At 64.7% G+C, this 56717-nt stretch carries 53 protein-coding genes, 1 tRNA gene, 2 pseudogenes and 1 riboswitch (1 of these 57 running past the window's edge); of the genes and pseudogenes, 28 read left to right on the top strand and 28 right to left on the bottom strand.

The genetic code is table 11. The features are described 5' to 3' along the window. The coding region (locus JL811_RS16280; RefSeq protein ID WP_202689766.1) for an aldehyde dehydrogenase family protein at positions 1-1028 on the top strand (1028 nt) is incomplete at its 5' end. 80 nt (positions 1029-1108) lie between these two features. Further along, positions 1109-1264: pseudogene (locus JL811_RS16285) on the top strand (IS5/IS1182 family transposase); the annotation flags it as partial. Positions 1265-1295: 31 nt separating this feature from the next. Here JL811_RS16285 and JL811_RS16290 read toward each other — a convergent pair. Then, on the bottom strand, positions 1296-1907 hold the full coding sequence (locus JL811_RS16290; protein WP_337924763.1) for a LysR substrate-binding domain-containing protein: 612 nt from the start codon (positions 1905-1907) through the stop codon (positions 1296-1298). Here JL811_RS16290 and JL811_RS20000 point away from each other — a divergent pair. Together JL811_RS20000 and JL811_RS16295 are read left to right on the top strand one after the other, a co-directional pair. After that, positions 1842-1988, top strand: a pseudogene (locus tag JL811_RS20000) (integrase); the annotation flags it as partial. The gene JL811_RS16290 and the pseudogene JL811_RS20000 overlap by 66 nt on opposite strands. A 265-nt stretch (positions 1989-2253) precedes the next feature. Further along, complete coding sequence (locus JL811_RS16295; RefSeq protein ID WP_202689768.1) at positions 2254-3276, top strand: nucleotidyltransferase family protein; 1023 nt, start codon at positions 2254-2256, stop codon at positions 3274-3276. A 414-nt stretch (positions 3277-3690) separates the two neighbouring features. Here JL811_RS16295 and JL811_RS16300 read toward each other — a convergent pair whose 3' ends face one another. Further along, entirely contained in the window at positions 3691-4152 is a 462-nt protein-coding gene (locus JL811_RS16300; RefSeq protein WP_202689769.1) for a hypothetical protein, read from the bottom strand. 21 nt (positions 4153-4173) lie between these two features. Then, a complete protein-coding gene (locus JL811_RS16305; RefSeq protein WP_202689770.1) occupies positions 4174-4413 on the bottom strand; it encodes a DUF6538 domain-containing protein in 240 nt (79 codons plus the stop codon). Between the two features lie 332 nt (positions 4414-4745). Between JL811_RS16305 and alr the strand changes: the two genes are divergently transcribed. The 7 genes from alr to JL811_RS16340 all read left to right on the top strand — a co-directional run bounded on the left by alr (position 4746) and on the right by JL811_RS16340 (position 11667). Further along, entirely contained in the window at positions 4746-5795 is a 1050-nt protein-coding gene (gene alr / locus JL811_RS16310; protein WP_202689771.1) for an alanine racemase, read from the top strand. 47 nt (positions 5796-5842) lie between these two features. Beyond that, positions 5843-6283, top strand: a complete 441-nt coding sequence (locus tag JL811_RS16315) for a paraquat-inducible protein A (RefSeq protein WP_202689772.1) — start codon at positions 5843-5845, stop codon at positions 6281-6283. Positions 6284-6371: 88 nt separating this feature from the next. Then, positions 6372-7730 carry a DNA repair protein RadA gene (gene radA, locus JL811_RS16320; RefSeq protein ID WP_202689773.1) on the top strand — a complete coding sequence of 453 codons (1359 nt, stop codon included), beginning with the start codon at positions 6372-6374 and terminating at the stop codon, positions 7728-7730. A gap of 21 nt (positions 7731-7751) precedes the next feature. Next, entirely contained in the window at positions 7752-8378 is a 627-nt protein-coding gene (locus JL811_RS16325; protein ID WP_202689774.1) for a CvpA family protein, read from the top strand. 107 nt (positions 8379-8485) lie between these two features. Continuing rightward, positions 8486-9946, top strand: a complete 1461-nt coding sequence (gene purF / locus JL811_RS16330; protein WP_202689775.1) for an amidophosphoribosyltransferase — start codon at positions 8486-8488, stop codon at positions 9944-9946. Between the two features lie 82 nt (positions 9947-10028). Next, positions 10029-10694, top strand: coding sequence for an SDR family NAD(P)-dependent oxidoreductase (locus tag JL811_RS16335; RefSeq protein WP_202689776.1), 666 nt, complete (start codon positions 10029-10031; stop codon positions 10692-10694). A gap of 121 nt (positions 10695-10815) precedes the next feature. Then, positions 10816-11667, top strand: a complete 852-nt coding sequence (locus JL811_RS16340) for a LysR family transcriptional regulator (RefSeq protein ID WP_202689777.1) — start codon at positions 10816-10818, stop codon at positions 11665-11667. A 1-nt stretch (position 11668) separates the two neighbouring features. On the opposite strand, the gene JL811_RS16345 is transcribed toward JL811_RS16340, so the two are convergent. Continuing rightward, positions 11669-12706, bottom strand: a complete 1038-nt coding sequence (locus JL811_RS16345) for a zinc-dependent alcohol dehydrogenase family protein (RefSeq protein ID WP_202689778.1) — start codon at positions 12704-12706, stop codon at positions 11669-11671. A 178-nt stretch (positions 12707-12884) separates the two neighbouring features. On the opposite strand from JL811_RS16345, the gene JL811_RS16350 reads away from it, so the two are divergent. The 4 genes from JL811_RS16350 to JL811_RS16365 all read left to right on the top strand — a co-directional run bounded on the left by JL811_RS16350 (position 12885) and on the right by JL811_RS16365 (position 18015). Next, positions 12885-13316 (top strand): DUF1489 family protein, encoded by a 432-nt coding sequence (locus tag JL811_RS16350; RefSeq protein ID WP_202689852.1) that lies wholly within the window; start codon positions 12885-12887, stop codon positions 13314-13316. A gap of 132 nt (positions 13317-13448) precedes the next feature. After that, the gene (locus tag JL811_RS16355; protein ID WP_202689779.1) at positions 13449-15950 is read left to right on the top strand and encodes a GcvT family protein; all 2502 of its coding nucleotides are present in this window, start codon (positions 13449-13451) and stop codon (positions 15948-15950) included. 191 nt (positions 15951-16141) lie between these two features. Next, a complete protein-coding gene (locus tag JL811_RS16360; RefSeq protein WP_237685018.1) occupies positions 16142-17287 on the top strand; it encodes a benzoate/H(+) symporter BenE family transporter in 1146 nt (381 codons plus the stop codon). Positions 17288-17328: 41 nt separating this feature from the next. Then, positions 17329-18015 (top strand): fumarylacetoacetate hydrolase family protein, encoded by a 687-nt coding sequence (locus tag JL811_RS16365; RefSeq protein WP_202689780.1) that lies wholly within the window; start codon positions 17329-17331, stop codon positions 18013-18015. Between the two features lie 114 nt (positions 18016-18129). Here the strand turns inward: JL811_RS16365 and JL811_RS16370 are convergent, their stop codons facing one another. From JL811_RS16370 to JL811_RS16390, 5 genes are all read right to left on the bottom strand, one after another. Beyond that, entirely contained in the window at positions 18130-18915 is a 786-nt protein-coding gene (locus tag JL811_RS16370) for a 3-keto-5-aminohexanoate cleavage protein (RefSeq protein WP_202689781.1), read from the bottom strand. After that, complete coding sequence (locus tag JL811_RS16375; protein WP_202689782.1) at positions 18912-20240, bottom strand: aspartate aminotransferase family protein; 1329 nt, start codon at positions 20238-20240, stop codon at positions 18912-18914. Before JL811_RS16375 ends, JL811_RS16370 begins: the two co-directional genes overlap by 4 nt. A gap of 1 nt (position 20241) precedes the next feature. After that, positions 20242-20667, bottom strand: a complete 426-nt coding sequence (locus JL811_RS16380) for a universal stress protein (protein ID WP_202689783.1) — start codon at positions 20665-20667, stop codon at positions 20242-20244. A gap of 10 nt (positions 20668-20677) precedes the next feature. Beyond that, positions 20678-23329: a TRAP transporter permease gene (locus JL811_RS16385; RefSeq protein WP_202689784.1), complete on the bottom strand. Its 2652-nt coding sequence runs from the start codon at positions 23327-23329 to the stop codon at positions 20678-20680. A gap of 99 nt (positions 23330-23428) precedes the next feature. Beyond that, positions 23429-24394: a TAXI family TRAP transporter solute-binding subunit gene (locus tag JL811_RS16390; protein ID WP_202689785.1), complete on the bottom strand. Its 966-nt coding sequence runs from the start codon at positions 24392-24394 to the stop codon at positions 23429-23431. 174 nt (positions 24395-24568) lie between these two features. Between JL811_RS16390 and JL811_RS16395 the strand changes: the two genes are divergently transcribed. After that, positions 24569-25606 carry a MurR/RpiR family transcriptional regulator gene (locus JL811_RS16395; RefSeq protein WP_202689786.1) on the top strand — a complete coding sequence of 346 codons (1038 nt, stop codon included), beginning with the start codon at positions 24569-24571 and terminating at the stop codon, positions 25604-25606. A gap of 122 nt (positions 25607-25728) precedes the next feature. Here JL811_RS16395 and JL811_RS16400 read toward each other — a convergent pair. The 3 genes from JL811_RS16400 to JL811_RS16410 form a co-directional block, all read right to left on the bottom strand. Then, positions 25729-25805 (bottom strand) — tRNA-Met (locus tag JL811_RS16400). Positions 25806-25842: 37 nt separating this feature from the next. Then, positions 25843-27930 carry a hydantoinase/oxoprolinase family protein gene (locus JL811_RS16405; RefSeq protein ID WP_202689787.1) on the bottom strand — a complete coding sequence of 696 codons (2088 nt, stop codon included), beginning with the start codon at positions 27928-27930 and terminating at the stop codon, positions 25843-25845. A gap of 121 nt (positions 27931-28051) precedes the next feature. Then, positions 28052-29437 carry an RNA polymerase factor sigma-54 gene (locus JL811_RS16410; protein ID WP_202689788.1) on the bottom strand — a complete coding sequence of 462 codons (1386 nt, stop codon included), beginning with the start codon at positions 29435-29437 and terminating at the stop codon, positions 28052-28054. A 323-nt stretch (positions 29438-29760) separates the two neighbouring features. Between JL811_RS16410 and JL811_RS16415 the strand changes: the two genes are divergently transcribed. Next, positions 29761-30858 (top strand): FAD-dependent oxidoreductase, encoded by a 1098-nt coding sequence (locus JL811_RS16415; RefSeq protein WP_202689789.1) that lies wholly within the window; start codon positions 29761-29763, stop codon positions 30856-30858. 9 nt (positions 30859-30867) lie between these two features. On the opposite strand, the gene JL811_RS16420 is transcribed toward JL811_RS16415, so the two are convergent. After that, the gene (locus JL811_RS16420; RefSeq protein WP_202689790.1) at positions 30868-32037 is read right to left on the bottom strand and encodes an MFS transporter; all 1170 of its coding nucleotides are present in this window, start codon (positions 32035-32037) and stop codon (positions 30868-30870) included. Positions 32038-32289: 252 nt separating this feature from the next. Here JL811_RS16420 and JL811_RS16425 point away from each other — a divergent pair, with 252 nt between their 5' ends. The 4 genes from JL811_RS16425 (at position 32290) to JL811_RS16440 (ending at position 35652) form a co-directional block, all read left to right on the top strand. Then, positions 32290-32904 carry a 50S ribosomal protein L25/general stress protein Ctc gene (locus tag JL811_RS16425; RefSeq protein ID WP_202689791.1) on the top strand — a complete coding sequence of 205 codons (615 nt, stop codon included), beginning with the start codon at positions 32290-32292 and terminating at the stop codon, positions 32902-32904. A 200-nt stretch (positions 32905-33104) separates the two neighbouring features. Beyond that, positions 33105-33935, top strand: coding sequence for an aminoacyl-tRNA hydrolase (pth, locus tag JL811_RS16430; protein ID WP_202689792.1), 831 nt, complete (start codon positions 33105-33107; stop codon positions 33933-33935). Positions 33936-33961: 26 nt separating this feature from the next. Then, positions 33962-35041 carry a DUF2332 domain-containing protein gene (locus JL811_RS16435; RefSeq protein ID WP_202689793.1) on the top strand — a complete coding sequence of 360 codons (1080 nt, stop codon included), beginning with the start codon at positions 33962-33964 and terminating at the stop codon, positions 35039-35041. Between the two features lie 236 nt (positions 35042-35277). Beyond that, complete coding sequence (locus tag JL811_RS16440; protein ID WP_202689794.1) at positions 35278-35652, top strand: DUF2237 family protein; 375 nt, start codon at positions 35278-35280, stop codon at positions 35650-35652. An 80-nt stretch (positions 35653-35732) separates the two neighbouring features. On the opposite strand, the gene trpB is transcribed toward JL811_RS16440, so the two are convergent. Then, entirely contained in the window at positions 35733-36965 is a 1233-nt protein-coding gene (gene trpB, locus JL811_RS16445; RefSeq protein WP_202689795.1) for a tryptophan synthase subunit beta, read from the bottom strand. 211 nt (positions 36966-37176) lie between these two features. Here trpB and JL811_RS16450 point away from each other — a divergent pair, with 211 nt between their 5' ends. Next, positions 37177-37956, top strand: coding sequence for a DUF4394 domain-containing protein (locus JL811_RS16450; RefSeq protein WP_237685019.1), 780 nt, complete (start codon positions 37177-37179; stop codon positions 37954-37956). Positions 37957-38099: 143 nt separating this feature from the next. Here the strand turns inward: JL811_RS16450 and JL811_RS16455 are convergent, their stop codons facing one another. The 8 genes from JL811_RS16455 to aroA form a co-directional block, all read right to left on the bottom strand. Continuing rightward, positions 38100-38618, bottom strand: coding sequence for a GNAT family N-acetyltransferase (locus JL811_RS16455; RefSeq protein WP_202689796.1), 519 nt, complete (start codon positions 38616-38618; stop codon positions 38100-38102). Then, the gene (locus JL811_RS16460; RefSeq protein ID WP_202689797.1) at positions 38615-39256 is read right to left on the bottom strand and encodes a phosphoribosylanthranilate isomerase; all 642 of its coding nucleotides are present in this window, start codon (positions 39254-39256) and stop codon (positions 38615-38617) included. Before JL811_RS16460 ends, JL811_RS16455 begins: the two co-directional genes overlap by 4 nt. A gap of 1 nt (position 39257) precedes the next feature. Then, a complete protein-coding gene (locus JL811_RS16465) occupies positions 39258-39635 on the bottom strand; it encodes a LapA family protein (RefSeq protein WP_202689798.1) in 378 nt (125 codons plus the stop codon). A gap of 9 nt (positions 39636-39644) precedes the next feature. Further along, positions 39645-39926 carry an integration host factor subunit beta gene (gene ihfB / locus JL811_RS16470; RefSeq protein WP_202689799.1) on the bottom strand — a complete coding sequence of 94 codons (282 nt, stop codon included), beginning with the start codon at positions 39924-39926 and terminating at the stop codon, positions 39645-39647. Between the two features lie 181 nt (positions 39927-40107). Further along, positions 40108-41790 carry a 30S ribosomal protein S1 gene (rpsA, locus tag JL811_RS16475; RefSeq protein ID WP_202689800.1) on the bottom strand — a complete coding sequence of 561 codons (1683 nt, stop codon included), beginning with the start codon at positions 41788-41790 and terminating at the stop codon, positions 40108-40110. 189 nt (positions 41791-41979) lie between these two features. After that, on the bottom strand, positions 41980-42486 hold the full coding sequence (locus JL811_RS16480) for a BLUF domain-containing protein (RefSeq protein WP_202689801.1): 507 nt from the start codon (positions 42484-42486) through the stop codon (positions 41980-41982). Positions 42487-42525: 39 nt separating this feature from the next. Continuing rightward, positions 42526-43152, bottom strand: a complete 627-nt coding sequence (locus tag JL811_RS16485; protein ID WP_202689802.1) for a (d)CMP kinase — start codon at positions 43150-43152, stop codon at positions 42526-42528. A gap of 203 nt (positions 43153-43355) precedes the next feature. Further along, positions 43356-44702 carry a 3-phosphoshikimate 1-carboxyvinyltransferase gene (gene aroA / locus JL811_RS16490; protein ID WP_202689803.1) on the bottom strand — a complete coding sequence of 449 codons (1347 nt, stop codon included), beginning with the start codon at positions 44700-44702 and terminating at the stop codon, positions 43356-43358. A 157-nt stretch (positions 44703-44859) separates the two neighbouring features. Beyond that, positions 44860-44968, top strand: a riboswitch (TPP riboswitch). Between aroA and JL811_RS16495 the strand changes: the two genes are divergently transcribed. The 4 genes from JL811_RS16495 (at position 44959) to JL811_RS16510 (ending at position 48077) form a co-directional block, all read left to right on the top strand. Then, positions 44959-45570 (top strand): YkoF family thiamine/hydroxymethylpyrimidine-binding protein, encoded by a 612-nt coding sequence (locus tag JL811_RS16495; protein ID WP_202689804.1) that lies wholly within the window; start codon positions 44959-44961, stop codon positions 45568-45570. Its footprint overlaps the riboswitch before it by 10 nt. Before the next feature lie 23 nt (positions 45571-45593). After that, positions 45594-46352 (top strand): ABC transporter permease, encoded by a 759-nt coding sequence (locus tag JL811_RS16500; protein WP_202689805.1) that lies wholly within the window; start codon positions 45594-45596, stop codon positions 46350-46352. Next, on the top strand, positions 46342-47088 hold the full coding sequence (locus JL811_RS16505; RefSeq protein WP_202689806.1) for an ABC transporter ATP-binding protein: 747 nt from the start codon (positions 46342-46344) through the stop codon (positions 47086-47088). Before JL811_RS16500 ends, JL811_RS16505 begins: the two co-directional genes overlap by 11 nt. After that, a complete protein-coding gene (locus tag JL811_RS16510) occupies positions 47085-48077 on the top strand; it encodes an ABC transporter substrate-binding protein (RefSeq protein ID WP_202689807.1) in 993 nt (330 codons plus the stop codon). The genes JL811_RS16505 and JL811_RS16510 overlap by 4 nt, the downstream gene beginning before the upstream one ends. Before the next feature lie 85 nt (positions 48078-48162). On the opposite strand, the gene JL811_RS16515 is transcribed toward JL811_RS16510, so the two are convergent. The 5 genes from JL811_RS16515 to JL811_RS16535 form a co-directional block, all read right to left on the bottom strand. Further along, positions 48163-49506, bottom strand: coding sequence for an NAD(P)-binding domain-containing protein (locus JL811_RS16515; protein WP_202689808.1), 1344 nt, complete (start codon positions 49504-49506; stop codon positions 48163-48165). Between the two features lie 283 nt (positions 49507-49789). Next, complete coding sequence (glnT, locus tag JL811_RS16520) at positions 49790-51097, bottom strand: type III glutamate--ammonia ligase (RefSeq protein WP_202689809.1); 1308 nt, start codon at positions 51095-51097, stop codon at positions 49790-49792. 91 nt (positions 51098-51188) lie between these two features. Then, on the bottom strand, positions 51189-52517 hold the full coding sequence (locus JL811_RS16525; RefSeq protein ID WP_202689810.1) for an FMN-binding glutamate synthase family protein: 1329 nt from the start codon (positions 52515-52517) through the stop codon (positions 51189-51191). A gap of 8 nt (positions 52518-52525) precedes the next feature. Next, entirely contained in the window at positions 52526-53215 is a 690-nt protein-coding gene (locus tag JL811_RS16530) for a GltB/FmdC/FwdC-like GXGXG domain-containing protein (protein ID WP_202689811.1), read from the bottom strand. 4 nt (positions 53216-53219) lie between these two features. Next, on the bottom strand, positions 53220-54116 hold the full coding sequence (locus JL811_RS16535; RefSeq protein WP_202689812.1) for a class II glutamine amidotransferase: 897 nt from the start codon (positions 54114-54116) through the stop codon (positions 53220-53222). 318 nt (positions 54117-54434) lie between these two features. Here JL811_RS16535 and JL811_RS16540 point away from each other — a divergent pair, with 318 nt between their 5' ends. Both JL811_RS16540 and JL811_RS16545 read left to right on the top strand, forming a co-directional pair. Next, the gene (locus JL811_RS16540; RefSeq protein WP_202689813.1) at positions 54435-55787 is read left to right on the top strand and encodes an ammonium transporter; all 1353 of its coding nucleotides are present in this window, start codon (positions 54435-54437) and stop codon (positions 55785-55787) included. A gap of 29 nt (positions 55788-55816) precedes the next feature. Further along, positions 55817-56035 carry a hypothetical protein gene (locus JL811_RS16545; RefSeq protein ID WP_202689814.1) on the top strand — a complete coding sequence of 73 codons (219 nt, stop codon included), beginning with the start codon at positions 55817-55819 and terminating at the stop codon, positions 56033-56035. 108 nt (positions 56036-56143) lie between these two features. Here the strand turns inward: JL811_RS16545 and JL811_RS16550 are convergent, their stop codons facing one another. Further along, a protein-coding gene (locus tag JL811_RS16550; RefSeq protein ID WP_202689815.1) for a helix-turn-helix domain-containing protein crosses the window boundary here: on the bottom strand, positions 56144-56717 show its 3' portion. Its footprint extends 86 nt past the window's final position; only the last 574 of its 660 coding nucleotides appear in the window; its start codon lies beyond the right edge, outside the window; the stop codon is at positions 56144-56146.

Genomic DNA, 56717 nt, shown 5'->3' on the forward strand with positions numbered 1-56717 from the left:
CCCTGCGCGAACCCTTGCGGGCGATTTCGGCCATCACGCCCTTCAACCATCCGCTGAACATGGTCAGCCACAAGATCGCGCCGGCGATTGCCACCAACAATTGTATCGTGGTGAAGCCCACAGAACTAACGCCGCTGACCGCGATCTGGCTGGCGGATGCGCTCTATGAGGCAGGGCTGCCGCCCGAGATGCTGTCGGTCGTCACCGGCTGGCCCGGCGATATCGGCGATGAGATGATCACAAATCCCGAGTTTGAGCTGATCACCTTCACCGGCGGCGTGCCGGTCGGCAAGATGATCGCGGCCAAGGCGGTCTACAAACGGCAGGTGCTGGAATTGGGCGGCAATGACCCGCTGATCATCTGCAATGACCTGTCGGATGCCGATCTTGCACGCGCCGCCGATCTGGCGGTGGAGGGTGCCACGAAAAACTCGGGCCAGCGCTGCACGGCGGTGAAGCGCATTCTGGTGCAGGACAGCGTGGCCGAGCGTTTCGTGCCGCTGGTGCTGGAGCGGGCCCGGGCCCTGCGCTTCGGCGATCCGATGGATCCGGCGACCGAACTGGGCTGCGTCGTCCATGAAAAGGCGGCGGAAACCTTTGAGGCACGGGTGTTCGAGGCCGAGGCGCGGGGGGCGAAGATCCTCTATCATCCGGGCCGCCGGGGCGCGCTGCTGCCGCCGATCGTGGTCGATCATGTCGATCATGCGTCCGATCTGGTGATGCAGGAAACCTTTGGCCCCATCATTCCCATCGTGCGCGTGCCCGATGATGATGCGGCCACGATGGCTATTTCCAACTCCACCGATTTCGGCCTGTCCTCGGGCGTCTGCACGAATGACTGGCGCCGGATGCGGGCCTATATCGACGGGCTGGTGGTGGGCACGGTGAATATCTGGGAAGTGCCCGGCTATCGCACCGAAATGTCGCCCTTCGGCGGCATCAAGGACAGCGGCAACGGCTATAAGGAAGGCGTGGTTGAGGCCATGAAATCCTTCACCAATATCAAGACCTTCTCCTTGCCGTGGTAGAGAGAAGGTTTTTTTTGCCATTCGAGCCGATGCAGCGTTTATGACGGCGGAAACATGCACTCCTAGCAACTGTGTTTACGTGGCAGGCCAGAAAGCACAGTGTTCAGGGCCGCCGCCAATGGCGTGAGGTCCATCTGGCCATGGACACGGCCACCTCGGACATCCGGGCGGTGGAGTTTACCTCCAGCAGCGACGGCGACAGTCCGGTCTTGCCGGAACTGCTCGGTCATATCCCCAAGGGCGTTTGATCAGGGAAGACCCTGGCTCTCAGAGATTGAGAACCTGCACTAATTCGTCGCGCAGCCAGATTGTCCTTGGATCGGCGGAATTGCGGCGATGCCAGAAGACCGAGACGGGGAAACGGAAGACCTCGAGGGGCGGCGTCGCTGTGACCAGACCGAAGCCGGAGGCGAGGCCTTGTGCCAACCGCGCGGGCAGGGTTAGGAGCGCTCCCGAGGACACCACCGCCGCAAGGGCTGGCAGGAACGCGGGCAGCCCCAGCGTGATGGTTCGGCTGCGCCCCATCGCGGCCAGCCTGTCATCCACCACCCCGCGCAGACCGCCCGCGGGCGAGATCAGGACGTGATCAGCCGCGCAATAGGCGTCAAGGCTGACCAGCGGCGCATCCGGCAGCGCTTGCGGCAGGTCCGTCACGAGGAAGGTTTCCTCATAAAGCGGGTCGCCCATGATTGTATCGGGCAGATCCCAGATGAAACCCAGCGCCAGATCGGCCCGCCCTTCAGTCAGAGCCTCGACCGCATCGGCGCGGCCCAGAGGCAGCACGGACAGGCGCAGCCCGGATGCAGACAATTCTTGCGCGCAGACCTTGCCAGCAGGGCAGAGGTTGACGAGTGCTATGTTCAGAAGCAGCTTGGCCACGCCTCGGCCGAGATGATCCAGCGCCATCAGCGCCGACGGGACAGGTTTCGGGTGAACCTGACCAAGGCGGCAGGGCTGTAGGCCGGTCATCCGGCCTGTTGAAAGGACGTCAGATTCTGGTGGGCTTGCAGGATGCGGAGGATCGCCCCCCCTGCCCTTCCAGCCGATAGACCCCGAGATCCGCCAACGCGAGGTCAAAGTAACTTGGCGTGCGGTCGGCTCATCGGCTCAGCGGATGTGCAGCGCATCTTTCCTGCATCGTGTGCATCATAGATAACATTGATGCACACTTGCCAAAAAGTGCAGCCAAGAGTAATTTGCTGCACACAAAGGGGAGATGCAGCCAATGACCATCACGTCCTATTCCCGGACAGCGCAGGTCGCCTATCAGGACCTGTTGCGACTGCACAAGGACGAGGCCGCATCCATCCTGATCGGAAGTGTGGAAGAGCGGCATCGCAACGGGCGGTTCTATCTCTATGACAAATTCCGGATCGGAACGCAGATGAAATCGCGCTATCTGGGCGAAGGCAAGGACGAGTTGCGAGCCCGTCTGGCAAAAGCCGAGAACCTGAAGGCAGCGGGCGAGGAGCGTCGCGAGACGATGGCGCGGCTTGCCAGAGTCCTGCGCGCCGAAGGGTTCACGGGAACCGACCGTGACACGGGCTCACTGCTTCTGGCCTTCGCGCGGGCGGGCGTGTTCCGCCTTGGCGGGACGCTGGTCGGGACGGCCGCCTATGCCCTGTATCAAGGTGAGTTGGGTGTGCGTTTCGATGCTGATGAGCTCGCTCAGACGGGTGATATCGACTTCGCCAGCTTCGAGCGTCTGTCGGTTGCTTTGGGCGATCGGGTCGAAGAAGAGCCGAGTGACATCCTGCAATCTTTGAAATTCGATCCCGTGCCGGGGCTTGAGGGACGGCAGGTCTGGAAGTGGCGACAGAGCCGCGGCACGGCAATGGTGGAGTTTCTGACCGCGGCCTTCGGGGACGAGACCATCAAGCCGCTGCCGGCATTGGGGGTCAGCGCAAAGGCGCTCAATTACCTGAACTACCTGATCGCCGAACCGATCCCGGCTCTTGCGCTCTATCGGTCTGGCGTCCTGGTCCAGATCCCGCGACCGGAACGCTATGCAATCCACAAATTGATCGTGGCGGATCGCCGAAAGGCCGGGTCCGACCAGGCCAAAGCTCGAAAGGACAGAGGGCAGGCTGCCTTCCTGATTAATGTCCTTACCGAAGATCGACCGGATGACCTGAGCGAGGCCTATAAAGACGCCCTGTCACGTGGGCCACGCTGGCGGGAGCGGATTGAGGCAAGCTTGAAGCTGTTGCCGGACACGGCCGCGGCACTGCGCGGGCTTTTCCGATAACAACAGCAATCGGCTTTCTCGGAGCGCGCCCATGCATTTTGGCATCGCCCTTGCTCTTGCCCCAGCTGGAGGGCAGCCGGTGCAATGTATCGCGGAACACGGAAAGATGCGGCGGACGGATCTGGCGGACATCATCAACGCCGGTCGCCTGGGTAAAAAGGCGGGCCGTTACCAGCCGCGACCGCTCCACGGTCTCGGGCGTCAGTTCCGGTGTGCCATCCTCCTGAACCAGATGACGACGTTCCTGCCTGCGGATCTCCAACCGTTCCGCATTCAGCCGTTCCGTGGTCGCAAGAAGCGACGAATCGAAGAACTCTGTCGCTGCGGCTGTGGGCTGCTGCGCCATTGCGACGATGGCCTGGTGAACGGCAGGGGTGGGTGCAGGTGCCGGTTGAGCCGAGACGGTGGCGGGCATCAACTGCGGGCCATCCACCCGCCAAGCCGCGCGTTCGCGTGCCACGAGTTCAGCCGCGATCTGCTGGGAATTTCCTCTGCGATCCCGGCTTCCACGCTCAGCGCCGCTGTCCGCTGGGCATGCGCCGCAGCACGGCCCTCGATTAGCAGCCGCCGTAAGAGAAGGAGCGCCGTGCCTTCCTGCGCTGTCTCCACTCCGATCAAAAATTGGAAGTCCGAGGCAATCCGCCGTGTGCGCGGATCCGACCGCATATCGCCCGCCAGCATCGAGAGTGTGGTCTCCAGCGCCGCCAGATCCTGCGGTGTCGCCCCGGTTCCAACCAGATGGTCGACGAACGGCTGCCCCAAATCGCCCCGGGGACCGTTCTCGGCCATGAGGTTCCAGGCGGTGGCGGTCGCCCAATCCGCGCGGTCGTCTTCTTCCGCCCGGCCCACCGGATCCATCCGGGCTACCAGATGCACCCGGCGGATCCGGGCCAGTTCCTATGTGATAACATGGGACAGCCAGGTCCGGGCATCTTCTACAGAGATCAGGTTACGGGTCAGATCATCGAACATTCGATCACTCTCAACAGTCAGCTTTCGCGCGATCATACAGGCTTCCGCCCGCAAGCCGCTTCGCAAAGACAGCTGCAGGATGTCGATAGACGTGGATAACCCCGGCACGCGGCAGCGCCAGTAGAAGACACTGCCGCGCCGGAAAAGATGAAGATGCTTACCCATGGAAACCCCCGTCAGACGCGGGCTGCACAACCTCGGATGGGTAATGTGTGACACCTTTGTATGTCACAGTGGGATGGCCCATAAGCCCATACCTTTGACTTCAATACACAAACAGGCGTGACTACCTTCAATTATCCCCGACGGAGGCTCCGGCCCTTCAAGCCGCGAGGCGGGTCGGTCAGGGTGCGCGGTTTTCGCCATCAACGGCTTTTGCCGGTCCATCGGAACGCAATCCCCTTGCGGTCCGCAGATCCGTTCTGCTCGGGGGCGGCGCAGAATGCCCCCGCAGATTTCCCCCTTGACCCTGCGCGGCGCGCTGTCATACCCGCGCCATGGCCACTGCGACCCTCTCCATTGATCTTGATGCCATCGCGGCCAACTGGCGCGCGATGGACCGGCTTAGCGCGCCCGGAACCCAGACCGCCGCTGTGGTCAAGGCCGATGCCTATGGTCTGGGCCTTGCGCGGGTCGCGCGGGCGCTGGCCCATGCCGGGGCGCGGCGATTCTTCGTGGCGGTGGCCGAGGAAGGCGCGACCCTGCGCCAGATCCTTGGCCCCGGGCCGCAGATCTGTGTGTTCTCGGGCCATATGGCCGGGGATACGGATATGATCCATGATCTGGATCTGACGCCGATGCTCAATTCCATTGATCAGGTCACGCGGCATTTCGAGGCGCTGCCGGGCCATGTATTCGGCCTGCAGCTTGATACCGGCATGAACCGGCTGGGCATGGAGGCCCCTGAATGGGAGGCTGTCGCCGCCCTTGTGCTGGAGGCCGGGCCGGAACTGTTGATGAGCCATCTGGCCTGCGCCGATGAGCCGGACCATCCGATGAATGCCGCACAGCTGGCCGAATTCCACGCCATGACCGATGGCTGCGGCGTGCCGCGTTCGCTGGCGGCGACGGGGGGCATCCTTCTGGGGCCGGAGTATCATTTCGACCTGACCCGCCCGGGGATCGGTCTTTATGGCGGGCGGCCCTTTGATGCCGCGCGCCCCGTCACGGCGCTGTCGCTGCCGGTGATCCAGACGCGCGAACTCGGCATCGGGGAAACTGCGGGCTATGGCTGCACATGGAGTGCCGAGGCCCCCAGCCTGATCGCGACCGTATCGGGCGGCTATGCCGACGGGCTGCAGCGCGCCCTGTCGAACCGGGCTGTTCTTTGGGCCGGTGAAACGCCCTGCCCCGTGGTCGGCCGGGTTTCGATGGATCTGATCACTGTCGATATCTCGCATCTTGACCAGCAGCCGCGCAGTCTGGACATTCTGGGGCCGCATCAGGGCGTCGATGATCTGGCCGATGCCGCCGACACGATCGGATATGAGATCCTGACCTCGCTCGGCGCGCGCTATCAACGCCGCTATATCGAGGGACAGGGCTGACCCGGCACCGAACGGCCCCGAGGGAAAGCCCGGCAAGGAACCCCGTGATGCGCCACGTCCTTCTGATTTCCAATCTGTCGCTGCTGATCCTGTTTCCCCTTGCATGGAGCCTGCCCTTGCTGCGCTCGGGTCTGGATCTGCCGTTTTTCGGGCTTGAGGAAATCTCGGTCCTGTCAGGGATCGGCGCGCTGTGGCAAAGCGACCCCGCACTGGCGGTGCTGATCGCGGCGCTGGCGCTGGTTTCGCCCTATGCCAAGACGCTGGCGCTGGCAGCGCTGCATCTGGGATTTCTGTCTGCCCGGGCGCTGCCGCTGCTGCATCTTCTCGGCAAGCTCGCCATGGCCGATATCTTCCTGCTCGCACTTTATATCGTCATCGCCCGCGGCGTCAGCTTCGCGCGGATCGAGACGGCGCCGGGGCTTTATCTCTTCACGCTTTGTGTGCTGGCCTCGCTGGTCCTGTCGCTGGCCAGCAGGGGGCGGCGATGATCCCGGCATGGATCCCTGCACGGTTACCGGCATGGCGTCTTCCCGCCCGCCCCCTTGCGCCGCCCGCCCGCGCATAGCATCAAGAGCCATGGCGCGTTCCAACCCCACCTTCACCTGCACGGCCTGCGGTGCCGCCCATTCCAAATGGGCCGGGCGTTGCGATTCCTGCGGCGCCTGGAATTCCGTGGTCGAGGAGGCTCCGCTTTCGGCAGGCCCCAAGGCGCTTGGCGGCAAGGGGCGCGCGATCCCGCTGACCGATCTGGCCACGACCGGCACGCCGCCGCCCCGGGCCGCCTCGGGGATGGATGAACTGGACCGCGTGCTGGGCGGCGGTCTGGTCAAGGGCTCGGCCATCCTTGTCGGCGGCGATCCGGGTATCGGCAAATCGACGCTGCTGTTGCAGGCAACTGCAGCTTTCGCGCGCAACGGATTGAAATGTATTTATATTTCTGGAGAAGAAGCGACCGCGCAGGTGCAGATGCGCGCGCAGCGACTTGGCCTTGCCGATGCGCAGGTCGCGCTTGGCGCGGAAACCAACCTGCGCGACATCCTGACCACGCTGGATGCCGAACGCCCCGATCTGGCAATCATCGATTCGATCCAGACAATGTGGCTGGATACGGTCGACAGTGCCCCCGGATCGGTCAGTCAGGTCCGCGCAGCGGCGCATGAACTGGTGACCTTCGCCAAGAAACGCGGTGTCGCGGTGATCCTTGTCGGCCATGTCACCAAGGAAGGCCAGATCGCAGGCCCCCGCGTCGTCGAACATATGGTCGATACCGTGCTTTATTTCGAAGGCGAACGCGGCCACCATTTCCGCATTCTGCGCGCAGTGAAAAACCGCTTCGGCCCTGCCGCCGAAATCGGGGTTTTCGAGATGACCGGCGACGGGCTGGCGCAGGTCACCAACCCTTCGGCGCTGTTTCTGTCCGACCGTGACCGCCCCGCCCCCGGATCGGCGGTCTTTGCCGGGATCGAGGGCACAAGACCGGTGCTGACCGAGATTCAGGCGCTGGTCGCCCCCTCCCCCCTTGGCACGCCGCGCCGCACGGTGGTGGGGCTGGATGGCGGGCGGTTGTCGACCATTTTGGCCGTGCTGGAGGCGCGCTGCGCCATCCCCTTTGCCGGTCTGGATGTCTATCTGAATGTTGCAGGCGGCATGCGGGTTTCCGAACCTGCCGCCGATCTGGCCGTGGCCGCCGCCCTGCTGAGCGCGCGGGAGGATGTTGCAATTCCCCCCGATATGGTGCTTTTCGGGGAAATCAGCCTGTCGGGGGCCTTACGTCCCGTCGCCCAGACCGAAAACAGGTTGAAAGAGGCGATGAAACTTGGTTTCTCACAGGCTGTTGCCCCCAGCCGCTCCAAACTGGCGGGGCTGGAGGGAATGGCCCTGCGGCAAATGCCCGATCTGACGGCATTCGTGGGCGAAATGTTCGGAGCCGGCTAGCGGCCCAAGAAGGAGCGTCGGATGGAAGGCTTTACCCTGGTAGATGGCGTGGTGGCGCTGGTCATCGTGCTTTCGGCGGTGCTGGCCTATTCGCGGGGGCTGGTGCGTGAAAGCCTTGCCATCGCGGGCTGGATCGGGGCCGCGGTGCTGGCCTATGTCTTTGCAGCGCAGGTGCAGCCGCTGGTCAAGGAGATCCCCGTGGTGGGTGGTTTCCTGCAGGACAGTTGTGAACTTTCCGTGATCGCGGCCTTCGCGCTGGTCTTTGCGGTCGGTCTGGTGATCGCGGCGCTGTTCTCGCCGCTGCTGTCCTCGATGGTGCAGCGCTCGGTTCTGGGAGGCCTTGATCAGGGGCTGGGGTTCCTGTTTGGCGTGGTGCGGGGCGTGCTGCTGGTCGCCGTGGCCTTCATCGTCTATGACCGTGCGGTGGCGGAAAATACCATTCCGATGGTGGATAACTCCCGCTCGGCCATGGTTTTCGCCTCGTTCCAGACCAATATCGACGAGACCATCCCCTCGGATGCCCCGGGCTGGATCGTCGCGCGCTATGAGGCGCTGACCAATGTCTGTCAGGCCCCGGCCGACGCTGTGACCCCCGAACCTGCGGCACCTGAAGCCGCCCCGGCCGCCCCCGCACCTGCCGGAAACTGAAACCGGCACCGGAAGCGCCGCCCCCGCGCGGCGCTTCCCTGCGTGACACTCCCGTGACTTCGGACTAAAGGAGGGGCATGCCCTGCCCCCCGGATTCGGAGCCAGCCATGCAGCCCTTCCTCTCGCACCCGTTCGATGACGACAAGCTGCATGAGGAATGTGGCGTATTCGGCGTGGTCGGCGTCGCGGATGCGGCCAATTTCGTGGCCCTTGGCCTGCACGCGCTGCAACATCGCGGACAAGAGGCGGGCGGAATCGTCGCCCATGACCCCGAACAAGGGTTCAACTCGGCCCGCCGCTTTGGCTATGTGCGTGACAATTTCACCAAGGCCAGCCTGATGGAAACCCTGCCGGGGGCGCTGGCCATCGGGCATGTGCGCTATTCCACCGCCGGATCGAAAGGTGCCACCGCGATCCGCGATGTGCAGCCCTTCTTTGGCGAGTTCTCCATGGGCGGCTGCGCCATAGCCCATAACGGCAATCTGACCAATGCCGCCGCCTTGCGCCGCGAACTGATCGAACGCGGATCGATCTTCCAGTCGTCGTCAGACAGCGAATGCATCATTCACCTGATGGCCCGTTCCATCCAGAAGAACATCTCGGAACGCATCAAGGACGCGCTGCGCCGGGTCGAGGGTGCCTTTTCCATCGTCGCGATGACACGCACGAAACTGATTGGCGTGCGCGATCCGCTGGGCGTGCGTCCGTTGGTGCTGGGCAAGATCGGCGATGGCTGGGCGCTGAGTTCGGAAACCTGCGGACTCGACATCATCGGTGCGGAATTCGTGCGCGAGATCGAGCCGGGCGAGATGGTGGTGATCGACGACACCGGCATCAATTCGACCCGCCCCTTCGGCCCGCAACCCTCGCGTTTCTGCATTTTCGAACATGTCTATTTTTCGCGCCCCGACAGCATTCTGGGCGGGCGTTCGGTCTATGAAACCCGCCGCCAGATCGGGGTGGAACTGGCCAAGGAAAGCCCGGTTGATGCCGATCTGGTCTGCCCCGTGCCCGATAGCGGCACCCCGGCGGCCATCGGCTATGCCGCGCAATCGGGTATCCCTTACGGCATGGGCATCATCCGCAATCAATATATGGGCCGCACCTTCATCGAGCCGACCGAACAGATCCGCAATATGGGCGTGCGGCTGAAGCTGAATGTCAACCGGGCGTTGATCCGCGGCAAGCGGGTGATCCTTGTGGATGATTCGGTGGTGCGCGGCACGACATCGCGCAAGATCAAGGACATGATCCTTGATGCGGGTGCGGCCGAGGTGCATTTCCGCATCGCCTCGCCGCCCACGGCATGGCCCTGTTTCTACGGCGTTGACACGCCCGAGCGCGGCAAATTGCTGGCGGCCAATATGTCGGAAGACGAGATGCGCGACTGGATCGGCGTCGACAGCCTGAAATTCGTCTCGCTTGACGGACTTTACCGCGCGGCGGGTGAGGCGCAGGGCCGGGACGCCAAGGCGCCGCGCTATTGCGATGCCTGTTTCTCGGGCGAATATCCCATCACCCCGTCCGACATGATCGCACGCGGCTTCGAGATGAAGGCCGCCGAGTAATCCGCTTTTTCTGTCGGGAAATATCCCACGGGGGTCCGGGGGTGTGAAGCCCCCGGCCTGCCCTTTCCCCACGGAGATCCTGATGCCCAGCGACAGCCCTGCCCAACCGCTTGCCCTTGTCACCGGTGCCTCGCGTGGCCTTGGCGCGGCGCTGACCGCCGAACTTGCGGCGCGCGGCTGGCATGTGGTGGCCGTGGCCCGCACAACCGGCGCGCTGGAAGAACTGGATGACCGGGTGAAGGCCGCAGGCAGCCCCGGCACCCTGACCCTTGCGCCGATGGATGTGACGAATGAGGATGCGATGCGCCATCTCTGCCGCTCGGTCCATGACCGCTGGGGCGGGATCGGGCTTTGGGCACATAGCGCGATCCATGCGGCGCCCTTGGCCCCGGCGGGTCATGTCGATGGCAAGGATCTGGAAAAATCCATCGCCTGCAACCTGCGCGCCACCGCATTGCTGATCCCGATGGTCGAACCCCTGTTGCGTGCGGGCGGCGGACAGGCGCTGTTTTTCGACGATCCGCGTGGCGGCAGCCCGTTTTTCGGCGCTTACGGCGCAACCAAGGCTGCGCAGATCGCGCTGGCCCGGTCTTGGGCCAACGAGACGCAGCGCACCGGGCCCAAGGTCACGATCCTGACGCCTGCGGGCATGCCCACGGCAACACGGGCACGCTTCTTCCCCGGTGAGGATCGCGCCCCCCTTGCCGACCCGGCGGCCGAGGCGGCGCGGCTTCTGGATCTGCTCTGACCCGCCCCTGTCCGGGCCGCAGGATGCCTCCGGCGGAGGTATTTTTGCCAGGATGAAAGCGGGCGGCTTTCTTCCGGGCTTTGGCCGGGCTATTGATCGGAAATTCCGATCAGGGGGTGCCATGCAATCGGACTGGATCGACACATTCCTTGATCTGGCCGAGACGCGCAGTTTCAACCGCAGCGCCGAACGGCTGGGGCTGACGCAATCCACCGTTTCGGGCCGCATCGCGGCGCTGGAGGCGGAACTGGGCGCGCGGCTGTTCACCCGGTCCCGCGCGGGCACCGATCTGACCACCGAGGGGCTGAAATTCCTGCCCCATGCCCGCGCGATCCGCCATGCCCATGCCGAGGCGCGGGCAGCCGTGACCCCGCTGGGGGAGGCCGCGATCCATATCAGGCTGGGGATACAAAGCGATCTTGCCCCGCCGCTGGTCGGGCCCTGGATGGAAGGGCTGCGCAGCCGCCTGCCCGATGCCAGTTTCTATCTTGAGCCTGATTTTTCCGCCCAGATGTGCCGGGATCTGGCGACCGGCGCGCTGGATTTCGCAATCCTCTACACGCCGCATCCGGGGCCGGACCTGCATTTCACCACGCTGGGCGAGGCGCGGTATCGGCTGATCTCGTCGGATACGGACCGCATCGCCGATCTGGACCCGCGCCGCGCGATCCGCGCCAATTTCGCCCCCGCCTTCGAGATGGCGCATCGCGCCGCGCTGCCGCGCATGGCCGAGGCGCCGGTGGCCGCAGGGCAGACCGCGACAATCCTCAGCCTGTTGGCGCGGCTGGGCGGATCGGCCTATGTGCTGGAGGACAGTGCCGGGGAATTGCTGGCAACGGGGCGCTTTCGCTTTGTCACGGATGCCCCGGTGATCGGCCAGCCAGTCCATGCCGCGACCCATCTGAAAAACCGCACCAAACCGCTGTACCGCACGCTGATGCGTGCGGCGCAGGCGGTTCTGGCCAAGGTCTAGATCAGGCGCCGAAATCCGAGATGACGGCAACACCGGGCGGGGTCGGCCCGTTGAAGGCGCGCAATTCGGACGAGGCGCCCGAAAGACCGATTTCCCGCGCGATCAGCGGCGACATGTCCACCGCCCCGCGCTGGATCAGATCCAGAAGCGACGGGTAACGCCAGCTGGGCATCCCCCTTGTGCCGTAAAGCGCAAGGTTCTTCATATAGACCGCGTTCATGTTGATCTGCATATGGGCGGTATGGCCCACCGGCATACCGACCTGAACATGGCGGCCCAGCGGGCGCAGACATTCGATGGACCCGTTGGTGGTGGCCTCGATCCCCAGCGCCTCAAGGCTGATATGCGCGCCGCCCTTGGTGATCTCGATGATCCGCGCCGCGACATCGCCCTCGCGCGCATCCAGCGCATGTTCGGCCCCGAGGCCAAGCGCATGGCTCAGCTTTTCGGGAACGACATCGACGACGATCACCCGCGCGCCAAGCGCCCGGCCAAGGATCAGGGCCGAAAGACCGATGCCGCCCGTGCCATGCACCGCCAGCCATTCGCCTGCCTGCACCGCCGCACGCCCCGTCAGCGCATGCCAGGCGGTCGTCACCCGGCAGCCCAGCCCGGCGGCCAGAACCGGCGTCATGTCGTCGGGCAGACGGGCAAGGTTATGGGCGAAGGGCACCGAGACATATTCGGCAAAGGCACCGGGTTCTATGAAGCCCGGAAGACGCTGGCTTTTGCAGATATGCTGATGCCCCGACTGGCAGTCAAAGCAGGTTCCGCAGGCCAGAATGAAGGGGGCAACCAGCCTGTCGCCCTTTTGCCATTTCGACAGGGGGCCTGCCTCGACCACCTCACCGCAATATTCATGGCCCTGAATCTGGCCCGGTTTCACGCGCGGATGTTCGCCCGTCCAGCCATGCCAGTCCGAACGGCAGACGCCACAGGCAAGGGTTTTCAGGACCACACCATCGGCTTCGCACACGGGGTCCGGCACCTCCTCCAGTGACAGATCTGCATTGTATTCCCGCAAGACAGCTGCGCGCATCGGTTCGGCTCCTCCCGTTATCCGGCGCCATGAAGGGCCATCCGGGCGGCGGGGTCAAGGTGCAGGGCGACCCTTGCATATCCCGGGGTCGGAAAAGCGGCCCGGAAAACCGGACCGCCGCGCCTTGCCCCTGCCCGCCAGCGGCTTAGGATAGGGATTGAACAACGGGATCGGCGGCATGGCGGGACAGCTCAATCTTCTCAAACTCTGTGTCGGGGCTGAAAGCGTCGAGGATCTGGAGGCATGGCAGGCCAGCCAGCGCCCGCGGTGGCCCGAGGGCCGGGCCGTGCATGTCACCCGGATGTCGCCCAAGCGTGAGGCCGAACTGCTGGAGGGCGGAAGCCTTTACTGGATCATCAAGGGCGTGATCCTTGCACGCCAGCGCCTGACCGGGCTTGAAGAAAGGCGGGGGGAGGACGGGATCCGCCGCTGTGCGCTGATCCTTGATGCGCCGGTGATCCGCACCGAGGCGGCCCCACGCCGCCCGTTTCAGGGCTGGCGCTATATCGACGCAAACGACGCGCCGCGTGACCTGCCCAAGGGGCGTGAACATGAAACCGCCCTGCCCGAGGATCTGGCCCGCGCATTGGCCGAAATCGGTCTGCGCTAGGCACGGCCAGCGCGGTCAACACCCTGCGATTGTCCGCATGTCGTTTTCGTCTGCCAAAGGTCGGGCCACCTTGCCCGCGCGCGGCACAATCGGGCATCTATGGGCAAAATCGCGCCCAAGGGAGTCGCCGAAATGAAAACCCATGTCAAAGCTCTGGTCGTCGGCGGCGGGGCCGTCGGAAATGGCATCGCCTATCACCTCGCCAAGGCTGGCTGGGACACGATGCTGGTGGAACGGGATGAACTGACCTCGGGCTCCACATGGCATGCGGCGGGGCTGCTGCCCTTGTTCAACATGAGCTATGCCACCACCCATATCCACAAATACTCGGTCGATTTCTACAAGACGCTGGAGGCCGAGACCGGGCTGAACGCGGGCTTTGCCGTCGTGGGCAACCTGCGCATGGCGCAGACCGATGCGCGGATGGATGAATACATGCTGTATTCCGCCGTCGCGGAATCGGCGGATGTCTATCACGAGTTCCTGACGCCCGCGCAGATGAAGGACCGCTGGCCCTTGCTGCGCACCGAGGATCTGAAAGGCGCGCTGTTTCATCCGCAGGACGGCTATATCAACCCCGCCGATGTGACGCAGGCCATGGCCAAGGGCGCGCGCCAGCATGGGGCCACGATTGAACGCAAGGTGCAGGTGGACGGCTATCGCTGGACCGGCAGCGAATGGATCGTGTCCTGCACGCGGATGGTGGAACAGGGCGGACGCCTGATCGCGGGTGAGGAGACATTCGAGATCACCGCCGAACATGTCGTGACCGCGACCGGCAACCATGCGCAGCGCACCGCAAGGCTGCTGGGGGTCAAGATCCCGGCAATTCCGGTGGAACATCAGTATATCGTGACCGAACCCGACCTGGCATTGGTCCAATGGCGCCGCGCCGGCAATCCCGAACATCCCGTGCTGCGCGATGCCGATGCGAAATGGTATGTGCGTGAGGAACGTGGCGGCTGGATCCTTGGCCCCTATGAAAAGAACGCCCCCGCGCGCTTCCTTTATGACGTGCCGGAATCGTTCCGCGCCGATCTGTTCCCGCTGGATCTGGAGCGGATCGAGGCGGAATACATGGCGATGATCCACCGGCTGCCCACATCCGAAACCGTGGGGCTGAAGGATGATTTCAACGGTCCGATCTGCTATACCCCCGATGGCAACCCGCTGGTCGGCCCGGTGCCGGGCCTGCGCAACATGTGGATCGCGGAAGGCTTCAGCTTCGGCATCACGGCGGCCGGCGGGACAGGCCATTACCTTGCGCAACTGATGACCGAGGGTGAGGCCGAGATCGACATGGCCAGCCTTGATCCGCGCCGCTATGGCAGTTGGATGACCACCGAATATGCTGCGCGCAAGAACGAGGAATGCTACGATCACGTCTTCGTGCTGCATCACCCCGATGAGGAGCGTGAGGCCGCCCGCCCGCTGCGCACCGCCCCCAATTACGACCGCCAGATCGCGCTTGGCGCGCAGATGGGTCAGGTGAACGGCTGGGAACGCCCGAACTATTACGGACCCCTCGATGCGCCTGCCGGGTTCGATCATGACGGGCGCAGCTTCCGCCGGGGTGCATGGTGGCCCCATGCCGTGGCCGAGGCAACCGCAATCCGCGAGACCGCGGGGCTGATCGACGCCTCGGCCTTCACCAAGCATCTGCTGCGCGGCCCCGGGGCGACGGAATTTCTGGACTGGTTCACCTGCAACAAACTGCCCAAGGTGGGCCGCATCAACCTGACCTATGCGCTGACAGATACTGGCACGACGCGGACCGAATACACCATCGTCCGGCTGGCCGAGAATGAGTATTACCTGATCTCGGCCGGGGCATGGACCGCCTATGACGGCGATTACCTGCTGAAATCCATCGAGGATTTCATCGCGGCGGGCGGGGCCTATGTCGATTGCCATGACATCACCACGCAATGGGGCGTCTTTGCGCTGGCCGGGCCGAATTCCCGCGCCATCCTGCGCGATCTGGTGAAGGACGCCAATCCCGACACGGTTCTGGGCAACAAGCGGTTCCCATGGCTGTCTTACCGCGACATCGAACTTGGCATGTGCCCGGTGCGCGCGGTGCGCGTGGCCTATACCGGCGAACTGGGCTGGGAGTTGCATCATCCCATCGAAATGGGTCGCTATCTGTGGGATCTGCTGTGGTCGGTGGGCGAAAAGCACGGGCTGAAACCGGTCGGTGCCCGGGCGCAGAACTGGCTGCGGCAGGAGAAAAGCTATCGCGCCTTCGGCAATGAACTGGGCCGCGACGCAACCCCGCTTGAGGCGGCGCTGGACCGGTTTGTGGATCTGGGCAAAGAGTTCCGGGGCAAACAGGCGATGCTCGATACCGGCATCCGCGCGCAATGCGTGACGGTGCTGATCGACGGTCCCGCCGATGCCGACCCCTGGGGCAAGGAGGCGATCTTCCATGATGGCGCCAAGGTCGGGCGGCTGACCTCGGGCGGCTGGTCGGTGGCCTTCGGCAAACAGATCGGCATGGGCTATGTCCGCCCCGATCTGGCGGCGGTCGGCACGAAACTGACGGTGCGGATGCTGCGGCAGGACTGGCAGGCCGAGGTGGTCGAGGACAGTCCCTTTGACCCTTCCAATGCGCGGATCCGCGTGGACGGCTGATCGCCCCGGCACAGGAATGATCTGAAGGGGGGCAGGTCATCCTGCCCCCCTTTGCCTGTCTCGACCGCTTTCGCCCTTGCAGCCGCGCCTTTCGGCTTTGATAGTTCGCGCAATTGCCGGAGTGTTCCTTGATGCCCCCGTCCCCGCCCTCGCCTCCGCCTTCTCCCCCGTCTCTGCCTCCATCGCTTCCGTTGTCGCTGTTCAGTTCCGCCCTTGTGGCATCGCTGGTCGGCTATGGCGCCTCGGTCGCGATCCTGCTGGCAGCGGCGCGCAGCTTGGGCGCCAGCCCTGCAGAGACCGCGTCATGGCTGCTGGCGATCTGTCTGGCCAAGGCGGTGGGCAGCGCCTTTCTGAGCTGGCAATCGCGGGTGCCGGTCGTGCTGGCATGGTCGACACCGGGGGCGGCGCTGATCGCGGCGAGTGAGGGCATCGGCATGGCCGAGGCGGTGGGGGCCTTTCTGCTGGCGGGGGGGCTGATCGCGCTGACCGGGGCCTGGGGGCCGCTAGGACGGCTGATCGCGCGTATACCCGATGCGATCGCGGCGGCGATGCTGGCGGGGGTGCTCTTGCCCTTCTGCCTGACGCTGCCGGGGGCCGCGCAATCAGATCCCATGCTGGTGCTGCCGATGATCGTGGTTTTTGCGCTGGTGCGACTGCGCAACCCGGCGATGGCGGTGCTGGCCGCACTGGCCCTTGGCATCGGCCTTGCCTTCCTCACCGGTGAAGCGGCAGCTTTGGGCGAAAATCCGGGCCTGCCGGGACTGGTGCTGATCTGGCCGGACTGGTCTGCCCCCGCGCTGATCGGGCTGGGCCTGCCGCTTTATCTGGTCACCATGGCATCGCAGAACCTTCCCGGCTTTGCCACCCTGCGCGCGGCGGGATACGCCCCCCCGGTGCGTCCGGCGCTTCTCACCACCGGCGGTCTGTCGGCGCTGACCGCGCTGGCCGGGGCGCATACGACATCCATGGCGGCAATCACGGCGGCGATCTGTCTGGGGGAGGACACCCATCCCGACCGCAGCCAGCGCTGGAAGGTCGGGCTGGCCTATGGGCTGGTCTGGTTGCTGCTGGGTCTGTTCGGCGCTTTCGTGCTGGCGCTCCTGGAGGCGCTGCCGCCCGGACTGCTGGCCGCCGTCGTGGCACTGGCGCTGCTGGGGCCGCTGATGGGGGCGGCCAGTGCGGCCTTTGCAACGCCCGAGCAACGCTTTCCCGCCCTTGTCACGCTGGTTGTCACCGGGGCGGGCCTGCCGGTTCTGGGGATCGGTGCGGCCTTCTGGGGGCTGGTCGCGGGAATCGCGCTCTATGCGCTGGACCATTGGCACCGGCGGTCCCGGTGATGCCGACCTCTTTCCTGCCCTTCCCGATGAAAGGATAGTCCATGCCCGATACCCCCTTCGCCCCGCCCGCCCTGCCTATGATCCCGATTGCGGGGTCTGGGCAGATGTTTCCGGTCCGGCGCGTCTACTGCATCGGGCGCAACTATGCCGATCATGCGCGCGAGATGGGCCATGACCCGGATCGCGAACCGCCCTTCTTTTTCCAGAAGAACCCCGACAACCTGCATCCGGGCGGGCAGTTTCCCTATCCGCCCGGAACGTCGGACCTGCATCACGAGGTGGAATTGCTGGTCGCGCTGCATTCGGGCGGCAGCGCGATCCGGCCCGAGGCGGCGCTGTCGCATGTCTGGGGTTACGGCGTGGCACTGGACATGACCCGGCGCGACCTGCAGGGCGCCGCGAAGAAAGCAGGCCGCCCCTGGGAGATCGGCAAGGCGTTTGAGGCCTCGGCCCCGGTCGCGCCCCTGCGCCCGGCCAGCGAAATCGGCCATCCCGCGCGCGGTGCGATCAGCCTTGCGGTCAATGGCACGCCCCGCCAGTCGGGCGATCTGGCACAGATGATCTGGTCGGTGCCCGAGATCATCACCTGCCTGTCCGCGTATTTCACGCTGGCAGCGGGGGATGTGATCCTGACGGGCACGCCCGCAGGGGTCGGGGCGGTGGGACGCGGCGACCGGATCGAGGCGGCAATCGAAGGGGTCGGCGCACTGACCGTGACGGTGGTCTGAGGCGCAGAGGGTCAGGATGGCCGGAAGGGACAAAAGGGGCGCTGCCCCTCGCCGCCGCTGGCGGGTCACCCCGAGGTATTTCGGCCAAGATGAAAGGGGTCAGGGCGGGGGCGGTCAGGGCAGGGCCGCGATTTCACGCACCCGCGCGGCGTTGTCTGGCGCGATACTGCCATCGGCCATATGCAGATTGTTCTCAAACCCCACCCGCGCCTTGCCGCCCGCTGCAAGGGCTGCGGCCAGACAGGACGTCTCGGCCCGACCGAAGGCGCAGACCGCCCAATCGGCGGCAAGATCCGCATCGGCTGCGGCGGTCAGAAAGGGCGTGATCATGGCCGGATCCGATTGTTGCCCCGCGCTGTAACGCCCCAGAACGTAAAGCAGTGTCAGCCCCCCTCCGGGGATCGTGCCTTGCGCGATTTCCTGCGCCAGCGCCGTGACCTGCCCCGCATCGTAAAGGATATGCTGCACCGCCACGGCCGCGCCGGACAGATCATGGTACAGCGCGCGCGCGGCTGCCCGGTCCCCATCAGCCAGCATTTCGGCCAGACCGATGGAAACCCCCTCGGGCCGCCGGTCCTGTTGCAGCACCCTATGCAGCAGCGCGCGTTGCGCCGGCGCGTCATAGCGGCCCGCCGCCTCGGTCGTGATCTGGACGGGCATATCGGGCACAGCGCGGGCCATTTCGGCGATGAGCTCGCCGTAAGCCCCGGAATCCAGCCAGTGCTGGCCTTGCGCATCGCGCAGATGGGCATGGATCGCCCCTGCCCCTGCCGCATGACAGGCCGCTGCCGTGGCCACGGTTTCGGCAATCGTCACCGGCAGGGCCGGGTGATCATCCTTGCCGCGCCGTGCGCCGTTGGGGGCGACCATGACGCGCGGCAGGATGGCAAGGCGGCTCATGCCGCCAGCGCCCGCTCTACGGCGCGAGCCAGTTTGTCGGTCAGTTCAGTGATCTGATCGGTGCTGATGATGAAGGGCGGGGCCAGCAGGATATGATCGCCCCGCTGCCCGTCGATCGTGCCGCCCATCGGATAGCAGATCAGCCCTTCTTCCATCGCCGCCGCTTTCACCTTTGCATGAAGTTTGCGGGCCGAATCGAAGGGGTCTTTCGTCTCACGATCCATCACAATCTCAAGCCCGCGGAAAAGACCGCGCCCGCGGATATCGCCAATGTGGGGATGCTGGCCGAATCGCGCCTCTAGGGCGGCCTGAAGCATCGCGCCGCGCGATTGCACCTGCGCCAGCAACCCCCGGTCGTGGATCGCGCGCAGCACGGCCCCCGCACCTGCCGCCGCCATCGCATGACCCATATAGGTATGGCCATGCTGGAAAAAGCCTGATCCGGCGGCAATCGCGTCATAGATCCGGGCGGAGGTCAGCAGCGCACCGATGGGCTGATAGCCCGCGCCCAGACCCTTGGCCACGGTGATCATATCGGGCGCAACGCCATCCGCGGTGCAGGCGTAAAGTTGCCCGGTGCGCCCCATGCCGCACATCACCTCATCCAGGATCAGCAGAACGCCGTGCCGGTCACAGATCTCTCGGATGCGTTTCAGATAGCCCGGTACGGCGGGCACCGCGCCCATCGTCGCCCCGACGACCGGTTCGGCGACAAAGGCCATCACGGTTTCGGGGCCAAGGCGCAGGATCTCGGTCTCAAGCTCATCGGCGACGCGACGGCCATAATCGTGCAGGCTTTCGCCCTCCTGCCGATCCCGATAGGCGTAGCACGGCGCGATATGGCTGGTTTCCACCAGCAGCGGCGCGAATTGCGCGCGACGCCATTCATTGCCCCCCGCCGCCAGCGCCCCCAGCGTATTGCCGTGATAGCTTTGCCGCCTTGCAATCACGCGGTGACGCTGCGGCTGGCCGGTCTCCATGAAATATTGTCGCGCCAGCTTGATCGCGGCCTCGACCGCCTCGGACCCGCCCGAGACCAGATAGGCGCGGTCAATCCCTTCGGGCGCGTCCGCAATCAGCAGATCGGCCAGCGTTTCAGCCGCGTCCGAGGTGAAGAACCCGGTATGGGCAAAGGCCAGACGATCAAGCTGATCATGCAGGGCCGCGCGGATATCGGGATCGGAATGGCCAAGGCAAGACACCGCCGCCCCGCCCGACCCGTCCAGATAGCGCTTGCCCGTCGCGTCGATGATATAGCACCCATCGCCCGTACGGGCGATGGGCAGACTGCCGCGCGTGCTGCGGCCAAAGACATGGCCCGGCATGTCAGTCCCGCACGACATAGACCGAACAGGGCGCGTGACGGACCACCCGCGCGGCATTGGGGCCAAGCAGGTAATCCTTCAGCGCCGGACGATGCGCGCCCATCACAATGACATCCGCCCGCAACTTGTCGGCAGCGCGCAGAATCTCATCATAGATCGTGCCGTGAAGAACATGGGGACGCACGTCCACCCCGTCTGGAATATTGGCCGCCGTCCAGTCGGACAGCGCCTTGCCGAAGGCGGTCAGGGCCTCTTTCTCATGATCCTTGCGGAAATAGGCACCGACCTGCGACATGCCGTAATCGGGCAGCACGCTGACGACATGCAGCATGCCCCCCTGCCCCAGCATCGACAGCGCCTCGGCCAGCGGTTTTTTCCAGTTGTCGCGATCGGACAGATCAATCGGCAGAAGGATTATTCTGGACATGGGCATCCCCTCAGAATGCAGGTGTGGTCTGGCGGCGGCGCTGGAACATCACGACGACCCCCAGCAGCAACAGCGCGGGAATATAGAACAGTTCCTGCGGCAGACGGTCATTCGGGCGTTGGACACTGACGATCTCGACCTGCTGCTCGCCGTAGAAATCGAAGCCCTGCAGCGCCTCCGAGAAGGGCGTCGCAGGCAAGGGTTCCTCCATCACCAGACGCCCCTCCTCGGGCATCAGAAACAGCCCGGTTGCAGCAACGCGGCCCTCGGGCGGCGTGTCGTCCACATCCAGCACAAGGGTCGTGCTGCGCGGCTGACCGGTGGTGAAATCCGGCCCCGCCACCACAAAGCGCAGATAATCACCCTCATCCGCGCCGGTCAGGGCGGTTTCAAACTCGGTTCCGGCCTCCGCGACATAGGCAGGCTGCAGGCGGTCAAGCCAGAAATTTGGCACGAACAGCGTGAAGGCCACCAGCAGCAGTGCCGCCGATTCCCACCAACGCGACCGGGCAAGGAAATAGCCCTGCGTCGCAGCCGCGAAGAGCAGCATCGCGAAGGTCGCCACGACAAAGACCTTGATGGCCATCAGGATGCCCGCCGCGGTGCCAAGGTCGATACCATACAGGATCAGCGCCGGGTTGTAGATGAACAGGAAGGGCAGCGCGACCGTGCGCAGGCTGTAGAAGAAGGCGGTGAAACCGGTCTTGATCGGGTCCCCCCCCGAGACGGCAGCCGCCGCGAAACTGGCCAGCCCCACAGGCGGCGTCACATCCGCCATGATCCCGAAATAGAACACGAAAAGATGCGCCGCGATCAGCGGGATGATCAGCCCTTCCTGTGCGCCAAGACTGACCACGACCGTCGCCATCAAGGATGAGACGACGATATAGTTCGCCGTGGTCGGCAGCCCCAGACCAAGGATCAGTGAGAAGACTCCGACCAGCACCAGCATCAGGAACAGGTTCCCGCCCGACAGCAGTTCGACCAGGCCGGCAAGCTCGGTCCCGATGGGGGTGCGGGTTACGGTGGCGACGATGATACCGGCGGCCCCGGTGGCAACTGCGATGCCGATCATGTTGCGCGAACCGGCAATCATGCCCTCGATCAGATCGTCGAAACCGGACCGAAGATGCGCGCCCAGATTGCTTTCGCCGCGCAGCATCGCCTTGATCGGCTTTTGCGTCAGCAGGATCACCAGCATGACCAGCACGGCATAGAAGGCCGATTTCGCAGGCGACTGGCGTTCGACCATCAGATACCAGACCAGAACGACGATCGGCAGGATGTAATGCAGCCCCGTCGGCACGACCTCGGCCATGACCGGCAGCTTGATCTGTTCGGCATTGGGATCGTCGGGTTCAAGATCGGGACGTTTGGACGCGACCATGAGACAGAGGAAATAGATCACCCCGACCGCCACGATCAGCACCAGCGGCGCGATGCCCGGTGCGACCGCGCGCAGCGCCTGAACCGCCCAGATCACACCATAGAAAACCACGCCCGCAATCGCGAAGCCGACAAAGACCTTGAGCAGCATGCCCAACAGGCTTTTCGATTCGCCCAATGCGGGCATCTCGCTTTTCAGCGCTTCCAGATGGACGATATAGACCAGCGCGATATAGCTGATGATCGCCGGGATGAAGGCGTGCTTGATGACGTCGAGATAGGAAATCCCGATGAATTCGACCATCAGGAAGGCGGCAGCGCCCATGACCGGCGGCATGATCTGCCCGTTGACCGATGAGGCAACCTCAACCGCGCCGGCCTTTTCGGCCGAGAAGCCCACGCGCTTCATCAGCGGGATGGTGAAGGTCCCGGTAGTGACCACATTGGCGATGGAGGACCCCGAGATCAGCCCCGTTGCGGCCGAACCGACCACGGCGGCCTTGGCCGGCCCGCCGCGCAGATTGCCAAGCCCGGCAAAGGCCATCTTGATGAAGTAATTCCCAGCCCCGGCCTTATCCAAGAGCGAGCCGAACAGCACGAAAAGAAAAACAAAGGCGGTGGACACCCCCAGCGGAATGCCGAAAACCCCCTCGGTCGACAGCCATTGCGTGTTGACGATGGAACTGAAGGTACGGCCCTGATGGGCGATCAGGTCGGGGATCAGCCAGCCCTGCCCGAAATAGCTGTAGGCCAGAAAGATCGAGGCAACGACGGTCAGCGCCGGACCAAGTGAGCGGCGGCTGGCCTCCAGCAGCACCAGAATGCCGATGGCGCCCACCCAGATCTGCGATTGCGTCGGCAGACCGGACCGCGCGGTATTGGCCAGATCGCCCGCGAACCAGAAGATGTAAAGCGCACAACCCGCGCCAAGCACGGCCAGCACCCAATCATAGATCGGAATATAATCGCGCGGCGATGTCTTGGCCGCCGGATAGGCCAGAAAGGCCAGCGCCAGCGCCAGCGCCAGATGCATCGGACGGGTCTGGTCCGATCCGAGGATCTTCACGAAGGGCAATTGCCCGAACCAGAATTGCGGCTCGGCGATCCAGACCTGAAACAGCGCCCAGAACAGCGCCAGCCCCGCGATCAGCAGCGCCACGGCCCGGCTGCGGGGGTTGCGCGCACCGCTGTCGGTCGACGCCACCAGATCCTGCAACTCATCATCCGAAAACGCCCGGCCCTTGCCGTCACGTCCACCTTCACCAGCTCCGGCCATGCAGTCCCCCTGCCTGTTGCAACGTCACGCAAAAATGCGGGAATTCTCCCGTCGTGAAAGGGCCTGCCGGATATTTACCGGCAGGCCCCCGGATACAGCTTACTGCATCAGCCCCGCTTCGCGGTAGTAGCGCACCGCACCATCATGCAGCGGTGCGGAATTGCCGTCATTCACCATCTGCTCCGGATCAAGATTTTCCAGCGCCGGGTGCAGGCTCTTGAACTGGTCCAGATTTTCGAAGATCGCCTTGGTGACGTTATAGACAACTTCCTCGGGCACATCGGCCGAGGTCACAAAGGTCGCGCCAACGCCGAAGGTCGTGGCGTCGCTGTCGGTGCCCCGATACATGCCGCCCGGAATCGTGGCGACACGGTAATAGGGATTGGCCTCGATCAGGGCGGTGATCGCGTCGCCGGTCACATTGACCAGAACCGTGTCGCAGGCAGTGGTGGCTTCCTGAATGGCGCCCGAGGGGTGGCCGACGGTGTAGACCATCGCATCGACATTGTTGTCGCACAGCGCCGCTGCCTGTTCGGCGGGCGGCAGTTCCGAGGCGACCGCGAAATCGGCGACGGTCCAGCCAAGCGCCTCAAGCACGACATCCATCGTGGCGCGCTGACCGGAACCGGGATTGCCGATATTCACGCGCTTGCCCTTGAGATCCTCGAAATTGGTGATCCCGGCATCGGCGCGGGCAACCACGGTGAAGGGCTCGGGATGCAGCGAGAACACCGCGCGCAGCCCCTCAAAGGCACCGCCATCGGCGAACTGGCCCGAACCGTTCAGCGAATGGAACTGGATATCGGATTGCGCCACACCGAATTCCATCTCACCCGAGCGGATCGCGTTCACGTTGAAGACCGAGCCGCCCGTCGATTCGACGCCGCAGCGGATGCCGTGTTCGGCGCGGTCCCGGTTGACCAGACGGCAGATCGCGCCGCCTGCGGGGTAATAGACGCCGGTCACACCGCCGGTGCCAATGGAAATGAACGTCTGCTGGGCCTGTGCTGCACCCCCTGCCATCGCAAGGGCTGCGGCCGCTCCGGCCATCCAGAACTTCGTCATTGCCTTCTCCTGTTGTTCTGTCGTGGGGCCGCATTCCGGCCCTGAACCCTGACGAAATACCGAACGTATCGTCATCGGGACTTGCTCAGTGAAACAAATGTGTTGATTCTGTCAAACAGAATCAAAAGTGTATCAGTTCCGAGTTGCACCGCAGTCCTGCAGGGGAACCGATCCATGCCCGAACACGCCGTCAATCCGGATGCGCCCGCGCTTGCAGGGCCGCCCGATCTGCCCTCATCCACCGCTGTCCGGACATCGCGTGACAAGCCCTGTGACGTCACGGCCCCACCCTCTCAGGCGCCTGCCGCTGCAAACCCGCTGACCCTGCTGCGCGACCGCATGGCAGAGCTTGCCAGTTCCGGCGCACCCGGACTGCGGCCCTTCGCGGCATGGCTTGCCGCGCGGCCCGAGGAACTGGCGTTCCATTCCGTGCGCAGTTTGGCCGAGGCGGCGGGCAGTGACCCCAATATCGTGATGCGGGCGATCAAGGCCGCCGGGTTCGGCAGTTTCGCCCGCACCCGCAAACAGGTGCAGCAATGCCTGCGCGAAACCGAGCGCGGCTATGTCGCCCGGGCCGGGGCGCTGGCCGGGCAATCGCCGGATGCGCTGCTGGAGGAGTTGTCCCGCGCCGCGCGCAGCAATGCCGAACAGGCCTTCGACCCGCTGCTGACCGCGACGCTGGACGAGGTGGTGCCCCATCTGCTGGCTGCGCGGCGCATCCATTGCATCGGTATGCGCATGGGATACGCGCTGGCGCATTACTTCACCTATCGCGGTGCCGTGGCGCATGGCAATGTGACCCCCTCGCCCGCGCAGCCCGGGCTGATCGCCGATCAGTTGGCCGAGTGCGGGCCCGAGGATGTGGTGATCGTCATTTCCTTTGCCCATTACTCGTCCGAGGTGGTGCGCGCCGCGCGCATTGCGCGGATGCAGGGCGCGAAGGTGATCGCGCTGACGGATCATCCCGCCTCGCCACTAGTGCCTGAGGCCTGGCGCGTGCTGCGCGCGCCGGTCGCGGGGCCGCATGTGATGTATTCGGTCGCCGGCGCGCTGCTGATCGTCGAGACCTTGCTGGAACTGATGGCCGCACGGGATGGCGCGGCGCGCGACCGGATCGACCGGTTCGAAAGCCGCCTGCTGGAACTGGGCGCCTATGTCGGCACCCCCACGCCCCCTTCGCTGCGGCGGCGGGGGCGGAAATCAACGGGTTAGTCCAGCGCAGACAGGGAAGGCGCGGCCGCGACCTGTGCCTGTGCCTGTAAAACGGGCCACAAAACGCCACCCGGCAAAATCCGCGCAACGCGCAGGACAGCGGCCATGTATTTGTTTTGAAATGGTGGCGAGGGAGGGACTCGAACCCTCGACCTTGCGATTATGAGTCGCACGCTCTAACCAGCTGAGCTACCTAGCCACTTGAGGCGGGTGACTAGGTCAGCCGCCCCACAGCGTCAAGCGGAAAACGACAGCGGTGACCGAAATGCCGGATGCAGGCTGGCGGGTGCCTCGGTCTCGGCCTCTCCCCGATCGGGATGCGCGACGCGCGGACGTCCCGAAGCGGTGACGGTCAGCGTGGCCTCGATGAACATCGGTCTGCCCTCGATTTCGGCCTCGCGGATATCGCGGGCCACCGAAACCAGAAGATCCTCGGCCCCGGCCAGCCTTGCCCGAGCCTCGGCCTCGGCGCGCAGGGTGGTCTCCATTGCCTCCATCGCCGCCCCGGGGCTGGTGAAGCGTTCCGGCCCATAGGACATATGGGCGGTGAACTGCCCCTCGCCCGCGGAACTGACCACGCCGGTCAGCCGCTGACTGATCTGCCCGACGACGGCCCCGATGGCATTGGCGACGCCTGCATGATCGGGCAGCACCATCCGCGCCCCCAGCCGCTGCCCGACCGCGCCGTAATAGACCGGGGCTGACGCACCCAGCCCGATCACCGGCACGGCCAGCCGGGCGGACATCTCGACAATGCCGCGATGGTTGTCCAGTCCGGCCAGAACCAGCGGATGCGCGGCCAGCGCGGCCTCATCGCCCGCGCCCGCCAGACCGGGATCTCCGGCAAAGGCGGCCTCCAGCAGGCAGGTGACGGTCTGGGCGGTCAGCTGATCGACGACCGCCTGCGCCAGTGCCGCGCCATCGGCCGCGATCCGTTCGCCATTGCCGCCGCGCCGCCGGGCCATCAGGTCCAGCGCCTTCTGCGCCGCCGCTCCGTCCCAATCCGCCAGATTGCCCAGCACATGGCTGGCATCCGACGGCGTCACCCCCGACAGCATCACCAGCCCCCGCGCCACCAGACGATCCAGCGCCGCCCCTTCAAGCCGCGAGGTCAGCGCGCGGTCCAGCGGCATCGCGGTCGTGATCCGGTCCAGCAATGCGGCCTCACGCGCCGCGAGGCCCGTGCCCGCCACGCGGATCCGCCCCGGCATCGGGATCACGAAACGCCCGTCATATTCCCCCGCGATCCCGGTCGACAGCGCGCGGTCCAACGCGGCATGGACCATTTCGGCATGATCCACCGCCAGCAGCGAGACCGGCACCAGACGGCGCGGCCCCAGCCGCAATTGCGCCGTCAGGCCACCCTGCAGCAGATGCAATTCACTGTCGCCGCCCAAGCCCGTGGTGCGCATCGCGACCGCATCGACCATGGTGCGAAAGCCCCCCACCCGTGCGCCCATCGGGTCGATTTCGGGCAACCCGCCGCGCAGCAGGGCCACATCCGTTGTCGTGCCGCCAATATCCGAAACCAGCGCCTCGGATTCACCGGTCAGCCAGCGCGCGCCGACGATCGAAGCGGCGGGGCCGGAAAGGATTGTCTCGATGGGCCGTTCGCGCACCATCGCCGCCGAAATCAGTGCGCCGTCACCGCGCACCACCATCACCGGCGCGGTGATGCCGCGGCGTGCCAGATGGGTTTCACAAGCCGTGACCAGCCCGTCGATCATGCCGATCAGCCGCGCGTTCAGCACCGCCGTCAGCGCGCGTTTCGGCCCGTTCAGATTGGCCGAAAGCTCATACGAGCAGGTGACTGCGCGCCCGGTGACACGGCGGATCAGATCGCGCGCGGCGGCTTCATGCGCGGGGTTGCGGGTTGCAAAACGGGCCGCGACCGCGTAGCCCTCGACCTCCAGCCCCGCCAGTGCGCGTTCCAGCGCCGCCAGATCCAGCGCCGCGGCCTCGGTTCCGGCATGGCTGTGACCGCCCGGAAGATGGATCACCGGATCGCCGCGCATCGCCTCTTCCAGACCGGCGCGGGTGAAATCATCGGCATCGAACCCGATGAAGACCAGCGCGACACGGCCCCCCTGCCCTTCGACCAGCGCATTGGTCGCAAGGGTCGTGGACAGCGAAACCATCGTGACATCTCCCTCCTCCACCCGGGCGGCGGCAAGGGCGGCATCAACCGCACGGCCGATGCCCAAGGACAGATCCGCCCGCGTGGTCAGCGATTTCGCCTTGCCCAGAACCGCATCGGCAACCGCATCCAGCACCACCGCATCCGTATAGGTTCCACCCGTATCGACGCCCAGAAACAGGGTCATATCCGTATCGTCCTTGCTATTGCTGCAAATTCCGGACGAAGTGCCCGGCCCGCCGGAACCCTGCCGCGTTTCCGCCGCCGCAACAAGTCCCTGCCCCAGGCACGCGGCGCCGCAGCACCCTTCAGTCGCCTGCGGGCGGATCGCGCCTGCGACGGCGATAGGCGGGCGGGATGCCCTGCTGATCGCGGTATTTCGCGACAGTGCGCCGCGCAATGGCCACGCCGTCAGCAGACAGAAGCGCCGCAAGCCGGTCATCGCCCAATGGCGTCGCCGGATCCTCGGCCGCGATCAGGGCGGCGATCCGCGCGCGCAGCGCCGCCGCCGACAGATCCGCACCGCCAGCCAGCGGCAGGGCCCGGTCCGTGATCGGGTCGATCAGCGGTTCGGGAAGAAGGGCGGATTTGCGCCCCTCCGCCCCCCCCCTGCCGCCGAACAGCGCCCGCAGCCAGATCGTGCCGCGCGGCGAATCGAAACTGACCCCCGCCACGGCCCGGCTGACAGTGCCGGGATGCAGCCCCAGCCCCACCGCCACATCCGCCATGCGCAAGGGGCGCAGCGCCGCCATCCCGTGATCCAGCATCGCGGCCTGATGCGCCAGCACGGCGCGGGCCACGGCCAGCAGGGTGCGGTTGCGGCTGGCGACCTGACGCTGGACCTCGCGCGCGGCGGCCAGCAGGCCGGGGCTGCCCTCCTGCCTCGCCGCGCCGATCCCCTCGCCCCGGATCGCGACATCCGGCAGGGCCGAGCGGTTGAGCGCCACCTGCCAGCCGCCCGCCGCGTCTTTCGAGACCAGCAGATCGGGTTCGCGCAACGGGGCCGCCCCCTGCCCGAAGCGGGCGCCGGGTTTGGGATCGAAACCGCGGATCACCCGCAGCGCGGTCATGACCGCCGCGACCGGCGTCTTGCACATGCGGGCCAGACGCTCCACCTCTCCGGCCGCCAGAAGGTCCAGATGATCCAGCACGCAGGACATCAGCGGATCAAGCCGCCCGGCCTCTTGTGCCTGCAGACGCAGACATTCTGCCAGCGAGCCCGCGAACAACCCCGTCGGCTCGGCCTGTTGCAGCCGGGTCAGCACGGCGCGGGCCTCGGCCTCGGTGGCACCCGCCTCGCGCGCAATGGCCGCAAAGTCTGGCCCGAGCCAGCCCGAGGGTTCCAGAGCCTCGACAAAGACCATGCCGATGGCCTGAGCCCGTCCCGCAGGCAGAAGGCGGCGCATCTGCCCCATCGCATGGGCATGCAGTCCCGGCGCCCCGGCGGCGATGCGGTCGGTCTCGGACAGATCGCTTTGCAGGGCGCGGAAGGCACTGGTCCAGCGCGGGGTCCATTCGCCCGGGGCGGGTTCCACCGGCACCAGCAGCAGATGCGGGTTTTCGGCGGCCTGTTCCTCAAGATAACGGTTCAGCCCGTTCGCATCATGGCGCAGAATGCGGATCGAACTGGCAAGCCCCGCCGAAAGCTGCAGGCGCTGGCTTTGTTCCAGCCGGGTTCCGGGGCCTCGTTGCATGATCCGCCTTCGGGTGCCGTTCTGTCGGACTGTGCCGCAAAGACTAGGCCGGGCCGGGCCGGTCTGCAACCGGCGCGGGCGCGATCCGGATGGATTTCGGGCGAAAGGCAGGGCGGGCATGGCCAAAGGGGGCACCTGATCCGGCAAGGGCCTGCGCGATGGTGGCTGCGGGAGCCTCCGGCAGAGGTATCTGGACCAAGATGAATGGGGGGCCTGTTTGCAATCTTGGCGACCTCGCCGCGCGCAGCAGGATGGTTTATGGCTGGCAGGGGGACATGCCCCGGGGGGCGGCGGGCGAAATGGCGACAGGGGCGATAACAGACATGCATGACCTGCTGCTGATTGGCGGAGGACATGCCCATGCGCTGGTCCTGCATCACTGGGCGGCCTCCCCGGATCCGGGCATCCGGATCACGCTGGTCGATCCCAATGACGAGGCCCCCTATACCGGCATGTTGCCCGGTCTGATCGCGGGCCATTACCCGCGGGACGAGATGATGATCGACCTGCGCCGGTTGGCCGCACGGGCCGGGGCAGAAATACGGCGCGACCGGGTGGTGGCGCTGGACCGCATTGGCGGGCGGGCGAGGCTGCAAGACGGGGACTGGCTGCGCTATGATGTGGCCAGTCTGGATATCGGCATCGGATCGGGCCTGCCCGGTCTGCCGGGCTTTGACCGTTACGGCGTCGCCGCCCGTCCTTTGGGCGATTATGCAGGGCGATGGGCGGCATTTCTGGCGGACTGCCCGCAAAGGCCGCAGGTCGTGATCATCGGGGCCGGGGTCGGCGGGGCGGAACTGGCCATGGCCTCGGCCCACCGGCTGCGCGCGATGGGGAGCAGGCCGCAGGTGACGCTTCTGGAACGCGGACCGCGCATCCTGCCCGGACTGCCCGGGGGCGCACGGCGGCGGATGCTGGCGGCCCTGACCGCACAGGGGGTGGATCTGCGCTGCAATGCGGTGCCTGCCCGACTTGCACCACAGGCGGTGCATCTGGCGGATGGCACGGAAATCGCCTCGGATTTCACGGTCTCGGTCGCGGGGGCGCGGCCACAGGGCTGGCTGACCGAAACCGGCTTGGCGCTTGACGCGGGATTCGTGACCGTCTCACCGCAGTTGCGCAGCAGCGATCCGAGGATTTTCGCGGTCGGTGACTGCGCCCATATGGCCCATGCGCCACGCCCCAAGGCCGGGGTCTTTGCGGTGCGGCAGGCGCCCGTTCTGGCGCAGAACCTGCGCGCGGCGCTGACCGGATCGGGCGATCTGCGGCGCTATGACCCGCAGCGTGATTATCTGAAACTGATCTCGTTGGGGGGCAAGGCCGCATTGGCCGAACGCGGTGGGATCGTGCTGCAGGGCGGCTGGCTCTGGCGATTGAAGGACCGGATCGACCGGGGTTTCATGGCGCAGTTCCGGGACTGACCGGCCCGATCAACGCGGGCGGCGCAGCAGCGGTGCGATCACCAGCACAAGGATCAGCGCGGCGGCGGCAAAGGCAAAGGCCATGCGCAGCCCGAAACTGCCCGCGATCAGGCCCAGAACCGGTGGTCCGACGAAATAGCCGAAATAGCCCAGCAAAGTGGCGCGGGCGATGGCGCGCGCCCGCGCCTCGGGTGCGGCAAGGCGACCGACCAGCGTAAAGGCCGTGGGCGCGATGACCGAGGCACCGATGCCCATCACGACAAAGGCACCATGCGCCATGGCCGGGCTGGTCGCGAAAGCCGCCGCCAGCGCGCCCGCACCGGCCACCACCGCCCCCGCCCGCAACAAAAGCACCGGGTCCACCCGGTTCGCCAGCCCCTGCCCGAAAAGCCGCGCCACCCCCATCGTCACTGCCATCAGCGCCGGTCCCATCGCGCCCTGTGACGGGCTTCCGCCCAGCGTCTGTTCGATATGCAGGGCTGACCAGCTTTCAGCGGCGTTTTCAGTCAGGAAGGCGATCAGCACCAGCGCACCGCCGATCAGCGGCACCGCCCCCAGCCCGCCCGTTCCCGGGGCCGGTCGTCCGAGCCCGTGGATGCGCCCGTCCCGTTCAATCGTCGCCAGCGCCAGCAGCAGCGCCAGCCCCGCCATGACGCCCATGACCATGCCCGGCCCCCAACCCGCAGCGCGCATCGCCCCGGTCAGGATTGCCCCCGCCGCATAGCCGAAGGAATAGGCCGCATGGCAAAGGTTCATCAGGGCCAGTCCGCGTTCATTCTCCATCTGCGCGACACGGGCATTCATCAGAACATCCGTCAGGCCGGTCGCCGCCCCGCAGGCCATCATTGCCAGCGGAAACAGCAGCAGCGAGGCCGCCTGCCCCGGCAGCGCGAAGGCCAGCGCCATGACCAATGCGGCCACGGGAAGCGCCACCCGCCCCAGCGCATCGCCGGTCCGGGGCGCGGCCAGCATGGCCAGCACCGCCGCCACCGGCGTCATCAGCAAAAGAAGGCCCAGCCGTGCCTCGCCCACCCCCAGCATGGATTTCAGATCGGGCAATACCGCCGCAAAGGTCCCCCAGAGCATCCCCATCGCCGCGAAAGCCGCAAGCGCAGGCCGCACCAGCAGCAAAAGCGCCGGAACGGTCAGCGGGGCGTGTGGTGGCCTTGGCGGGGACATCGACGCGGTCATGAGCCCGGGGCTATCGCGGAAGCGCGGGCCCGGCAAGGCCCGGCAGCAGGCATCTTGCGCCGCGCAATCCCGACACCGCCCCGACGACGCCACGACTGGCCGGAAATCCACCCGATTGCCCCGGCAAAAGGTCGGAACCGGGCCACTTTCCTGCTTTCCCTTGGGCCAAATCCCCGCTATAGCCCCCCGGTCGCGTCGCACACCCTTGGAGGGCGGCGGATATATATATGGAGAACTGCAATGGCTGGTGAGATTCCGGATCTTATCGCCGAGGAACGTAAGGGGACAGGCAAGGGGGCCGCCCGTCAAGCTCGTCGTGAGAGCTACGTTCCCGGTATCGTCTACGGTGGCGGCAAGGACCCGCTGCCGCTGAACATCAAATACAACTACCTGCTGACCAAGCTGAAGGCCGGGCGCTTCCTGTCCACGCTCTTCAACCTCAAGGTCGAGGGTCAGGAAGACGTGCGCGTGATCTGCCGCCATGTGCAGCGCGACGTCGTGAAGGATCAGCCAGTGCATCTGGACCTGATGCGGCTGCGCCGCACCAGCCGGATCAAGCTGTTCATTCATGTGGATTTCATCAACCACGAGTCGGCCCCCGGCCTGAAGCGTGGCGGCACGCTGGTCGTGGTGCGTCCCGAGGTTGAACTGGAAGTGACCGCAGGCGACATTCCGGACCACATCACCGTGGATCTGGATGGCCGCAATATCGGCGATGTCATCCATATCAACGACATCAAGCTGCCCGAAGGCGCGACAGCGACCATCGACCGGAACTTCGTGATCGCGAATATCTCGGCTCCGTCGGGGCTGCGCTCGTCCGACAATGAAGAGGCCGAAGAAACCGAGGAGTGATCCCGGCACGGCAGTGACAAGACCGGAACGCGGGGGCCATGGCCTCCGCGTTCTGCATTTGCGGGCCCGGATATCCGGGAAAGCCGGTGATTGCGCCCCGATCCCAAGACCCGCGCCTGCGGCCAAGCCGGTTGCACCGCCCCCTGCCCTCGCCTAATCCTTGCACGGCAGTCGCAGGACTGGCCGGAAGGGAAACGGATATGAAACTGATCGTCGGTCTGGGCAATCCGGGCGCCGCCTATGCAGGTAACCGCCATAATATCGGCTTCATGGCGCTGGACCGGATCGCGGCGGATCACGGGTTTTCACCGTGGAAATCCGCCTTCCGGGGCAAGACCTCCGAGGGGCGGTTGGGGGCAGAAAAGGTGCTGCTGCTCAAGCCCGAGACGTTCATGAACCTCTCGGGTGACGCCGTGCGGGCCGCGATGGACTGGCACAAGCTGACGCCTGCCGATGTGATCGTGCTGCATGACGAACTGGACCTTGCCCCCGGCAAGCTGCGGCTGAAACAGGGCGGCGGCCATGCGGGCCATAACGGGCTGCGTTCCATCCATGCCCATATCGGCGAGGCCTATGGCCGCGTGCGGCTGGGGATCGGCCATCCGGGGCATAAGGACGCCGTGGCGCGCTATGTGCTGCAGGATTTCGCGAAGGCCGATGCCGACTGGCTGGATGCGCTTTTGCAGGGCGTATCAGAGGGCGCGGTGGCGTTGGCCTCCGGGGACGGTCCGCGCTTTACCAATGCCGTGGGCCTGCGCATGACGCCGGAGCGGGAGACGCGGGGCGGTGACGGAGGAACAGGCAAGCCCAAGGGCGGCGCGAGGCCCGCGCCGCGCCCTGCACGGCCCGAGGGCAGTGGACCGGTCAAGGATGGGTCGGGCAAGGATGGGCATGCCAAGGCCAGTTTGGCAAAGGCAGATCCCGGTCCGGACGGTCCCGCGGCCAAGGCCGCCCCTCCATCGCCCGCCGCGCAGGAAGCAGAGGCCCCGCCCTCGGCCCTGCAGAAACTGATGGACCGCTTCCGCCGCTGACCCTTCGTTCCAGACAGAGATCTGCCATGCTTTCCGACAGTCCTGCCCAAGCCGCGATCCGTGAAAGTTTCCGCCATCAGGCCGGGATCTGTGCCGCGATGGAGGCGCCGCTGACAGCACAGGTGCTGCGGCTGGTCGCCGATCTGCTGGACGCCTCGACCCCGCTGGGGCGTGCGGTGCTGGACTGGCCGGGCGATCCCGGCCCCGGCGCGGATGTGCTTGCGCTGCGGCTGGCAGGCGGGCTGCATGCGCTGTGCCTTTCCGGGGCCGATCCCGCGCTTGCCGCCGCCTATGCCGATGGCGGCGACGAAAGGTTGCGCGCGGCCCTGTCGCACAGCCTGCTGACGCGGCAGGCGGATCTTCTGCCCTGGCTGGACAGCCCGCCGCAGACGAATGAACTCCGCCGCTCGGCCGCGCTGATCCCGGCGGCGCATTGGCTGAGCCTGCGGTTCGGTCTGCCGTTGGTGCTGTCCGAACTGGGGTCAAGCGCGGGCCTCAACCTGATCTGGGACCGTTACGCGCTGGCGGCAGGGGGCCGGACCCTCGGCCCTGACGATGCGGTGATTAACCTGACCCCGGACTGGCGCGGCAGGCCGCCCGAAACCGACGCCCCGGTCATCGCCGCCCGCGCCGGGGTGGACCGCAGCCCCATCGACCCGGAACGGGACCGGCTGCGCCTTCTGGCCTATCTCTGGGCCGGGCAGGATGCGCGGATCGCGCGCACAGGCATTGCAGCCGCCGAGGCGTCAAGGCTGGGCCACCGGGTGACGAAGGGCGATGCGGGCGACTGGCTGGAAACGCGGCTGGCCGACCGGCATCCGGGCCATCTGCATCTGATCTATCACTCGGTGACATGGCAATACTTCCCGGCCCCGCTGCAGGCGCGCTGCGATGCCCTGCTGGCGGCGGCAGGCGCACAGGCCACGCCCAAGGCCCCGCTGGCGCATCTGTCCTTTGAAGGCGACGGCACCGAACCGGGGGCGGCGCTGCGCCTGCGGCTCTGGTCCGGGGCGGGGATGGAATGCATAAACCTTGGCCGCGCCGATTTTCACGGCCGCTGGATCGACTGGCAGGCCCCGCCTGCATGCAAGGCCGGGGCTGGCTGACAAGAACGGCGCGCAGTGCAGCCCCGAGCCGACGACGGCCGCGCAAGGGATGGTTCTGCCGGAGAATGGCTTGCCCGGGGCCTGCACGGGCCATATGTCTGAAGGCGTCAGCGCGGAATGGTCATCGCACCGACCCCGCCCCCCTTTCGCCTGCCGGGTCTCCCGGAACGAACGGCCGGATTTCGCGACCCTGTCGCGCGGCCCGGCATCATCCGCCCGATCAAAGGAGAATCGCCATGATGGAACCATCGCTCAATGTCATGGGGGAGGTGCTGGAACCCTGTTCAACCGCCCCCCTGACCGGGTTTTTCCGCAATGGCTGCTGCGATACCGGACCTGCCGACCGGGGTAGTCATACGGTCTGCGCGGTGATGACGGCGGAATTTCTGGCGCTGTCGAAATATCTGGGCAATGACCTGAGCACGCCGCGCCCCGAATACGGCTTTGCCGGGCTGAAACCCGGGGATCGCTGGTGCCTCTGCGCGGACCGTTTCCTGCAGGCGCATGACGAAGGCGCAGCCCCGCAGGTCAACCTTGCCGCCACCCATCGCCGCGCGCTGGAGGTGGTGCCGCTTCAGATCCTGAAGGAGCACTCGACAGACCTGCCCTGACGGCATCTGCCCTTTTTCTGTCCAGAACTATCCCGGGGGGTGCAGGGGGGCAGCGACCCCCCTGTTGCCATCCTGTCCGGTCAGATCTTCATATCGAAACCCAAGTGTTTCGCGACCGTAAAGATATCCTTGTCGCCCCGCCCGCACATGTTCATCACGATGATATGCTCCTTCGGCAGGGTCGGCGCGATCTTCATGACATGGGCCAGCGCATGGCTTGGTTCCAGCGCCGGAATGATGCCTTCCAGCGCGCAGGACAGCTGGAACGCCTCCAGCGCCTCGGCATCGGTGATGCTGACATATTCCGCCCGGCCCGTATCATGCAGCCAGGCATGTTCCGGCCCGATACCCGGATAATCCAGCCCCGCTGAAATGCTGAACCCTTCCAGAATCTGCCCGTCATCATCCTGCAAAAGATAGGTCCGGTTGCCATGCAGCACGCCCGGACGTCCGCCGGTCAGGCTGGCGCAATGTTCCATCCGGTCATCGACGCCCTTGCCGCCCGCCTCGACCCCGATGATCTTCACCGACGGATCGTCAAGGAAGGGAAAGAACAGCCCCATCGCGTTGGAGCCGCCACCGATGGCCGCCACGACCGTATCGGGAAGACGGCCCTCGCCTTCCTGCTCGGCAAGCTGCCAGCGCACTTCCTTGCCGATGATCGACTGGAAATCGCGCACCATGGCCGGATAGGGATGCGGCCCCGCCACCGTGCCGATGCAATAGAACGTGTCGCGCACATTGGTCACCCAGTCGCGCAGCGCGTCATTCATCGCATCCTTCAGCGTGCCGCGCCCTGATGTCACCGGCACCACCTCGGCCCCCAGAAGCCGCATGCGGAACACGTTGGGCGCCTGCCGTTCCACATCATGTGCACCCATATAGACGATGCATTTCAGCCCGAACTTTGCGCAGACCGTCGCCGTGGCGACGCCATGCTGCCCGGCCCCGGTTTCCGCGATGATGCGGGTCTTGCCCATGCGGCGGGCAAGGATGATCTGGCCCAGCACATTGTTGATCTTATGCGCGCCCGTATGGTTCAGCTCATCGCGCTTCATATAGATCTTGGCACCGCCCAGATGCTCGGTCAGCCGCGAGGCATGATATAGCGGCGAGGGGCGCCCGACATAATGCGTCCACAGATCATCCATCTCGGCCCAGAATGTATCGTCGGTCTTGGCGATCTCGTATTGCCGTTCCAACTCGAGGATCAGCGGCATCAGCGTCTCGGAAACGAAACGCCCGCCGAAGATGCCGAACCGCCCCTGTTCATCGGGTCCGGTCATGAAACTGTTCACACGATCATCGGGCATGGCATTCTCCTCTGCTGTGTCGGATGTAACGCCATTGCGGCGGGCGGTAAAGCGCGCGCATCGGTCCCGGGCGGTCCGTTTCACCGATCACGCATCCGTTATCATCATATTATCGCCCCGGCTGAAACTCCTGCCATCCCCATCCGTAACTTCAGTCACCTGGAGGGCGGAGGATAGTCTGACGCCCGTATAATAACGACGGAGAAATCGTATGAACCGCATGATTGCCGGACTGCTTCTTTCCACCGCCGCAATGGCTGCACCCGCTGCGGCCCAAACCGCGCTTGGCCTGACGGGCGACAAGACCATCGTCATGATCGACCCCGCGACCGCCGCCGTGACCGGCTCGGTCGAGGTTGAAGGCGTCGACCGCCTGCTGGGCATCGACTACCGCCCGGCCAATATGACGCTGGTCGGTGTGACCGCCGATCAGGCGATTGTCGAGATCGACCCCCAGACCGGCGCCACGAAAGAAATCTCGAAGATGAACACGATGCTGCCCCTGGGCGACATGCCGGTGATCGTCGATTTCAACCCGGCGGCGGACCGTCTGCGCTTTATGACCGGCACGGTGAACCACCGCGTCCACCCGGATACCGGTGAAGTGACGGTTGACGGCGAACTGAACTGGGAAGAGGGCGATGCCAATGCCTCGGCCACGCCGATGGTTGTCGCGACGGGATATTCCAATTCTTACGGCAAGCCCGAAGGCACCGCGATGTATAACATCGACGCCGGGTTGAGCGCATTGCTGCAACAGACCGCGCCGAATGACGGCGTGCTGAAAACCATCGGCTCGCTGGGTGTGACCGTCGAAGGCCCGGTCGCGCTGGATATCGCCACCGATGCCGATGGCATGAATACCGCATGGATCGCCGCCATGGGCGGGCTGCATACCGTCGATCTGGAAACCGGGGCTGTGACCGGCTCCTGGCCGATCACGGGTCTGGAAGGCGAGGTCCGCGACCTCACCGTCTGGCCCGCGATGTGATAAATGGTTGACTTGTTCTGTAACTGAACAAGTATTCTGGTTGGAAGGGGGCCGGGTGGCCCCCTTCTGCATTTCGGGGCCTCGATTCTTGGGGCATCAACGCTCAGGCTGCCATCGCATGGGCGATGCGTCCGCTTCCCAAGTCAGTCGAGGCGCTTCTTGAACCCGATATGCGAGGGAGCATATCCCAGCCTTGCATAGAATTCATGCGCCCTGCCCCGGCCCGCATTGGTTGTCAACTGGATCAGCGCACAGCCCGCCGCCCGGGCGCGCTTCTCGGCATCGGCCATCATTTTCGCCCCCAGACCCTGCCCGCGCAGATCGGCGGTAACGCGCACCGATTCGATCTGCGCCCGGCGTGAGGCGCGCAGCGACAGGCCGGAAATGAAGGTCAATTGATAGGTCGCGACGATCCGGCCCGCGGCGCCGCCCGGTCCCGGCATCCCGGCCCCCGGATCCACCGTCCCCGGGGGCGCAGCAGGCGGCAGGCGCAATTCGCCGACGATCAGATGATTGGTGCCTTCGGCCTGCATCGCCTCGAATGCGGCAAGATAAGGGGTCAGATCACCCGCCGCCTCGCGCCCCATGCCCAGTTCGTCATCACGCAGCAGCGCCACCACATCGGGCACATCCGCCGCCCGGGCCTTGCGCCAGAAAATCACGACTGCGCCGCCTTCACGAAGGCCGCGATGCGCTGCGGATCCTTGACCCCGACGGCGCTTTCCACACCCGAGGACACATCGACCTGCCGCGCGCCCGTCAGGCGCAGCGCCTCAGCCAGGTTTTCGGGGGTCAGTCCCCCTGCCAGCATCCAGGGTTTCAGCCATTTGCGCCCGACCAGCAGGCGCCAGTCGAAGGCCAGACCATTGCCGCCCGGCACTTCGGCCCCATTGGGCGGCTTGGCGTCGATCAGCAATTGATCGGCGGCCAGCGAATATTCCATCAGCCCGGCAAGATCGGCCTCATCCGCCACCCCGATCGCCTTCATCACCGGCAGACCGTAACGCGCCTTGACCTCGGCCACGCGCGCGGGCGTCTCATGACCGTGAAGCTGCAGCAGGTCCAGCGGGATCTGATCAACCAGCTCATCCAGCATGGCATCCTCGGCATCGACGGTCAGCGCCACCTTGGCCAGCCCCGGCGGCGCTGCGAAGGCAAGGACGCGGGCCTGTTCAAGGCTCAGATGCCGGGGGGATTTCGGAAAGAAGACCATCCCGGCATAGCTGGCACGCGAGGACACGACAGCCGCCATATCCGACAGGCTGCGCAGCCCGCAGATCTTGACCCGGATATCGGACATCTTATCCGGCCTTGATCGCGCGCGCGTCCGCCGGACGGTCCAGAAGGGTCAGAACCTCATCCTTGTCGCCGGGCTGTCCGCGCCGCAGGCTGGCCAGCTCCCGCTCCAGCCGCGCGATTTCACGCGCCCGGTTCGAGGCATTCGCACGGTGCTTGTGTTCGCGAAACCATTCCCAGACGAAGCCGATCAGCAGCCCGGCAAAGATGCTGGCAAGGATCACCGCATAAAGCGGCAGGCTCAGAGACCATTCAAAGCCCAGAAACGCCCCCAGATCGGGCGGCAGCGCATCAAGCGTCACCATCTCGCGATTGGCGAGGGCGAGGGTCAAAAGACCTGCGGCCAGAACCAGCAGGAAGAGATAGCGCAGATAACGGAACATTCGGAAAGTCTACCTTCCGTTCAACCGGTCGCGCAAGGCCTTGCCGGTCTTGAAGAAGGGGATCTTCTTGTCCTCGACCTCGACCGATTCACCGGTGCGCGGATTGCGGCCGATGCGGGCATCGCGCGCCTTGACCGAAAAGGCCCCGAAACCCCGAAGCTCCACCCGGTCGCCCCGGGCCAGTGCCTCGATGATCTCTTCGAAAACCGTATGCACGATGCGTTCGACATGCCGCTGCGTCAGATGCGGATTTTCATCCGCGATCTTCTGGATCAGTTCGGAACGGATCATCCGTCAACTCCCCCTCTGGGATGGCAGGTGGCTTGTCCACCGCCGTGTTTTATAACCCATGACTATAGGCAAAAAAAAACGGCGCACAAACAGGAAAACCCGGGACCGCAGAGGACCGGCGGACAAAGACAAGGGGCCCCGCCTTGCGACGGGGCCCCCTTTCACATCCCTTGCGGGAAAATCAGTTCCGGTCGCCCTTCAGCGCGGCACCCAGGATATCGCCAAGGCTCGCACCCGAATCGGAGGAACCGTATTGTTCGACGGCTTCCTTCTCTTCCGCGATCTCGCGCGCCTTGATCGACAGACCCAGACGACGGGTCTTGCTGTCCACATTGGTCACGCGCACATCGACCTTGTCACCGACCTGGAAACGCTCGGGGCGCTGGTCGGCCCGGTCACGGCTGAGATCCGAACGACGGATGAAGGATTTCATGCCGTTGTAATCGACCTCGACGCCGCCTTCCTCGATTGCCGTAACGGCAACCGTGATGATCGAACCGCGCTTCACGCCGTCAACCGCATCGGTGAAGGTGTCGTCGCCAAGCGCCTTGATCGAAAGCGAGATACGCTCTTTCTCGATATCGACCTCGGTGACGGCGGCCTGAACGGTATCGCCTTTGCGATAGTTCTGGATCGCATCCTCGCCGCGCTGGTCCCAGGACAGGTCGGACAGGTGAACCATGCCGTCGATGTCGTTTTCCAGACCCACGAACAGACCGAATTCGGTGATGTTCTTGACCTCGCCCTCGATGGCGGTGCCCACGGGATGGGTTTCGGCAAAGACTTCCCACGGATTGCGCATGGTCTGTTTCAGACCAAGGCTGACGCGGCGCTTGGCGCTGTCAATTTCCAGCACCATGACGTCGACTTCCTGGCTGGTCGAGACGATCTTGCCGGGATGCACGTTCTTCTTGGTCCAGGACATTTCCGAAACGTGGACCAGTCCCTCGACGCCCGCTTCCAGTTCGACGAATGCACCGTAATCGGTGATATTCGTGACGCGGCCCTTGTGGACCGAACCCAGCGGATAGGAGTTTTCAACCGAATCCCACGGATCCGACTGCAACTGCTTCATGCCAAGGCTGATGCGGTGGGTTTCCTTGTTGATCTTGATGACCTGAACCTTGACGGTCTCACCGATCGACAGGATTTCCGACGGATGGTTGACGCGACGCCACGCCATGTCGGTGACGTGCAGCAGGCCGTCAACGCCGCCCAGATCCACAAAGGCACCGTATTCGGTGATATTCTTGACCACGCCATCGACCGTCTGGCCTTCGGACAGGTTGCCGATCACCTCGGCGCGCTGTTCGGCGCGGGATTCTTCCAGAATGGCGCGGCGCGACACGACGATATTGCCGCGGCGACGGTCCATTTTCAGAATCTGGAAGGGCTGTTTCAGACCCATCAGCGGGCCGGCATCGCGCACGGGGCGCACATCGACCTGGCTGCCCGGAAGGAAGGCCACGGCGCCGCCCAGATCGACGGTGAAGCCGCCCTTGACGCGACCGAAGATCGCGCCTTCGACGCGGGTCTCGTTGGCATAGGCTTTTTCCAGACGGTCCCAGGCCTCTTCGCGCTTGGCCTTGTCGCGGCTGATCTGTGCTTCGCCGCGGGCATTTTCCACGCGGTCCAGATAGACCTCGACCTCATCGCCAACCGAAATATCGGCGGAGCCGCCCAGATCTGCGAATTCTTTCAGATCGACACGGCCTTCCATCTTGTAGCCGACATCGATGATGGCCTGGCCCGCCTCGATGGCGATGACCCGGCCCTTGACGACCGATCCCTCTTGCGGGGTATCGATCTCGAGGCTCTCGGCAAGGAGGGCCTCAAATTCTTCCATAGTTGCTTTAGCGCACATAGGCAGTCAGTTCCTTTTCATGGTTTTTCTGGCCATGCGGTTGGCTCCGCCGGTCTTTGGTGGCCCCGCCATAGCGCCAACCCCTTACAGGGGCGCCATTGCGCGGGATGGGGGCCTATACAGCGATTGCAGCCCCACGGCAAGAAGAAGCGGCCCGAATGGCGCATGACGGGCGGATATCGGCGCGCGTCAGACCGGGCTTTCAAGCCGGGTCAGATAGTCGGCATCGCTTTCGCCCGGACGCCGGGCCTGCGGCAGGCCCGAGCCGAATTCCAGCGCCTCGGTCGCCGCCTCGACCACCCGGTCGAAAAGGGCCGCGCGCATCTCGGGGGTCAGTGGCGGGCGTGTGCCGCCGGGCAAAAGCCCGACCCCCGCGAAATCGGCCATGAAATGATCATATCCCAGCGACCAGCCCGAAAAGGGTGAGATGGGGCCGGTCTCTTCGCGGATCAGCAGGTCAAAGCCGCTATGGCGCGGATCAACGGCGATACGCTCGATCAGCGCCGCAATTGCGCCACAGGGTCCGTGCAGCGCCTGAATGAACTGATTGCCCGTGCGCAGCAGATAGCCCGTGATGCCATTCGCGGCGTTGAACCGCAGCGCGGAACACAGGATATCGGTATCGCTGGGGTGAAGATCAGAATGGGCAGGCAGGCTGCGATACAGGATCTTTTCGTGACATTCGACTGCCGACATCTGGCCCAAACTCCTTGTGCTATGACCTAAAGACCGGGCTCAACCGGCGGCCGCGCCCGGACCGGGCAGAACAGCCTGAACCTGCACTACCGCCATTTCGGCGGCGCTGTCTGCGTCCTGTGACGTGGTGTCGATCAAAATAGCGTCACGCGCAGGCCGCAGTGGGGCATCGGCCCGGCCCATGTCGCGCGCATCGCGTTCGCGCACCCCTTCCAGCACCGCCTCGAACCGGTCCGGGGCGGCCTCCCCCCCCAGTTCCAGCCAGCGCCGCCATGCCCGGATTTCGGCGCTGGCGGTGACAAAGAATTTCACCTCGGCCTCGGGGCAGATCACCGTGCCGATATCGCGCCCGTCCAGCACAGCGCCCCCGTCGCGCCGCGCGAAACGCCGCTGAAACGTCAGCAGCGCGGCCCGCACCCCGGGCAGGGCCGCCACCCGGCTGGCGGCCTGCCCGGCCTCCAGCGTGCGAAGATCTGGGCGCTGCAGATCCTCGGGCCGCAAGGCCTGCGCCGCCGCGACGGGATCGCCCCCCATCGCGCCGACCGCGCGATAGAGCAGCCCGGTATCGAGATGGGCAAAGCCGAAACGTGCGGCCAGTGCGCGCGCGATCGTGCCCTTGCCCGCCGCCGCCGGCCCGTCGATGGCAACCGTGAACGGTCCCGTCATCCTGTTCGCGCTCCTTCCGCCGTCAAGACCGGGGGCTTCGCGCCCCCCCCCCCGTCAAGACCGGGGGCTTCGCGCCCCCGGGCCCCCGAGGATATTTGCAGACAGAAAAAGCAAAGGGTGTTTTTCTGTCTGCAAATATCCTCGGGGGATGAGGCCCTTCAGGGCCGAGGGGGGCAGACGGCCCCCCTGCCCCATCGCCCCGTTCATCCCCGTTCAAGAACCCCGCCAAGTCCCGTCATCAGCCCTTCGAAAATCGGGAAAGAGGTCAGGATCGGGCTGGCATCATCGACCGAGACAGGCGCCTTGGCGGCAAGGCCCGCGACCAGAAAGCTCATGGCGATGCGGTGGTCCAGATGGGTGGCGCAGGTCGCCCCGCCCGGCATCCCGCCCGCCCCCATGCCATGCACGATCAGCGTATCCTCATCCTCGTCGATCTGCACGCCGCAGGCCTCAAGTCCGCGGGCCATTGCGTCGATCCGGTCGCTTTCCTTGACACGCAATTCCTTGATGCCGCGCATCACCGTGCGCCCGGTGGCAAAGGCAGCCACGACCGACAGGACCGGATATTCATCAATCATCGAAGGCGCGCGGTGGGGTGGCACCTCGATGCCCTTCAGATCACCGGAAAAGCGCACGCGCAGATCCGCCACCGGCTCTCCGCCTTCTTCACGGGGGTTCTGGAATTCAATGTCGGCGCCCATCTCGACCAGCGTGGTGTAAATCCCGTTGCGGGTCGGGTTCTGGCTGACGCCGGGCACCAGAATATCGGAACCCTCGACAATCAGCGCGGCACAGACCGGAAAGGCGGCGGAACTGGGGTCGCGCGGCACCGCAACCGCCTGCGGACGCAGTTCGGGCTGGCCGGTCAGGGTGATGACATGGCCCTCGGCGCCCTGTTCAACCACCAGTTCGGCACCGAAGCCGCGCAGCATGCGTTCGGAATGGTCACGCGTCGGTTCCTTTTCGATCACGACCGTCTGGCCGGGCGCGTTCAGCCCCGCCAGCAGCACCGCCGATTTCACCTGCGCCGAGGCCACGGGCAGCACATAGCGCACCGGCACCGGATCGGCCGCGCCCACCACAGTCATCGGCAGCCGCCCGCCTTGCCTGCCATATGCCCGGGCACCGAACAGCGCCAACGGGTCGGTCACCCGCCCCATGGGCCGCTTGCGCAAGGAGGCATCGCCGGTAAAGGTCGCGGACATCGGCGTGGTTGCCATGCAGCCCATGATCAGCCGCACCCCGGTGCCCGAATTGCCGCAGTCGATCACATTCGCGGGCTCCTGAAACCCACCCACCCCGACGCCATGCACCGACCATGCGCCGGGGCCATGTTGCGTGACCTCGGCCCCGAAGGCGCGCATCGCGCTTGCCGTATCCAGCACGTCCTGGCCTTCCAGCAGCCCGGTGATCCGCGTCTCGCCCACCGCCATCGCGCCAAGAATCAGCGCGCGGTGGCTGATCGACTTGTCGCCGGGCACGTCGGCGGTGCCGGTCAGCGCGGTCGATTTGCGGGCGGTCATCGGCTGGGCGGCACCGTGAGCGGACATGGGTGGGTTCCTTCATTCTGGCTCGGCCCCGGTGATAGCGCATGGCCGGGGAGGCGTCCATGGGCGCAAGGCGTGCAAAATCCACCCGGGCCGTCGCCCCCATCCTGCTCTTTCCCACATCGGGTTGACATCCCGCAGAACGGGACGCATGGTCGGGGCGTTCAACCGGGGGTGCTCCTGTTTCGGGGCTGAGATGCGCAAGGCTGCGTGAACCCTTCACAGCTGATCCGGGTAATGCCGGCGGAGCGAGGAAACCATGTTCATTGGCGCGCAGGTGTCGCTATATCCCATGACGTCCGATTTTGTCGGCGTCATCCTGTCGGGGCTTGAGGCACTGACCCCCTATCGGGCCGATCTGCGGATCGAGACCGATGATATGTCCACCCTGATGGTCGGCGCGCCGGGGCCGCTGATCGACGCGATCCGTGATCTTTTCGCCGGGGCCGCGCGACAGCCCGCGCATGTCACCATGCATGTCACCCTGTCGCGCGGCTGTCCGGGGGAACCGGATGATCCCAGTTGCCGCTGCGATGTGCTGGCCGTGGCGCAGGGCCAGCCGCTGCCCGAACGGCAGGCCGAGGCGCTGAAATCCGTGCAGTCTGCCCCGAATCTGGGGGTGGAGATCGACCTGCAATTCTCGCTTTATGTGCTGGGGCAGGACCGGCATATGGATGAGATCTATGGCTGTATTGACTTTCTGAAAGCCTCGGGCACCTTCCTGAAATCCAAGAATTTCTGCACCCGGTTGCGCGGCGATGCCGGCGCCGTGTTCGAGGTCTTGCGACAGGCCTTCCTGCGCTTTGGCCCGGCCGAGGGGCATGTGACCATCGACCTGACGGCCTCTGCCAACAGCCCCAGCCCGCGCTGAGCGCGACCAACAGGGGCAGGCTGATGACGATTCCGCGCATTTTCGCGCCGCTGGCGCTGTTTGCCGCCCTGCTGGCGGGGTGGGAGGCCTATTGCCGGATGGCAGGGGTTCCGCCTCTGGTGTTGCCGCCGCCCTCGGGTGTGCTGCGCGCGCTGGTGCTGCACCGGGCCGAGATCGGCGGCCATGCCCGGGCGACGATGGCTGTGGCGGCGCTTGGGTTCTCCCTGTCGGTGGGCTTTGCCTTTGTAACCTCGGTCGCGCTGCATTTTTCGCACCGGGCCGAACGGGCGCTGATGCCGCTTTTCGTGGCCAGCCAGACCGTGCCGCTGGTGGCACTGGCGCCCCTGATGATTCTGTGGTTCGGCTTTGGCCTTCTGCCCAAGGTGCTGCTGGTGGTGCTGGTCACCTTTCTGCCGATGCTGATGAGCCTGATGTCCGGCTATCGTCAGACACCGCGCGCCTTTGCCGATCTGCTGTTCTCGATGGGGGCCGGGCGCTGGGGCGTCTTCCGCCGCGCCACACTGCCCTCGGCCCGCGCGAGCTTTCTGGCAGGTCTGCGCATTTCGGCGACCTATGCCATCGTTGCCACAATCTTCGCCGAATATGCAGGCGCTCGGCAGGGTCTGGGCATCTATATCCTGTCGGCCAAGAACAATTTCCGCGCCGATCTGGTGCTGGCCGCCGTGGTGGTCTCGGCCTGCCTGACGCTGGCGCTGCTGGCATTGCTGCGGCTGATCGACCGGCTGACAGCCCGGGGACCGGAGGCGCGCAATGACGCTTGATCTGCGCGCGCTGACCATCCGAACCGAAGGTCGCGATATGGTCCAGGATCTGTCGCTGTCGCTGCCCACGACCGGGATCACGGCGCTGATCGGACCTTCGGGCTGTGGCAAGACCTCGGTGCTGAAATGGATGCTGGGCATCCTGCCGCCCGGATTGCAGTCAATGGGCGATCTGTTGCTGGATGGAAGCCCCATCAACCGCCCGCACCCGGCGCTCGGCTATCAGCCGCAGGGGGATGCGCTGTTTCCATGGCTGACCATCGCGCAGAACGCGGCGCTGGGGCTGGAGGTGGCGGGCCTGTCGCGGCGCGCGGCGCAGGCAAAGGTGGACCCGCTGTTCGCGCCCTTCGGGCTGGCAGGAACCGAGGCGATGTTTCCCGCGCAGCTTTCAGGTGGCATGCGCCAGCGCGCGGCCTTTCTGCGCACCATCGTGCAGGACAGCCGTTTCGTGCTGCTGGATGAACCCTTTTCCGCGCTCGATGCGGTGACGCGGCTGCGGATGCAGGACTGGTTGCTGGCGCGGTTGCGCGACACCCCCCGCGCCGTGTTGCTGGTCACGCATGACCTGCATGAGGCAACCAGCCTTGCCGACCGCATTCTGGTCATGGCCGCCGGGCCGGGCCGCATCATCGCCGAAATCCCTGTCACCACCCCGCAAGACCGCCGCCGCGAGGCCGATCTGGCCCCGCTGCGTGAAACCCTGAAATCCCTGTTGCTGGAGGATCTCGACCCATGACCCGCCCTTTTCTGTTCGCCGCCCTGCTTGCCCTGCCTTGCCCGGTTCTGGCCCAGACCGACACCCTGATACCGGTCAGCATCGCGCTGGACTGGACCCTGAACACCAACCATATCGGGCTGATCGCAGCTCGCGACCGGGGGCTTTATACCGAGGCGGGGCTTGAGGTCGATATCCTGCCCTATTCCGACACGAATTCCGCGGCCCTGCTGGCTGCGGGGACGGCCGATTTCGGCTATCTCACCTCACTTGGGTTCATGACTGCGGCTGCGGGCGGGGCTGATCTGACAGCCCTCTGGGCCACGATGCAGCATGATGCCGGGCGACTGGTCTATAATTCTGACAATACCTCCATCACACGCCCCGCCGATCTGTCGGGCATGACCTATGCGGGTTTCGGCAGCGCATGGGAGGCGGCGCTGATCGGCACGATGATCGCCAATGACGGCGGTGATCCGGTCTGGGATACGGTCACCTTGGGCACTGGCGCCTATGAGGCGCTGGCATCGGGTGCCGTGGATTTCACGCTGGAGGTCGCGACATGGGAAGGCGTGAACGGCGAATTGCTGGGGCGGCGGCAATCCTCCTTCCGCTATGCCGATTACGGCATCCCTGATCAGCAGAACGGCTATATCGCCACACGCGGCGCGGTTCTGGCGGAACGCCCTGCGCTGGTGGCCGATTTCATGCGCGCGACCCATGCCGGATATGCATGGGCCGCTGACAATCCCGGGGAAGCCGCCGACCTTTTGCTGGCCGCAGGGGATTTCCCCAATGCAGCGCTTGTGCATGGCTCCATGCGCGCGATTGTCGAGGGTGGTTATCTGCGTGACGCCGCCCGGCCGGTGGGGGGGATCGACCCCGACCGCTTTGCCGGGATGGCGCAGTTCCTGTTCGACAGCGGCGTGCTGAAAGACGCGAGCGGCGCGGCACTGGTCTGGCCGGGCGATGTGTCGGGCTGGTTCGATCAGGGCTGGCGGGCCGAGTGATCCGGCGAGTGTTCCGGCGCGCGGTCTGAAAGACAAAGGCCCCGGCATTCCGCCGGGGCCTTTCGCGGAATGGTCGCCGCCGCGGTCAGTTGCGCAGATAGCTTTCCATCGTGTCCTCCAGCGCATCCTTCCACGGCGTGTGATGCACCGGCGCCATCGTGCCGGTAATGACCGAGCGATAGGCATTGTCGCGGAAGGTCATAATGTTCTGCTTCTTGTGGTCCTTCCATTCAAAGAAGGCCTCGCAGGCGCCATCGACATCGAAACTGGGGTAATCCGTCTCGGCGATCAGTTCCTTGACGTAATCGCCCTGATAATGGATCGCGTCATGCGCATCCTCCCCCGCATCCTCGGCCGCGATCCGGTCGGTCACATCCTTCAGCAGTGCAGCCTTGTCCGACGGAATGGCGATCCGCCCCATGATCGCATCGCGCACCCACCAGGCCTGCGCGTCGAACATGTTGAAGGTGAACCACTGATCCTGCATGCCAAGATAGAACAGTTTCGGATTATGCACCCAGGCGACGCCCTTATACAGATCCGACGCCGCCAGACGGTTCGCCGTCTTCAGCCGCAGATCATCCGGCAGGAAGGGGAAATGATGCTTGTATCCGGTGCACAGGATGATCGCATCGACCTTGGCCGAGGATCCGTCGGCAAAATAAGCTGTGTTCTCGTCCACCCGGTCCAGCCTTGGCACCTCTTTCCAGTTGTCGGGCCAGTTGAACCCCATCGGCGCGGTGCGATGCGCGACGATGATCGACTTGGCGCCGTACTTCCAGCACTGGCTGCCGATATCCTCAGCCGAATAGGAGGTGCCGAGGATCAGGAGATCCTTGCCCGCAAATTCCCGTGCATCGCGGAAATCATGGGCATGCAGGACGCGCCCGTTAAAACGGTCGAAACCGGGATATTCCGGCACATTCGGCACCGAGAAATGACCCGAGGCGACGATCACGTTGTCGAAGTCTTCCGAATACATCCGGTCATTGGCCAGATCATGCGCGGTGATGGTGAATTTTCCCGTCTTCGCATCGTAATCCACCATGCGGACAGTGGTGGAAAAGCGCACCCAGTCACGCACCCCCGCCTTCTTCACCCGCCCCTCGATATAGTCGAACAGCACTGCGCGCGGCGGGTAAGAGGCGATCTGCTTGCCGAAATGTTCCTCGAATGAATAATCTGCGAATTCAAGGCCTTCCTTCGGGCCGTTCGACCAAAGATAGCGATACATCGAGCAATGCACCGGCTCTCCATATTCATCCAGCCCCGTGCGCCATGTATAGTTCCAGAGCCCGCCCCAGTTGGACTGTTTCTCGAAACAGACCACCTCGGGGATCTCCTCCCCCTTGGCGCGCGCGGACTGGAAGGCGCGCAACTGCGCAAGCCCTGACGGACCCGCTCCGATGACGGCTACTCTTGTGTTCATGTCGACCTCCGGCTGTTGTTCTTCTTGCAATGCCCCCGGCATTGCCCTTGGGCGAAGACTAGAAGGATATTTAATCCTGTGTCAAATCTTCTTCCTGAAGGTAAACAGATTGGCGGCCCTGCTGCCTCCGGCGCCGCGCACATTGGCCTTGGAAGGCGCAGCAGGCCGCAGAGATCTGACCGGCGCCCATCCGAAAAAGAAGCGCCCCGGATTGCTCCGGGGCCAGTCAGGGACCGGAGGGGACAGGGCCGTCCCCCCCCGGGAATGCGGGATACCGGGAGTGTCAGATATCCAGCGTCGTCTCGGTTTCCCAACGCGAGAAATGCGAACAGTAATCCGTCCATTCCTTGTGCTTGAGCTTGAGGAAGGCGGAGGAGAATTCTTCGCCCATCATCGCCTTCAGGGTCTTGTCCTTGTCATAGTCGCGCAGCGCATCCAGAAGGTTCAGCGGCAGTTTCGGCGCACCCTTCACCTTGTAGCCCTCGGCATACATGTCGATGTCATGCCGCTTGCCCGGATCGGCCTTGCTGCGCACCCCGTCCAGACCCGCCGCAATGATGACCGCCTGCAACAGATAGGGATTGGCCGCCCCGTCGGGCAGGCGCAGTTCAAACCGTCCCGGCCCCGGCACGCGCACCATATGGGTGCGGTTGTTGCCGGTCCATGTCACGGTATTGGGTGCCCATGTCGCCCCGCTGGTGGTGCGCGGCGCGTTGATGCGTTTATAGCTGTTCACCGTCGGATTGGTGATCGCGGCCAGCGCGCTGGCATGTTTCATGATGCCGCCAAGGAAGGTGCGGCCCTGATCCGACAACCCCAGTTCCTTCGACTTGTCGGCAAAGACGTTCTGCTTGCCGTCAAGGCTCCAGACCGAGATATGGGCATGGCAGCCCGAACCGGTCAGCCCCTTGAAGGGTTTCGGCATGAAGGTCGCGCGGAAGCCGTGCTTTTCGGCGACCGACTTGACCATGAACTTGAAAAAGCTGTGCTTGTCGGCGGTGGCCAGCGCGTCGTCATATTTCCAGTTCATCTCGAACTGGCCGGTCGCGTCCTCATGGTCGTTCTGATAGGCTTCCCAGCCAAGTTCCAGCATGTAATCGCAGATTTCCGAGATCACATCATAGCGGCGCATGATGGCCTGCTGGTCGTAACAGGGCTTCTCGGCGGTATCGTAGATATCCGAGACGCCGGTGCCTTCGGCATTCAGCAGAAAGAATTCCGGCTCGACTCCGGTCTTGACGCGCAGACCTTCCTTGGCGGCCTCGCCGACCAGACGTTCCAGCACATTGCGCGGCGCCTGTTCGACGCGCTTTTCCTCCATCGTGGCGCGGGCCGCGACCCAGGCCACCTCTTTTTTCCAGGGCAACTGAATCACGCTGTCGGGGTCGGGAACGGCCATCAGGTCGGGATGGGCGGGGGTCAGGTCAAGCCATGTCGCAAAGCCCGCAAATCCGGCGCCTTCCACCGACATGTCGGCAATCGCCTGTGTGGGCACCAGCTTGGCGCGCTGTGAACCGAAAAGATCGGTATAGGAAATCATGAAATACCTGACGCCCTTTTCCTTCGCCCATTTGGCAAGGTCTTTCGTCATCGTGTAACTCCCTGTCGTCTCTTATGGTTTTTCCGTTGCGCCCGGTTCGCCCGGGCCTGCCATCCGCCCCGGCCCCGGGGTGGGTTTTCCGTCAGAACCCTCCGTTCCGTCCCGGGATCCAGCTTGTGCCGGCCAGCGGCACACCCGCCATGGCCGCCGCCTCGATGGACAGCGAACACAGATCCTCGGGTTCCAGATTGTGCAGATGGTTCTTGCCGCAGGCCCGCGCGATGGTCTGCGCTTCCAGCGTCATGACCTTCAGAAAATTGCTCAGCCGCCGCCCGCCCAGAACCGGGTCGAACCGCGCCGACAATTCGGGATCCTGCGTCGTGATCCCGGCGGGGTCGCGCCCCTCATGCCAGTCGTCATAGGCACCCGCCGTGGTTCCCAGTTTCTGATATTCCTCTTCCCATTGCGGGTCATTATCCCCCAGCGCGATCAGCGCCGCCGTGCCGATGGCCACCGCATCGGCCCCCAGTGCCATGGCCTTGGCCACATCGGCGCCCGAACGGATGCCGCCCGAGACGATCAGTTGCACCTTGCGATGCATGCCCAGATCCTGCAGCGCCTTCACCGCCTGCGGGATACAGGCCAGGATCGGCATGCCGACATGTTCAATGAACACATCCTGCGTGGCCGCCGTCCCGCCCTGCATGCCGTCCAGCACCACCACATCCGCGCCCGCCTTCACCGCCAGCGCGGTGTCGTAATAGGGCCGCGCGCCGCCGACTTTCACATAGATCGGTTTTTCCCAATCGGTGATCTCGCGCAATTCAAGGATCTTGATTTCCAGATCATCCGGCCCGGTCCAGTCGGGGTGACGGCAGGCGGAGCGCTGGTCGATGCCTTTCGGCAGGTTGCGCATATTGGCAACCCGGTCGGAAATCTTCTGCCCCAGCAGCATGCCACCGCCACCCGGCTTGGCCCCCTGCCCCACCACGATCTCGATCGCATCGCAGCGGCGCAGATCGTCGGGGTTCATCCCGTAGCGGCTGGGAAGATATTGATAAACCAGCGTTCTGGAATGGCCGCGCTCTTCCTCGGTCATGCCGCCATCGCCGGTGGTGGTCGATGTGCCCGCCGCCGTGGCACCGCGCCCCAGCGCCTCTTTCGCGGGGCCCGACAGCGCGCCGAAGGACATGCCCGCAATCGTCACCGGAATGTCCAGATGAATCGGTTTTTTGGCAAAACGCGTGCCCAGCCAGACATCGGTGGCGCATTTCTCGCGATAGCCTTCCAGCGGATAGCGGCTGATCGAGGCGCCGAGGAACAGAAGGTCGTCGAAATGCGGCAGATGGCGCTTGGTGCCGCCGCCACGAATGTCATAGATGCCGGTCGCTGCGGCGCGACGGATTTCCGCGTTCACCGCAGGGGTGAAGGTGGCCGAGAAACGAGGCGGGGTTTTCGGAAATTCGGTCATTCGCTGCCTCAGTAATCCGACGCATTGTCGATGTTGAAATTGTAAAGCTTCCGGGCCGAGCCATAGCGCTTGAACTCTTCGGGCTTTGCCAGCCCGTCGGCCTCACCGCGCTTCAGAAGATCGGCCAGCAGCGCGATATGTTCGGGCCGCATTTCCTTTTCGACGCAATCGGCCCCCAGAGACGTGACCGATCCGCGCACGAACAGCCGCGCCTCGTAAAGGCTGTCGCCCAAGGCGTCCCCGGCATCGCCCAGCACCACCAGATTGCCCGATTGCGCCATGAAGGCCGACATATGGCCGATGCTGCCATGAACCACGATGTCGATCCCCTTCATCGACACACCGCAGCGCGAACTGGCATTGCCCTTGATGACCAGAAGGCCGCCGCGCCCGGTGGCGCCTGCATATTGGCTGGCATTCCCGTCGATGATGACCGTGCCCGACATCATGTTTTCAGCAACGCCCGGCCCCGCCGATCCCTTGATGCGGATCGTTGCCTGCTTGTTCATCCCGGCGCAATAATAGCCGGTTGACCCGCGCACGATGATTTCGACCGGGGCATCCACCCCGGCGGCAATCGCATGGGCGCCCTTGGGGTTGATGACCTCCCAATCGGTCATATTGGTCTGACCCTTCAGCGCATGCAGCGCGGAATTGAGCGCCCGCAGGCCCTCTTCGCCCAGATCGAAACTCTGCATCCTCTTAACGCTCCCAGAAATAGACAGTGGCGGGTTCCGGTTCCCAGACGCGGGCGGTCTCGATCCCCGGCAGATTGACCAGCGCGCGATATTCGCTGCCGAAGGCAACATATTCATCGGTCTCGGCCATGACGGCAGGCTTGCAGGCGATGGGATCACGCACCACGCCAAAGCCGTTTTTCGTGCCGACAACGAAGGTATAGAAACCGTCCAGATCGTCCAGACCGGATTCCAGTGCCTTGCCAAGGCTTTGCCCCTCATCCAGCTTCTGGCTGACATAGGCGGCGGCAACCTCGGTATCGTTCTGCGTCTCGAAACTCTTGCCCTTGCGGATCAGTTCGCGGCGCAAACCGTTATGGTTGGAGAGCGAGCCGTTATGAACAAGGCACTGGTCCGACCCGGTGGAAAACGGATGCGCCCCCATCGTCGTCACCGCCGATTCCGTGGCCATCCGTGTATGGCCGATGCCATGGGTGCCCTGCATCTTTGCGACGCCGAAACGGGTCGCCACATCCTTGGGCAGGCCCACTTCCTTGAAGATCTCGATCGTGTCGCCGACGCTCATCACCTTTACATCGGGGCGCAGGGTGCCAAGGGTGGCGCGCAGCGCCGGGACGGCAGCCGATGCAACCCCGATCACGGCATGGGTGCTTTTCACCTCAACCGTGACGGGCTGACCCGTCGCCGCTGAAAGGTCGTCCTGCAAGCCGCTGAAATCCTTGTCGGGATCGGCAGACTGAATGGTGACCTTGGCCCTGCCTTCGGTGCCCCCGCCATAGATCGCGATTCCGGCGCTGTCAGGCCCTCTGTCGGTCATCGTGACCAGCATATCGGCCAGCATCTCGCCCAGTTTCGGTTCCAGCTTCGGGTCCTTGAGGAACAACCCAACGATGCCGCACATGGATTCGTCTCCTTCGACTGACTGGAATCACGCTAGCATCGTGATTTTTTATATTCAACTGGGAAGAAACTTTTTTCACTTTACAGGAAAACCACTCTCGGACTGCCCGGGCTGCGGCTTTTTCTTGACAGATTGTCGCAGGCGAAGTTTCACTACAGCAAAAAAGTTTGCCAAGGAGGGAAATTTCGTGCCGCTTGCGGTCGATATCCCGCCCATGCCGGTGCCGCGCCGTTGCGCATTCCAACCCCGACCGGGGCAGAGCCGGAACCGGACCGGAACACCGGCCGTCACGGCATCACCAACAGAGAGGGAATGAGGGTGGACACACAACTTGACGCCATCACGACAATCTTCACGGAATTCTATTACTGGGTCACGATCCCGCTGATGTTTCTCATCCATGTGGGATTCTGCATGTATGAGGTGGGCGCCAGCCGAAGACGCAACCACATGCACACGCTGATGAAGAATTCGATGATCATTCCGCTGGTCACGGTCACCTTCTTCTTCTTCGGCTGGTGGATCTACTGGGCGCTGCCGAACGGTCCCTTCATCACCGGCGGCATCGAATGGGAGGCGGCAGCTGCAAATGCAGCCAATTCCGTCAATATGGGCACCAATCTGGACGACCGGATCACAGGTGTGTTCTGGGCGGCCTTCCTGCTGTTTTCATGGACTGCTGCATCAATCGTCTCGGGCGCGGTGATCGAGCGGATCAATTCGGGGGCCTTCTGGGTTCTGGCCGTCGTCATCGGCTCGGGCGCATGGATCATCGACGCGGCATGGGGCTGGCATCCGCAAGGCTGGATGGTCCGGATTCTGGGCTATCACGATGCCTATGCGTCGGGTGTGATCCACGCCATCGCAGGCGGCTTTGCCCTGGGCGTTCTTCTGGTGCTGGGGCCAAGGCTGGGCAAATTCGGCGCCGACGGGTCGATCCGCAACATCCTGCCGCATAACCCCTGGATGGTCGCGGTGGGGCTGTTCATCATCTATACCGGGTTCTGGGGGTTCTATGTTGCCTGCAACATCCCGCTGATCTCCCCCGAGGGCATCGGCGGCCAGATCACCGGCACGACATGGACCGCGACCACGATCTATCTGACCCCGACGTCACTCAGCGCAATCACCTTCAATTTCCTGATGTCACTGTCGGGCGGCATGATGGTGGCCTTCATGGTGTCGAAGGGCGATGCGTTCTGGACCTATTCGGGCGGGCTTGCCGGCATCATCTGCGCCTCGGCGGGCAATGACCTTTATCATCCGATTCAGGCCATGCTGGTCGGCTGCTGCGGGGCCTTTATCGCCTACAAGATGCATTTCTGGGTCGAGCGCACCTTCAAGATCGACGATGCGGTGGGTGCGGTTGCCGTGCATGGCTATGCCGGTTTCGCCGGTCTCATCATCGCGGGCTTCCTGCTTTGGGGCCATCCGTCCAGCCCTTATGAAGGCTTTGCAACGATCAACCCGGTTGGGCAATTGCTGGGCGCGATCATCATGTTCGGCGTCTTGGGTTTTCTGCCCGGCTATCTGGTCGCCAAAGCGCTTCATGCCTTCGGCCTGCTGCGCATCCCGCGCGAGATCGAGATCATGGGCCTCGATTTTCAGGACATGACCCTGCAACGCGAAGCCGAGGAAGAAGTCCGCCACGCCAAACATCAACTCGTCTGACCGACGCCACAGGCAGAAGGAACATCATCATGTCCACGACAGGGATCACAACATGGGCCGTCGATCTGGCCGAGGTGGGACCGATCTATCCGTTTCAGGGCACCGAGGGGCTGCTTTGGATCGTCGGTCTCTTGGTCTGGTTCGGCTGGCATGTCTGGTCGATCCGCTGGGAAAAGGAGTACCAGCGCGACAAGATCGCCCGCTACGGCGATCATGAGACGCTGCGCAGATCGCTGGATATCCACTGAAACCTTGCGCGCCCCCCGTCAGCGGGGGGCGTTGCCTTGCGGCCGGGAGAAGCCGCTGCACGTGAACGCAGAAATGGCCCGCACCGGCAAAGCGGTTTCCGCCCTGCCCTATCCTTGCGGATAGCAGATCACCGACAGATAGCGCGCAGGCAGTTTCGCCAGAACTTCGGGCCCATGCGGCGCATCGGCATCGAAGAACAGACTGTCGCCGGGTTTCAGCGGATAGACCCGGTCACCATGACGATAGTCGATTTCGCCTTCCAGCATGAACAGCAGTTCCAGACCCTCATGCTGAAAGGTCGGGAAAACATCGCTATGTGTGGACAGGGTGATGATATAGGGCTCCACCACCACGCCCGAGGAATTTGATCCGATATGCCCCAGCAGGTGATACTGGTGCCCCGAGCGCGTGCCGCGCCGTTCAATCTCGATATGCTCACCGGCCCTGACATGCTGGGCCTCGCGCAATTCCTCATAGCCGCGGAAAAACGCGGTGACCGGCACCGAAAACGCGTGGCTGAGAACCTGCAGCGTGGTCAGCGAGGGGGAGGTATTGCCATTCTCGATCTTCGACAGCATCCCGATGGACAGGCCCGTGACCCCGGCCAGATCGGCCACGGTCATGCCCTGCTGACGGCGGAAACTGCGCACCTCGCGGCCGATCGCGGCCTCAAGATTGCGT

The sequence above is a fragment of the Szabonella alba genome, assembly GCF_016765775.1.
In the GTDB taxonomy this organism is placed as follows: domain Bacteria; phylum Pseudomonadota; class Alphaproteobacteria; order Rhodobacterales; family Rhodobacteraceae; genus Szabonella; species Szabonella alba.

Coding starts and splice junctions, on each gene's coding strand:
- JL811_RS16295 (WP_202689768.1), top strand. CDS start 2,254: ATGACCATCACGTCCTATTCCCGGACAGCGCAGGTCGCCTATCAGGAC.
- JL811_RS16305 (WP_202689770.1), bottom strand. CDS start 4,413: ATGGGTAAGCATCTTCATCTTTTCCGGCGCGGCAGTGTCTTCTACTGG.
- alr (WP_202689771.1), top strand. CDS start 4,746: ATGGCCACTGCGACCCTCTCCATTGATCTTGATGCCATCGCGGCCAAC.
- JL811_RS16315 (WP_202689772.1), top strand. CDS start 5,843: ATGCGCCACGTCCTTCTGATTTCCAATCTGTCGCTGCTGATCCTGTTT.
- radA (WP_202689773.1), top strand. CDS start 6,372: ATGGCGCGTTCCAACCCCACCTTCACCTGCACGGCCTGCGGTGCCGCC.
- JL811_RS16325 (WP_202689774.1), top strand. CDS start 7,752: ATGGAAGGCTTTACCCTGGTAGATGGCGTGGTGGCGCTGGTCATCGTG.
- purF (WP_202689775.1), top strand. CDS start 8,486: ATGCAGCCCTTCCTCTCGCACCCGTTCGATGACGACAAGCTGCATGAG.
- JL811_RS16335 (WP_202689776.1), top strand. CDS start 10,029: ATGCCCAGCGACAGCCCTGCCCAACCGCTTGCCCTTGTCACCGGTGCC.
- JL811_RS16340 (WP_202689777.1), top strand. CDS start 10,816: ATGCAATCGGACTGGATCGACACATTCCTTGATCTGGCCGAGACGCGC.
- JL811_RS16345 (WP_202689778.1), bottom strand. CDS start 12,706: ATGCGCGCAGCTGTCTTGCGGGAATACAATGCAGATCTGTCACTGGAG.
- JL811_RS16350 (WP_202689852.1), top strand. CDS start 12,885: ATGGCGGGACAGCTCAATCTTCTCAAACTCTGTGTCGGGGCTGAAAGC.
- JL811_RS16355 (WP_202689779.1), top strand. CDS start 13,449: ATGAAAACCCATGTCAAAGCTCTGGTCGTCGGCGGCGGGGCCGTCGGA.
- JL811_RS16365 (WP_202689780.1), top strand. CDS start 17,329: ATGCCCGATACCCCCTTCGCCCCGCCCGCCCTGCCTATGATCCCGATT.
- JL811_RS16370 (WP_202689781.1), bottom strand. CDS start 18,915: ATGAGCCGCCTTGCCATCCTGCCGCGCGTCATGGTCGCCCCCAACGGC.
- JL811_RS16375 (WP_202689782.1), bottom strand. CDS start 20,240: ATGCCGGGCCATGTCTTTGGCCGCAGCACGCGCGGCAGTCTGCCCATC.
- JL811_RS16380 (WP_202689783.1), bottom strand. CDS start 20,667: ATGTCCAGAATAATCCTTCTGCCGATTGATCTGTCCGATCGCGACAAC.
- JL811_RS16385 (WP_202689784.1), bottom strand. CDS start 23,329: ATGGCCGGAGCTGGTGAAGGTGGACGTGACGGCAAGGGCCGGGCGTTT.
- JL811_RS16390 (WP_202689785.1), bottom strand. CDS start 24,394: ATGACGAAGTTCTGGATGGCCGGAGCGGCCGCAGCCCTTGCGATGGCA.
- JL811_RS16395 (WP_202689786.1), top strand. CDS start 24,569: ATGCCCGAACACGCCGTCAATCCGGATGCGCCCGCGCTTGCAGGGCCG.
- JL811_RS16405 (WP_202689787.1), bottom strand. CDS start 27,930: ATGACCCTGTTTCTGGGCGTCGATACGGGTGGAACCTATACGGATGCG.
- JL811_RS16410 (WP_202689788.1), bottom strand. CDS start 29,437: ATGCAACGAGGCCCCGGAACCCGGCTGGAACAAAGCCAGCGCCTGCAG.
- JL811_RS16415 (WP_202689789.1), top strand. CDS start 29,761: ATGCATGACCTGCTGCTGATTGGCGGAGGACATGCCCATGCGCTGGTC.
- JL811_RS16420 (WP_202689790.1), bottom strand. CDS start 32,037: ATGTCCCCGCCAAGGCCACCACACGCCCCGCTGACCGTTCCGGCGCTT.
- JL811_RS16425 (WP_202689791.1), top strand. CDS start 32,290: ATGGCTGGTGAGATTCCGGATCTTATCGCCGAGGAACGTAAGGGGACA.
- pth (WP_202689792.1), top strand. CDS start 33,105: ATGAAACTGATCGTCGGTCTGGGCAATCCGGGCGCCGCCTATGCAGGT.
- JL811_RS16435 (WP_202689793.1), top strand. CDS start 33,962: ATGCTTTCCGACAGTCCTGCCCAAGCCGCGATCCGTGAAAGTTTCCGC.
- JL811_RS16440 (WP_202689794.1), top strand. CDS start 35,278: ATGATGGAACCATCGCTCAATGTCATGGGGGAGGTGCTGGAACCCTGT.
- trpB (WP_202689795.1), bottom strand. CDS start 36,965: ATGCCCGATGATCGTGTGAACAGTTTCATGACCGGACCCGATGAACAG.
- JL811_RS16450 (WP_237685019.1), top strand. CDS start 37,177: ATGAACCGCATGATTGCCGGACTGCTTCTTTCCACCGCCGCAATGGCT.
- JL811_RS16460 (WP_202689797.1), bottom strand. CDS start 39,256: ATGTCCGATATCCGGGTCAAGATCTGCGGGCTGCGCAGCCTGTCGGAT.
- JL811_RS16465 (WP_202689798.1), bottom strand. CDS start 39,635: ATGTTCCGTTATCTGCGCTATCTCTTCCTGCTGGTTCTGGCCGCAGGT.
- ihfB (WP_202689799.1), bottom strand. CDS start 39,926: ATGATCCGTTCCGAACTGATCCAGAAGATCGCGGATGAAAATCCGCAT.
- rpsA (WP_202689800.1), bottom strand. CDS start 41,790: ATGTGCGCTAAAGCAACTATGGAAGAATTTGAGGCCCTCCTTGCCGAG.
- JL811_RS16480 (WP_202689801.1), bottom strand. CDS start 42,486: ATGTCGGCAGTCGAATGTCACGAAAAGATCCTGTATCGCAGCCTGCCT.
- JL811_RS16485 (WP_202689802.1), bottom strand. CDS start 43,152: ATGACGGGACCGTTCACGGTTGCCATCGACGGGCCGGCGGCGGCGGGC.
- aroA (WP_202689803.1), bottom strand. CDS start 44,702: ATGTCCGCTCACGGTGCCGCCCAGCCGATGACCGCCCGCAAATCGACC.
- JL811_RS16495 (WP_202689804.1), top strand. CDS start 44,959: ATGTTCATTGGCGCGCAGGTGTCGCTATATCCCATGACGTCCGATTTT.
- JL811_RS16500 (WP_202689805.1), top strand. CDS start 45,594: ATGACGATTCCGCGCATTTTCGCGCCGCTGGCGCTGTTTGCCGCCCTG.
- JL811_RS16505 (WP_202689806.1), top strand. CDS start 46,342: ATGACGCTTGATCTGCGCGCGCTGACCATCCGAACCGAAGGTCGCGAT.
- JL811_RS16510 (WP_202689807.1), top strand. CDS start 47,085: ATGACCCGCCCTTTTCTGTTCGCCGCCCTGCTTGCCCTGCCTTGCCCG.
- JL811_RS16515 (WP_202689808.1), bottom strand. CDS start 49,506: ATGAACACAAGAGTAGCCGTCATCGGAGCGGGTCCGTCAGGGCTTGCG.
- glnT (WP_202689809.1), bottom strand. CDS start 51,097: ATGACGAAAGACCTTGCCAAATGGGCGAAGGAAAAGGGCGTCAGGTAT.
- JL811_RS16525 (WP_202689810.1), bottom strand. CDS start 52,517: ATGACCGAATTTCCGAAAACCCCGCCTCGTTTCTCGGCCACCTTCACC.
- JL811_RS16530 (WP_202689811.1), bottom strand. CDS start 53,215: ATGCAGAGTTTCGATCTGGGCGAAGAGGGCCTGCGGGCGCTCAATTCC.
- JL811_RS16535 (WP_202689812.1), bottom strand. CDS start 54,116: ATGTGCGGCATCGTTGGGTTGTTCCTCAAGGACCCGAAGCTGGAACCG.
- JL811_RS16545 (WP_202689814.1), top strand. CDS start 55,817: ATGTCCACGACAGGGATCACAACATGGGCCGTCGATCTGGCCGAGGTG.